This is a genomic window from Pseudomonas corrugata, assembly GCF_001269905.1.
GTDB classification, from domain to species: domain Bacteria; phylum Pseudomonadota; class Gammaproteobacteria; order Pseudomonadales; family Pseudomonadaceae; genus Aquipseudomonas; species Aquipseudomonas corrugata.
The window spans coordinates 1-57,671 of the sequence record NZ_LHVK01000021.1; the positions used below are offsets into that span (position 1 = coordinate 1).

Below are 57,671 nucleotides of genomic sequence, written 5' to 3' on the forward strand. Positions count from 1 at the left end.
ACCGCCTGTACTGGATGCAGGACGCGTTCCCGATTGGTCCGAACGACCGCGTGCTGCAGAAAACCCCGTACAGCTTCGACGTCTCGGTGTGGGAGTTCTTCTGGCCGCTGATCACCGGCGCCACCCTGGTGGTGGCCCGTCCGGATGGTCATCGCGATCCGGCATACCTCAGCCAACTGATCCAGCAGGAACAGGTCACGACGTTGCACTTCGTACCGTCGATGCTCCGCGCCTTTGTCGAGGAGCCGAGCCTGGTCGACTGCCGCAGCCTGCGCCAGGTGTTTGCCAGCGGCGAAGCGCTGCCGGTGGATCTGGTGCGGCGTTTCATGGGCCAACACCCGGCGGCACTGGTCAACCTGTACGGCCCGACCGAAGCGGCCATCGACGTGTCGGTCTGGCGCTGCTCGGTGGACGACGTAATCGTGCCCATCGGCAAACCCATCGCCAACCTGCGCCTGTACATCCTCGACGAGAACATGCAACCGCTGCCCATCGGCAGCATCGGTGAGCTGTACATCGGCGGTGTCGGCGTCGCTCGCGGTTACCTCAAGCGTCCGGACCTGACCGAGGAACGCTTCCTCGCCAGCCCGTTCGTCGACGGTGATCGCCTCTACCGTACCGGCGACCGCTGCCGCTTCCTGGCCGATGGCAACATCGAATACCTCGGGCGTCTCGATCATCAGGTGAAACTGCGCGGCCAGCGTATCGAACTTGGCGAAATCGACGCTGAGCTGCTGGCGCAAAGCTGCGTTCGCGACGCTGCGACCCTGCTGCTGGACCAACGCTTGGTGAGCTTCTGGTGCGGTGACGCCGACGAGGCTGCCATTCGCAGCGCATTGAGCGACAGCCTGCCCTCGCACATGCTGCCGAGCTTCTTCGTCCAGCTCGACAGCCTGCCTCTGAACAGCAACGGCAAACTCGACCGCAAGGCCCTGGCCGCCACCCCGCTGCCGGAACACCACAGCGACCGGCCGTACACCGCGCCGCGCACTGCCACGCAAAGCGCGCTCTGCGAGTTGTTCAGCGAAGTGCTGGACTGCGCGTCGGTTGGCATCGAAGATCACTTCTTCCAGCTCGGCGGCCATTCCCTGTTGGCGACCCGACTGGTCAGCCGCGTCCGTGAACGCCTGGGGGTTTCCCTGCCGTTGGCGCTGGTGTTCGAACACCCGACGGTCGCGGCCCTGGCCGATTACGTACACGCGGCGACAGCGGACGAATCGATCACCGCGCAGCCGCGTCCGGCGGCACTGCCCTTGGGGCTGGCACAGAAGCGCTTCTGGATGCTCAGTCGCCTGGTGCCGGATTCTCGTGAGTACCACATGCCGTTCGCCCTGACGTTGCGCGGCGAGCTGCAGGTCCGCGTCTTGCGTGAAGCCTTCGAGCAGGTCAGCCAACGCCACCTGGTGCTGCGCAGCCGGATTGTCGAAGTCCAGGGCGAACCGCAACTGCTGATCGACGATCACGGGCCGGCGCTCGCGGTCACTGCCGTTGCCACACAGGATTGGACCACGACCTGCGCCACGGCCCAAGCCGAGTTGATGGCGCCGTTCGACCTGGCTGCCGCCGCACCTTGGCGTGCGCACCTGCTGCAACGCCAGGGCAGTGACGAAAACCTGTTACTGGTGTGCCTGCACCACAGCGCCACCGACGGCTGGGCCATGCAATTGCTCATCGATGAGCTGACCCAGGCCTACGCCGCCGGCCTCGAAGGGCAATCGCCGGGCTGGGCGCCGCTGAAGATCGACTATGTCGACTTCGCCCTGTGGCAACAGCACCCGGACACCCAGGCCCGACGCAATGACAGCCTGGAGTACTGGAAAAAACACCTGGGCCAGGACGACTACCAGCTCGACCTGCCTATCGACCATCCACGGGGCGCCGAAGCCGATCGTCGAGCCCGGCAACTGATCGTCAACCTCGGTGCCCAGCGCGCCGAATCGATCCGCCAGTTCGCCCGCCAGCGCGGCACCACCACTTACGTGGTGCTGGCCTCGGCCCTGAGCGCACTGCTGGCGCGTCACAGCGGCCAGCGCGAGATTCGTCTCGGCACCCCGGCGGACCAGCGCGATCAGCCGCAATCCCAGACGTTGCTGGCCTGCCTGGTCAACACCCTGGTGATCCGCAGCGAAGTCGACCAGCGGGCCCCGGCCGAGCAATTGCTCGCCAATCTCGAAGCCGATCTGCGTGCGGCCCAGGCCCACGCGGACCTGCCCTTCGCCACCCTGGTCGGCGCCGTCGCCCAACACCGCGACCTGAACCGCACGCCGCTGTTCCAGGTGCTGTTCTCCCTTAACTATGGCCGCGTGGACAGCAGCCAATGGCCGGGACTGGAGGTCGAAGAGCAGACGCTGCCGGTGATCGACGCCAAGTTCGAACAGAGCTGGGAAGTCCAGGATGACGGCAACGACATGACCCTGGCGCTGGAATACCAAGCGGCGCTGTTCGACGAGTCGACGATGCAACGCTGGAGCGCGCAGTGGTGTGCGCTGCTGGATGCGTTGGTGGCGGCGCCTGGGCGAACGCTGATCGAGCTGTTCCCGCAGCAGCAGGATCAGCAGCAACTGGACCGCTGGAACGCCACCGAGCGTCACTACAGCGGCCCGACCAACCTGCACACCGCCCTGAGCCAACAAGCCGCCCTCAGCCCCAACGCCCCGGCGCTGGTGTTCGAAGGTCAGCGCCTGAGCTACGCCGAGCTGGATCAACGGGCGCAAGCCGTTGCCCGGGCCCTGCGTGCGGCCGGCATCGGCACCGATGACATCGTGCCGGTGTGCATGGAACGCTCGGTAGACATGGTCGTCGCCCTGCTCGGTATCGTCCATGCCGGCGCCGCCTGGCTGCCGCTGGATCCGGAACTGCCCGCCGGGCGCCTGGCCTTCCTGATCGAAGACGCTGACGCCAAGGTCACCTTGACCCAGGCGCAGTGGTTGTCGCGCCTGCCAACCGGCCATCAGGCCTGGACCCTCGACACCCTGCCCCAGGCTCCGGCGTTCGACCCGATCAGCGTCGCGGCCAGCGACCTGGCCTACGTGCTCTACACCTCCGGCTCCACCGGCCAACCGAAAGGCGTGATGAACGAACACGGCGCCTTGATGAACCGCCTGTACTGGATGCAGGACGCGTTCCCGATTGGTCCGAACGACCGCGTGCTGCAGAAAACCCCGTACAGCTTCGACGTCTCGGTGTGGGAGTTCTTCTGGCCGCTGATCACCGGCGCCACCCTGGTGGTGGCCCGTCCGGATGGTCATCGCGATCCGGCATACCTCAGCCAACTGATCCAGCAGGAACAGGTCACGACGTTGCACTTCGTACCGTCGATGCTCCGCGCCTTTGTCGAGGAGCCGAGCCTGGTCGACTGCCGCAGCCTGCGCCAGGTGTTTGCCAGCGGCGAAGCGCTGCCGGTGGATCTGGTGCGGCGTTTCATGGGCCAACACCCGGCGGCACTGGTCAACCTGTACGGCCCGACCGAAGCGGCCATCGACGTGTCGGTCTGGCGCTGCTCGGTGGACGACGTAATCGTGCCCATCGGCAAACCCATCGCCAACCTGCGCCTGTATATCCTCGACGAGAACATGCAACCGCTGCCCATCGGCAGCATCGGTGAGCTGTACATCGGCGGTGTCGGCGTCGCTCGCGGTTACCTCAAGCGTCCGGACCTGACCGAGGAACGCTTCCTCGCCAGCCCGTTCATCGACGGTGATCGCCTGTACCGCACCGGCGACCGCTGCCGTTTCCTGGCCGATGGCAACATCGAATACCTCGGACGTCTGGATCACCAGGTGAAGCTGCGCGGCCAGCGTATCGAACTCGGTGAGATCGACGCCGCGGTGCTGAACCTGCCGGCCATCACCGGGGCCTGCACCCTGGTCATCGATAACCGGCTGGTGGCGTTCTACAGCAGCAGCGCGGCGCAATCGGGCCTCGACACCCTGCTCGCCGCCGAGTTGCCGGCCTACATGGTGCCGGCGGTGTGGGTCCACGTCCCGACGCTGCCGCTCAACAGCAACGGCAAGATCGACCGCAAGGCCCTGGCGGCCCTGCCCTTGCCGCAAACCCGGAAAGACTACGCCGCGCCGCGCAACGCGCTGGAAAGCCTGTTGTGCCAGTTGTTCGGCGAGCTGCTCGGCGAAAGTCTGACCGGCGGCCGCGAGGTCGGCACCAGCGACAGCTTCTTCGCCTTGGGCGGTGATTCGATTCTCGGCCTGAAGCTGATCTCACGCCTGCGCGAACACGGCTACTCGCTGACGCCACGGGACCTGTTCCGCTCGCCCACCCCGGCGGCGCTGGCCCTGGTGACCACGGCCCTGCTGACCCAGGCCGAACAGGGCGAAGTGACCGGTGCGATGCCATTGATGCCGTTGCACCAGTGGTTCTTCGATCAGCAACAACCCCAGGCCACGCACTGGAACCAGTCCGTGCTGGCCGACAGCGACCGGCGTCTGCAACTGCCTCTGGTACAGGCCACCCTGGATCGGCTGGTCGCTCACCACGACGCTTTGCGCCTGCGCTTCGCCGAGGTCGACGGCCAATGGCAAGCGCAGATCGCTCCCGTAGCGCCTGCGCAACTGACCTGCTGCGAGCACCCGGATCAACTGCTACAGGTCGCGCAAAGCCTGGACCTGCAACACGGCCCACTGTTTGCCGCGGCCCTGCTGGAAGGTGAACCACAGCGGCTGTATCTGGTGGCTCATCACCTGGTGGTGGATGCGGTGTCCTGGACGCCGCTGCTGGAGGATTTCCAACAGTTGTACTCAGGACTGGAGCGCAGCGAACAACCCACCTTGCCGGCGAAAACCACGTCCTACCGCCAATGGGCCGAGCACCTGCACGCCCATGCCGCCAAGGTCGCGGGCGAACAGCGCTACTGGAACGCCCAGGCCAGTGCGAACCGGTCGCCGGTCGCCACGGTGGCCGAGCGCCGGACCCTGTCGGCCCGTTGGGAAGCCACCCGCACCCACCAATGGCTGACCGAGTCCCACGCAGCGTACCGCACGCAACCGGAAGAACTGCTGATCGCCGCCCTCGCCGCGACCCTGGCGGAAACCGAAGGTCGCAGCGACATCGTCGTGGACTTGGAGCGTCATGGCCGCGATGCGCCTTTCGATGGTCTGGACTTCAGCCGCACGGTCGGCTGGTTCACCACGCTGTTCCCGTTGCGCGTCAGCGCCAGCGGTGCCCGTGGCGACCAGGTGCGCAACGCCAAGGAAGCCTTGCGTGCAGTGCCGGGCCAGGGCCTTGGCTACGGCTTGCTGCGTCAACGGGGTGAACTGCCGGCCAGTCATGGCGATGTGCTGTTCAACTACCTCGGACATGAGCAGACGCCCGAGGGCTGGTTGCGCGCCAGCAGCCTGACCCCACCGGCGGACGTGTCGCCGGCCAACCGGGTGACCCATGCTCGCGAAGTGGTGGCGTGGCTGGAGGACGGCGTGTTGCGTGTCGAATGGCACAGCGTCACGCCGGAGGCCGACAGCCGCTTGCCCGCTCGCCTGTTGGAGCACCTGCAAGCGCTGGTCGAGCACTGCCTCGATCCGCAGGCCGGCGCGCTGATGCCCTCGGACTTCCCGCTCGCCAAGGCGCTGAACCAGAAGTCCCTGGACAAACTGCTGGGCAAGCTCAAGACCAAACCGAACTCCCAAAGCCAGTGAGTGGCGCAGCCGCCGCGGGGTCACTGCCTGACCACCGCGGCGCCAGCCCGACACCCACTGTTTTCAAGCCTTTGAAATGGACCAAGCCAGCATGAACAACATCGAAGACATCTACTCCCTTTCGCCGACCCAGCACGGCCTGTTGTTTCACAGTGTCTTTGAACCGGATTCGCGGGTGTACTACCAGCAATTGAGCCTGGAAATGAACGGCCCGCTGCAACTCAACGCCTTTCGCGGTGCCTGGCAGGCGCTGATGCAGCGCCACGCCGTGCTGCGCAGCGCATTTCTCTGGGAAGAGCTGGACGACGCCTATCAGGTGGTGCAGCAGGACGTCGACCTGCCCCTGACTGAACTGGACTGGCAAGACCGCGCCGACCCACAGGCAGCCCTGGAACAATTGGGCCTGGAGCAACGGGCGCAACCCCTGGAGCTGAATGAATCGCCACTGATGCGCGTCTGCCTGGTGCGCCTGGCCCCCGAGCGCTGGCACCTGATCTGGACCTTCCATCACATCCTCATGGACGGCTGGAGCGTCGGCATCGCGGTGCAGGAATGGCTGGCGCTCTACTACGAGCAAGCCCATGGCCGACCCGCCCACTTGCCACCGACCCGCGCCTACCGCGACTACATCGCCTGGTTGGCGGAGCAGGACATGGCGGCTACCGAAGGCTTCTGGCGCGAGCAGTTGCAGGACCTGAGCGAACCGACCCCGCTGCCCAACTTTGCCGTGCGCGAGGCCGCGCCTGCAGGGGCACCTTTCGCCGAGCGGGAAAGCCTGCTGGACGACAGCGAAACCGAGCAGCTGTCACAGTTCGCCCGTCGCCACGACCTGACCATCAATACCTTGATCCAGGGCGCCTGGGCGTTGCTGCTGGGCCAACACGCCGGGCGTGACGACGTGGTATACGGCGTCACCGTCGCCGGCCGCCCGGAGAACCTGGCCGCGGTCGACAGCACCGTCGGCCTGTTCATCAATACCCTGCCGCTGCGGGTGCAGTGGGCCGACAGCCCGGCGCTGGTGGACTGGCTGCAGCAGTTGCAGCACGCCAACAGCGACCTGCGCCACCACGCCTACCTGCCCCTGGGCAAACTCAAGGCGATGACGCGCATCGCCGCCGAACAGGCGCTGTTCGATTCGATCCTGGTGTTCGAAAACTTCCCGGTCACCGATGCGCTGAACCAGGACACCGGCGGCTTGAGCTTCAGCGCCCCGGCCAGCGAGCAGCGGGCCGACGGCATCACCCTGACCCAGGGTCGCAACCACTTCCCGCTGTCGCTGATCGTGATGCCGGACAAACAGTTGCACTACCTGATCAGCTACGACCGCAGCCGCTTCAGCGACGCCGAGGTCGCGGTGTTGTCCGCACAGTTGCGCGCGATTCTGCTGGCGATGACGGCGCAAGCCCAGTGCCGGGTCAACGAACTCGAGTGGCTAAGCCTGGAAGAACGCCAGCAGTTGTTGGTACAAGGGCTCGGCGCGCAACTGCCGGTATCCCAGGACTGCCTGCACCAGCGTTTCGAACAGCAGGTAGCCGCATACCCCGAACAACTGGCGGTACGCGATCGCCAGGTGGCACTGACCTACCGTGAACTCGATCAACAGGCCAACCGCCTCAGCCAATACCTGCGCGCCCAAGGCATCGGCCACGACAGCGTGGTTGCCCTGGCCATGGAGCGCAGTGCCGATTTCGTCATTGCCCTGCTCGCCACCCTCAAGGCCGGCGCGGCGTATCTGCCGCTGGACATCAAGCAGCCCGCCGGGCGCCTGGCTGACGTGCTGGTAGACAGCCGCGCCGCGCTGTTGATCGGCGCCAGCCCTTCACCGCTGCTCAAGGGTCTGGCCGAGCACACGCCGACGCTGTGGCTGACCGAACAGGCCCAGGCCATCGCCGCCCAGCCAGACATGCCACCCGCCGTGGCCCACAGCCCGACCGATGCCGCCTACGTGATCTACACCTCGGGCTCCACCGGCACGCCCAAGGGTGTGGTGGTCGAGCACCGGTCCATCGTCGACTACCTGACGGCGGTGCAAGCCGTGCTCAACCCGCCCGCGGCCGCCCGCTACGGCTTGCTGTCGAGTATCGCCGCCGACCTCGGCCATACCCAACTGTTCGGTGCGCTGTGCAGCGGCGCCAGCCTGTTGCTGGTGGATGAAGACAGCGGTTTCAGCCCACTGGCACTGGCCGAACTCTTCGACCAGCATCCGGTGGATGTGCTGAAAATCACCCCAAGCCACCTCGCCGGCCTGTTGCAGGCACTGCCCGATGCCCGTCTGCTGCCCCGCGCGCTGCTGGTGTTCGGCGGCGACGCCCTCAGCCCGGCGCTGCTGGAACAGGTGAACCGCCTGGCACCGGACTTGAAGGTGTTCAACCACTATGGTCCGAGTGAAGCGACCGTCGGCGCCATCGCGACCGAGCTACCGGCGGGCCTGCGCAGCATCGCCCTCGGCCGGCCGTTGCCGAACCGTCAACTGCGGGTGGTCGACAGCAACGGTCGCCTGGCGGCCATCGGCGTGTCCGGCGAACTGCTGATCAGTGGCGCCCTGGCCCGGGGTTACCTGCACCGGGACGACCTCACCGCCGAACGCTTCCATCTCGACGCGAACGAACAGCGCTGGTACCGCACCGGCGACCGCGTGCGCTGGCAAGTCGACGGTCAAATCGCGTTCCTTAGCCGCGTCGACAGCCAGGTGAAGATCCGTGGCAACCGCCTGGAGCTGGGCGAAGTCGAGGCGCAGATCAAGCGCCTGTCGCCGCTGATCGAGCAGGCACTGGTGCGCGTCGTCGAACTGGACGGCAGCCCGCGGCTGGTGGCCTGGCTGGTCGCCAGCCAATCGATCTCACCCGCCAAACTGCGTAACGACCTCAGTGCCCGCGTACCGGACTACATGGTGCCGGCGCACTTCATCACCCTCGACGAACTGCCCCTCACCCGCAATGGCAAAGTCGACGTGCAGCGCTTGCCGATGCCGCAAAAACCCGCCGACGACAGCGCCAGCCACGTCGCCCCGCGCAACGAAGTCGAAGCGCTGCTGGCCGACATCTGGCAGGACGTCCTCAAGCTTGAACGGGTGGGCGTGCACGACAACTTCTTCGCGCTGGGGGGGGACTCGATCATCAACTTGCAGATCATCGCCCGCGCCAACCAGCAGGGACTGAAGCTCACGCCTCGGCAGTTGTTCGAGAACCGCACCATCGCGGATATCGCCCGGGTGCTGGGGGCCGATGCCAGCCAGGGCGTGGCGGAAAACCTTGCCGATGGCTACGAATTGCCACTGGGCGCGGGCCAACGGGCACGCCTGCAACAAGGCCCACTCGAGGCCACCTGGCGCTGCGTGGCGCTGGCCCAAACCATCGACAGCAACCTGCTGGGCCAGGCGATCAGCGCCTTGCAACACCATCACCAGGCCCTGCGTCTGGCACTGAAAGCGTTGCCCGAGGAGCAATGGCAGCAACGGGTACTGGGCTCGGCCAAGGCACCGATGATCAGCCACGAGAAACTGGCCGTGTGCGACCCACTGCACTTGCAGGCCCTGGCCCAGGCCGGTGTCGACGCGCTTGAACTGGACGCCGGCCAGACCTTGCATGCCTGCCTGCTGGACGTGGCTGGCAAGCCGTCCCTGCTGCTGGCCGCTCACCCCCTGTGCGTGGACGAGGCATCTTGGTCGCTGCTGCTCACCGACCTCAACCTGGCGTTGGCGCAACTGATGTATCACCGGCCGGTGCGCCTGTCCTATACAGGTGGCGATTTCAGCCAGTGGACGCGACACCAGCAGGCACACGCCCAAAGCGATGCCCTGGACGATGCCTGGGAGCACTGGCTGCAGTACGCCGGCCTGGAGCCGCTGCAACTGCCGGAAAGCGAGCAACCCAGCAGCGTGATCGAGCAAACTCTGCCAGCCACCACCTCCAGCGAACTCAAGCGCGTTGCCGAGGTGCTGCAGCTGGACTGGAACAACCTGCTGGCCGCCGCCGTGGTCGAACAATGCCGTGAGCTGGGCGGCGACGGCATGATTGCACTGAGCGTTCAAGGCACCCGCCCCGCCGCCGAGCGCTTGCCTGTCGATGCGCCCATCGCCGTGGCCGACCTCGAACCGGCACGCATCCTCGGCCCGCTGGATCTGGCCGTGCCGTACTTCCTCCAGACCGAAGGCGACAGCTTGCTGCAACGGGTGCAGGCCTTGGTCGCGCAGATGCGCGCCTACCCGCAACACGGCGTTGATTACGGCGCATTGCGTTACCTGTCGGACAACACTTACCTGCAAGAGCCCCTGCGCGATCTGCCGGCGGCAGCGGTCACCATTCGCTGGCTGAGCAACCTCGACAGCCATCGCGAAGCACACGGCATCCTCGCCCAGGTCGAAGCGGCGAACCCGTCGACAGCGTCGACCTGTCCGCTGACCCTCGACGCCTGGTGGCAGGACGATTGCCTGCACCTGCGCAGCCAGGGCGCCCTCGCCGCCAGCTGGGCGCCGCGGCTCATGCAACGCTTGAGCGAACTCGCCGGATTACATACCGCCACCGACCTGCGCCCCGCCAGCCAGGCTTTCCCGCTGTGCCACAAGCAAGCGGCGACCCTGGCGGCCGAGCCTCTGGACTGGTTGAACATCGAAGACGTCTACCCGTTGTCGTCGATGCAACAGGGCATGCTCCTGCATACCCTGCTGCAACCCCACAGCGGCATCTACCTGATGCAGCAACGCTACAGCTGGGACGGCGTGTTGCAGCGCCCGGCGATGGAAGCGGCCTGGCAGTTGTTCCTGCAACGGCACCCGATGATGCGCACCGCGTTCTGGTGGCAGGAAGACCATGAGCCGCTGCAATGCGTCTACCGGCAAACCCATCGGGCTTTCGACTGGCAGGACCTGCGCCATCTCGATGAAGAGCAGCAGCGCCTGGCGATGGACCAGGCCCTGGAAGCGCAACGCCTGCAAGGCTTCGACATGGCCTGCGCGCCGCTGACCCATCTGCGGGTGTTCCAACTCGATGAGCGCCGCTTCGCTGTGGTGCGCAGCTTCCACCATATCCTCACCGATGCCTGGTGCTTCGGTTTGTTGATGGAAGACCTGCTGGCGATCTACCAGGCCCTCGTGCGCCAGGAGCCCGTGGCCCGTCCGCGCCTGCGTTCGTTCCGAGGCTACATGAGCTGGCTGGAGCGCCATGACATGGCCGCCGCGCACGCCTTCTGGCAAGCGGAAATGGCCGGTTTCAGCGAGCCGACGCCGCTGCACGTGGACAGCCCCGTGGCCCGCCCCGAGCAGGCGCCGGAGCAGGTCGGCGATTTCGACCAGACCCTGAGCATCGCCCAGACCCAGCGTTTGCAGCAGTTGTGCCAGCAATACCAACTGACCCCCAACACCTGGATCCAGGGCGCCTGGGCATTGTTGCTGTCGCGCTACAGTGGCAACCGCGACGTGCTGTTCGGCGTCACCGTGGCCGGTCGCCCGACCGATCTGGCCGGTGTGGAGGAAATGGTCGGGCTGTTCATCAACAGCCTGCCGCTGCGGGTCGATGTCGACCCACAAGCGCCGGTCGCCGACTGGCTGCAAGCGCTGCTGTCGCACAACGCGCAATTGCGCGAGCACGAAAGCGCATCACTGGTGGACATCCAGCGTTGCAGCGAAGTCCCCCGCGGCCAGCAGTTGTTCGACAGCCTGGTGGTGTTCGAAAATGCCCCACTGGACATCAGCAGCGTGCAACTGGATGCCTTCAGCATCGACATCTACGAAGACCGGGTGCATACCAACTTCCCGATGACGGTGGTGCTGTACCCCGGCGACCGCCTGGGCATTCGCCTGTCCTATGACAGCCAGCGCTTCAGCACCGACACCGTGCAGCGCATGCTCGGTCATCTGGTGCAACTGCTGTCGAGCATGCTCGATCAGCCGCAAGCGCCCCTGGGCAGCCTGCACATGCTCCCCGAAGCGGAGCGCCAGCAGCTGCAGATCGAGTGCAACCGCAGCGCCGTGGACTTCCCGCTGGAGCGCGGCTACGCGGCGCTGTTCGCCGATCAGGTGCAGCGCCGTGCGCAACACCTCGCCGCGGTCTGCCAGGGCCAATCGCTGACCTACGCCGAACTGGATCGCCGCGCCAACGCCATCGCCCACTCGCTGCAAGCGTCCGGCGCCGGTCCTGAAACCCTGGTGGCGCTGTTTGCCGAGCGTGGCCTGGCCTTGCTGACGATGATGATCGCCACGCTCAAGGTCGGCGCCGCGTTCCAGGCCCTGGACATCCAGCAACCGCCCGCCCGCCTGGCGGAACTGCTGAACCTCGGCGAAGCGCCGCTGCTGCTGGTCTGCGAGCACGCGACAGCGACGCTGGACAACGTCCTGCCGCAGATGAACCGGCAACCCACCTGCCTGATCGCCCAAGCGCTCTGGCAAGGCGGCGAACGAGCACCGGTTACGTATTCGCACAACCCTGACCAACTGGCCTACGTGATCTTCACTTCGGGCTCCACCGGCACGCCGAAAGGGGTCATGGTCGAACAACGAGGGATGCTCAACAACATGTTCGGCAAGGTGCCGAGCCTGGGCCTGGGCGAGCACGACCGGATTGCCCAAACGGCGTCCGCGGCGTTCGACATCAGCGTGTGGCAGTTCCTCGCCGCACCATTGTTCGGCGCCACCGTGCATATCCTTCCCGATGCCCAGGCCCACGACCCGGTGGCCCTGCTCGACGCCGTCCAGGAACACGGGCTGACGCTGCTGGAAACCGTGCCGGCGCTGATCCGGGGCATGCTCCAGGAGAGTCAGGCGCATCACGACCTGGCGAGTTTGCGCTGGTTGCTGCCCACCGGCGAGGCGTTGCCACCGGCTCTGGCCCGGGATTGGTTCGCGCGCTTCCCGGCCATCCCTTTGATGAACGCCTACGGCCCGGCGGAATGCTCGGACGACGTCGCCTTCCACCCGATTACCGAGGCGCCGACCGACGACTGCCTGCACATGCCCATCGGCAAACCCACCGCCAACAACCAGGTGTTCGTGCTGGATTCGGCGCTGCGCATGGTGCCCCTCGGCGTTCCCGGTGAGTTGTGCATCGGCGGCGTCGGTGTGGGTCGCGGTTACCTGCGTGACCCGCAGCGCACCCAAGAAGCCTTTGTCCCGCACCCGTTCCAGGCGGATACACGCCTGTACCGCAGCGGCGACATCGGCCGGATGCGCGCCGATGGCGTGATCGAGTACCTCGGCCGTCGCGACCAGCAAGTGAAGATCCGTGGTCACCGTATCGAACTGGGCGAGATCGAAAACCGCCTGATGCAGCATCCGGCGGTGGACAGCGCCGCCGTCCTGGCGCTGCCCGATGCCCGGGGTGCCTTGCAACTGGTCGCCTGGTACGTGCTCGACAGCACTGCCGACCTGGGCGGCGAATCCGCGCAACAGCTGCTGAGCGCTTACCTGGGCACGCAACTGGCGCACTATATGGTCCCGGCCCGCTGGCTGGCGCTGGAACAATTGCCGTTGAACGCCAACGGCAAGGTCGACCGCCGAGCCCTCGCCGCCAAAGGCGTGCCTCAGACCGAGACCACCGATGAGCTGTGCGTGGCACCGCGCACCGCCACCGAGCAGGTCCTGGCAGAACTCTGGCAGGAGATCCTCGGCCTGGACAGCGTCGGCGTGCACGATGACTTCTTCGCCATCGGCGGCCACTCGCTGCTGGCTACCCAAGTGTTGTCGCGGATCCGTCGGCGCCTGAACGTCAGCCTGCCGCTGCGCACGCTGTTCGAACGCGGCACCCTGGAGCAACTGGCCGCAGCGGTCGATCAGCAGCGCGACACCCAGGTCGCGGCCGAGGGCGACAACGAAATCGCCCTGGCGCCACGTCACCAGCCACTGCCGTTGTCCTACGCCCAGCAGCGCTTGTGGTTCCTCGATCGCTTCGAAGGCCCGAGTGCCGCCTACAACATGAGTACGGTGGTGAGGTTGCGCGGGACACTGGATATTCCGGCGTTGCAAGCGGCATTGCAGACCGTACTGGAGCGCCACGAGTCGTTGCGCACTGCCTTCCACCTCAACGGTGACCAGCCCTGCCAGGTGATCAGCCCGGCACCGCGGGTCGACCTCACGCCGACCGAGTTGGGTCAACTGGCCGGCGAGGCGCAGGCAAGCACAATGCAACGCCTGATCGACGAGCAGGCCGGCACTCCATTCGACTTGCAACAGGCGCCGATGCTGCGCGCCAACCTGCTGCGCCTGGGCACGGACGATCATGTGCTGCAATTGGTGCTGCATCACATCGCCACGGACGCCTGGTCCATGGGCATCCTCGTCCAGGAACTGATCGTCGGCTATCAGGCGTACACCAGCGGTTCGACGCCGGCCCTGCCGGTGCTGCCGGTGCTGCCGGTGCTGCCGGTGCTGCCGATCCAGTACGCCGACTATGCCTACTGGCAACGCAGCGAAGCGCAGCAGCGCCTGTTGGCCCGGGCCATCGACTACTGGCGCCGGCAACTGCACGGCGCACCGACGCTGATCCCGCTGCCGCTTGATTGCCCACGCCCGGCACGTCCCGATTACCAGGGCGCGGCCCTGGAGCAACGGTTCAGCCCGGCCCAGACCCGGGTGCTCAAGGCGTACGCGCAAAAGCAACGAGCGACGCTGTTCATGGTCCTGCTCAATGCTTTCAACAGCCTGATGCAGCGCGCCACCGGGGCCAGCGATTTCATCGTCGGCACCGACCTGGCCAACCGCGAACACCCGGCCCTGGAACACCTGATCGGGTTCTTCGTCAACGTGCTGCCGATCCGCGCGCGACTGAGCGAAGGCGACACCTTCGACGCTCGCCTGCAACGCTTGCGTGAAGATTGCCTGTCGGCCTTCCAGCATCAGCAAGTGCCATTCGACAAGCTGGTGGAAGAATTGCAACCGCCGCGCACGCCGGGGGTGAACCCGCTGGTCCAGGTGCTGTTCGTCATGCAGAACACGCCAAGCGGCAATGCCAACCTGTCGGACCTTGAGGTGGAACACCTGGTATCGCGCCAGGAGAGCAGCAAGTTCGACCTGGCGGTGTTTGTCGAGGAAGACGAAGAACAAGGCCTGAACGTACGCTGGGTGTACCGCACCAGCGTATTGCAGGAAGCGACCGTCCAGCGTTTCGAGCAAGGCTTCGAAAGCCTGGTCGAGCAGCTTGCCTCAGCTTCCGGGCCGGCACTGGACCACTGGTCCTGGCGGCTTGAGGAAGGCCAGGGCAGCACCGCGCCCGCCCTGCCCGACTCGCCCGCCGACGACGCCACGGCCCGCAGCGCCCGCAAGCTTTCCAAGCTGAGCAAGCTCAAGCAGACCCGCGCCACCGCCGTCAGCCAGCTGGCCCACGAACAGGTGCGCAGCCGCAGTCTGATCCCTGGGCAACCCCTGCCGTTGGTGATCGAGCCGTTGCTGAGCGACCTGGATCCGGTGCACTGGGCGCTGCAAGCCCGGGAATGGATCAACGGGCAATTGCGCACCCACGGCGGCCTGTTGTTCCGTGGCTTCAACCTGCCGGACGCGGCCGCATTCGAACAGTTCGCCCAGGCCATCGAACCGGACCTCTATGGGACTTACGGCGATCTGCCGAAAAACACCTCCGGCAAGAACATCTACCATTCCACGCCGTACCCGGAACAACACATGATTCTCTTCCACAACGAGAGCTCGCACCTGCCGCAATGGCCGCGCAAGCAGTGGTTCTATTGCGAGACACCGTCCCCCGTAGGCGGCTGCACACCCATCGTCGATTGCCGGCAGGTACTGGCGCGGTTGCCGAACGACATCGTCACCCGCCTGAAAACCCACGGCCTGCTCTATGTACGCCACTTCACCGACAAGCTGGACGTACGCTGGCAGGACTTCTTCAAGACCGAACAACGCGAGGACGTCGAACGCCAATGCCGGGCATCGGGCATGCGTTGGGAATGGCTGGGGGCCGATAACCTGCGTATAGCCCAGCACTGCCCGGCGATTGTCGAGCATCCCGACACCTTAGAGCTGTCGTTCTTCAACCAGGTGCAACTGCACCACACCGCCTGCCTGGAGCCTGAAGTGCGCAGCAACCTGATCAATCTGTTCGGCCCGGAGCACCTGCCGCGCAACGTCTACTACGGCGATGGCAGCGTGATCGAAGATGCGGTGATGGACGTGATCGGCGCGGCATACGAGGACTGCGCCGTGCGATTTACCTGGCAAAAGGGTGACATGGTGATGCTCGACAACATGCTGGTGGCCCACGCCCGGGACCCCTTTGAAGGCGAGCGCAAGATTTGTGTTGCCATGGGCCAGATGATGCGCCGCGAACAGCTGACGGGGCATCTGCCCCAAGCGCAGCCGCTGCCGGTGGCGGAGGTGCTGGCATGACGGCTTACGAAAAGCGTGAAGAAGCCTTCGCCCTTTCGCCACAGCAGCGCAGCCAGTGGCTGGGTGGGTTGCCGCCGGTAAGGCTGGAACTGGAAATTCGCGGTGAGTTGGCGCTGGAGCGCCTGCAACAACGGCTCGCCGCGTTGAGCGCTTGTCACGAAGCCCTGCGCTTGCGGGTGCGGCCGGAGCCGGGCTTGCTGACGCCGTTGCAGGTCATTGAATCCACCGTCACCGCAGCCAATGGGATCACCGTCGAGGTGCCATCGATGGAGGCCGACCGGCACCGGGTCGTGCTGCAACTGCCGGCGCTGAGCGCGGACCGCGGGACCTTGCTGCGCCTGGTGCAGGCACTGGCGTCGGTGGAGGCACCGGCGTTCGACGACGAAGCCATGACCTACACCCAGTACAGCGCCTGGTTGTACGAATTGCAGACCGACGACGATGCCGAGCAGGGCCGGCGCTTCTGGGCAACCCAGGCGCTGGACGAATCGGCCGGCGAATTGCTCTACCGCCAGGTACGCAGCGATCGCGCCGATACGCCGGTGACCACCCGCCTGATCGCCACGCCACAGCTGGGCATGGCCCTGGACCGTTTTTGCCAGCGTCATGGGGCCTCCCACGAGCAGGTGCTGATGGCCGCCTGGGGCGTCCTGTTGCAGCGCTTGAGCAGCGGCGACAGCCCGGCGCTGACCCTGAACTGGGTCCACGATTGCCGCGACGACTATGAGGAACTCGCCGACTGCTGGGGCCTGTTCGCCAAGCCCCTGCCCTTGCGTTGGGAAGCGGCTTCCGAGCACTCGTTTGCCCAAGCGCTGGCCAATCTGCAGACGCTCTGCGAACACGCCACCGAATGGCAGGAATATTGCGGCGTCAGCACTGCGCAGACGGCCGAAGCCTCGCATTACGGCTTTCAATGGGGTGCTCGCCTGCCTGGGCCACTCGGTGTCTTCGGTAGCAGCGCATCGACGCTTGCCGTGCTGGACCTCCAAGCTGTCCCGTCGGGCATGGAACTGCTGCTGGTGGCCGAAACCATCGGCGGCGACTATCGCCTGAACCTGTCTCACCCGCCGAGCCGCTACAGCGAACAGGCCGCCACGACACTGCTGGAACAGTTGCAGTCGCTGCTGCTCGATGCCCTCGCCAACCCGGACAAACCACTGTCGCAACTGTCGCTGCAGGCGCCGGGCTTCGCGGCGACGCTGGCCGCCTTGCAGCCCTCACTCGACGTGCCGCCGGTGTTTACCAGCGTGCCGGAGCGCATCAGCGCATGTGCCGCGCAGTTCCCCGGGCACCTGGCCCTGCGCGACCACAACGGTCATTTGAGCTATGCCGAACTGGACGCACGCAGCAACCAACTGGCCCATTACCTGCGCGCACAGGGTGTCGGCCGCGAGGACCGCGTGGCGTTGTACCTGGATCGCTCGATGCAAATGGTGCTGGCCATACTCGCCGTGCTCAAGAGCGGCGCAACGTTCATCCCGCTGGATGCCCAGCAGCCCGCGCAACGCTCCCTGGCGATCCTGCAGCAGGCGCAACCGGCCTTCGTCCTCAGCGGCGCGGCCGGCAACGCACCCGCCCTGCCGTCCGTCGTCAGCCTCGACCTGCGTAATGAAGCCGCCTGGCAACAAGGGCCGACGAGCGCACCGGACTTCGACATCCAACCCCAGGACGCAGCCTACGTGCTGTTCACCTCGGGCAGCACCGGCACGCCCAAAGGCGTCATCGTTGAACACCGTCAGCTTGGCAGCTATGTCGCCAGCGTTTCCCAGCGCCTGAAACTCATGGCGGGCGAGCGCAGCGCAGTGGTTACGTCGCTGGCGGCCGACCTCGGCTACACCCTGCTGTTCCCGGCATTGCTCAGCGGCGGCGAATTGCACCTGCTGGACAAGGAAACCGCCATGGACGCCCAGGCCTGGGCTGCGTGGCAGATGCAATACCCGATCGATCACCTGAAGATCGTGCCGTCGCTGCTCGATGCCTGGTTGATCCATGCCCAAAGCGCTGCGGTGCTGCCGCGCAAACAACTGATTCTCGGCGGTGAAACCTGCTCGCGGCGCCTGCTGCAGAGCATTCGCAGCCACGCGCCGGCACTGACGATCTTCAACCATTACGGCCCTACCGAAACCACGGTCGGAGTGGTGATGCACGCTGTCGAACCGGCGGTGGACTATCGTCGCCTGCCCCTCAGCGACCGTCTCGACGGCATGCGCCTGTACTTGCTCGACGACCAGCAGGCCCTGGCCGCTCCCGGCCAAAGCGCCGAGCTGTATATCGGCGGCCCGCAACTGGCACGGGGCTATCTGGACCCACAACAAAGCGCCGACCGCTTTATCGAACTGCCACAATGGCCAGGCGAATGCCTGTATCGCACCGGCGACATGGCCCGTTATCTTCATGACGGCAGCCTGGAAATCACCGGGCGCGCGGATCGCCAGGTGAAAATCCGCGGCTTTCGCGTGGAACTCGACGAGATACAGGCGCAATTGACCCGCCTGCCCGGCGTTGCTCAAGCCGCCGTGGAATGCATCCCTCGGGGCGAGCTCGGCCAGCAACTGTTCGCCTTCATGACCCTGGTGCCCGGGCATTCGACCAGCGTCGCCCGGCTGCACGGCCAGGCCCAGGACTGCCTGCCGGACTACATGCTGCCGACCTTGCGGATTGTCGAGGCACTGCCGCTGATGGGTAACGGCAAGCTCGACCGCAAGACGTTGCAGCAATGGGCGGACAAGGTGCTCGACACGGTCGGCAGCGCCCTGCCGCGCACCCCGCTGGAAGCCTTGCTCGCCGACGTCTGGGCGCAAGTGCTGGGCCTGGAGCGGGTGGGTATCGACGATGACTTCTTCGAACTGGGCGGCCACTCCCTGGCGGCGGTGACGCTTGCCAGTCGCCTGCAGACCGCGTTGTCGGCACCGGTGACGGTCAATGCGGTGTTCAACGCCCCCAGTGTCTCGGCCTTTGCCGCGCTGGTGCAGGCCGAGCTCAAGCTCTCGCCGCTGGTCAGGTTGTCGGCGCTCAACGTCGAAGCCGCCAATCTGTTCTGCTTCCACCCGTCCACCGGCCATGTGCAGGACTACCGCACGCTGCTGGCCCCTCTGCAATCCTGGAACCTCTGGGGTTTGCAGGCGGCCTACCTGGCCGAGAACAGCACCGCGCTGGACGGCAATATCGAGAGCCTTGCCGCGCTCTACGTCGAGCACCTGCGCCAACAGCAACCCCACGGCCCCTATCACCTGCTGGGCTTCTCCCTCGGCGGACTGCTGGCGATTGCCGCGGCCGCGCGCCTGGAAAGCCAGGGCGAGCAAGTGGCCTTTCTCGGCATCATCGACTCGCAATACCAGCATCAGGCGCCGGAAGACAGTGTCGAAGCGCTGCTGGAGTCGGCTTCTCAGGCGCTGACCCTGGACAGCCAGACGCTGATGCGTCAGCTGCCGCCGCCCATCATGACCGCGTTGACCGCGCAACTGGGCGCCCTGCCCCCCGCGGCACGCCTGGCGGAACTGGTGCAGTGGGCTCGCCAGCAAGGCCTGCAACTCGATGGCGACAGTTGGGAACACCTGCAAACGCGGTTGCGCTACCAGCAACACACGCAGCACCTGCTGGCCAGCTTCAAGCCTGCACGGTTAAGCTGCCCGGTTCATGTCTGGTGGGCCAGCGACACCCTGGCCCAGTCTGAGTTCGTCGACCCGCATTGGGAACGCCTGAGCAGCGGGCCGCTGACCCGCGAAGTCGTCCAGGCGCAGCACCTCACCATCCTCGAGCAAGGCGCCCTGCACCAACAATTGGCGGCGCGTCTCGAGACATTTGCGACACACGGAGCGGTTTGAAATGGATCTGTTGTTACTCATGGCTAAACGCTCATGGCGCGCACTGCTGGTGGCGACCTTGACGGGCCTGATCTGCGGCCTCGCCGCGGCCGGGCTGATCGCCAACATCAACCACAGCCTGACGGTGTTCGATCAGTTGCGTCCGGTGGACGGCCTGTACTTCGGTGGCCTGGTGGTGCTGGTGGCGATATCGCGGGTGATCTCTGATGTCAGCCTGCTGCGCCTGGGCCAGGCGGCAGTCAACGACATGCGCCTGCACCTGAGCGCCAAACTGATCGACACGCCCTACGCGCAGCTGCAACGCCTGGGCAAGCACCGCCTGCTGGCGATGCTGACCGACGATACACAGACCATCAGCCAGGCGGTGGAGCTGGTGCCGATCCTGCTGGTCAACGCCGGGATCATCGCCGCGTGCCTGGCCTACCTGGGCTGGCTGAGCCTGCCGCTGCTCGGCTTGACGATGCTGTTGATCGCCCTGGGCAGCCTCAGCTTCAACTGGCCGCAACGCCGGGCCTTGACTTCGATCTCCCGTGCGCGGGAGCTCAAGGACCAGTTGTTCGACCAGTACCGCCTGCTCACCGACGGCAGCAAGGAACTGCAACTCAACCACCCGCGCCGGCAGCACTTCTTCACACGCCTGCTGATACCGGTGAGCCAGCAGTATCGCCGGGACTTTGTACGGGGCATGAGCATCTACGCCCTGGTGCTGAACTGGGGCAATGCGGTGTTCTATCTGCTGATCGGCGTGGTGCTGTTCGCGGCGCCGCAGTTCATTGACCTGAGCGCCAGCCTGGTGACCGGCTATATCCTGGCGATCCTGTACATGATCACGCCGCTGTCGGAACTGATGCACGCCTTGCCGACCCTGGGCCGGGCCAGCGTGGCGCTGAACAAGATCCGCGCCCTGGAAGGTGAGATGCAAACCGCTGAGGAAGCCGTCGGGACGATCTCGCCGACCCAGGTTCGCAGCCTGGTGTGCCGGCAGGTCAGCCATACCTACTACCGCGAGCGCGAGGACGGTCATTTCACCCTCGGCCCCATCGACCTGACGTTGAATGCGGGCGAGGTGGTGTTCATCACCGGCGGCAACGGCAGCGGCAAGACCACGCTGGCCTTGTTGCTGACGGGCCTCTACCGGCCGGAAGGCGGCGACATCATGCTCGACGAGCAAGTCTCCTCAAGCAATGACAACCACCACTACCGCCAGCACTTCTCGGCGATCTTCACCGACTTCTGCCTGTTCGAGAACCTGTTCGACGGTGATGATCCGCAACTGGTGAAGCAGGCCCAGGACTACCTGATTCACTTGCAGCTGGATCACAAGGTGCACATCGAGGAAGGCAAGTTGACGACGCTGGCGCTGTCCACCGGGCAACGCAAGCGCCTGGCGCTGCTCAGCGCCTACCTGGATGATCGTCCATGCTATCTGTTCGACGAGTGGGCAGCCGACCAGGACCCGGTGTTCAAGCACTTTTTCTACACCCGGATCCTGCCGGACCTGCGCGAACGCGGCAAACTGTTGATCGTCATTTCCCATGACGATGCCTACTTCGGCCTGGCCGACCGGCTGATTCGTATCGAGCATGGCCAGCTCAGCGAAATCACGCCCCAGGCCGTTGCGAAGACGCCGGCCATGCTGTCCTGAAGCAGTCGATAGACCTGTGGCGAGGGGATTCATCCCCGCTGGGCTGCAAAGCAGCCCCAAAGCCCTGGTACTCGATATCAAGTGGATTGAGTCACCTATGTTGGGGCTGCTGCGCAGCCCAGCGGGGATGAATCCCCTCGCCACAGGTTCATCGTTTTTCTTAAGTGAACAGCATTACCCTCTAACGGGCTCATGCATCTTCATAGATGTAATGCAGGTAGCTCACCTGCTCCGCCAGGGGCAGGCGATGCAGTTTGGGGCAGGACTCGCAGAGCACCGGCGGCTGGCCTTCGACGGGTTCGTGCAGTTGGTAATGCAGGCAGCAATGCCGGCGCAAGGGCAAACACGGGCAGATCTGCGGCGCGGGTGATTCGACCATGCGTTGCAGGCCCCGCAGCTTCAGGCGCCCGTCATTCACTGTGACCGGTTCCAGCCACTGGTGCGCCTCGGCGAACCCATCCCGGGACAGGTCGGGGTCCATTCGCGCGAACGCACCATCCCAGATGGCAACCATGTTGCCCCACAGTATCTTCGGCGCCAGCCCTCCGGCGGCGGCCAGGGTCGCGAACAGCGGTGCCAGGTGCTCGTGGACCAACCGCGACCAGTAGGCCGCGCGCTCGTCCTGGCTCAAAGCCGGTAGTCGGCTTGCCAGCCCCAGGGCCGAAGGCTGACCGTCATCGTGCAACAGCACCGCCTCTTCGCCCCAGAAATCGATGGCGCTGTGGCGGGTCAACACACAGGCCAGGGTCGCTGGCAGGACGATGCTCATGTAGTTCATCGACCATTGCGACGCCACGGCGGCGCGATTCACCCCCGGATAACGCAGGGCGAAGCGGGCCAGCAGCGGTTGCAGCACCTCAGGATCGGCAAGTCGGCTCAACGCAACGGAGGGCTGCTCGCCAGCCCCCTGCCGGATCACCCGCTGTATCGGCGGCCAGGCCTGGCTGAGCCATTCTGGAAATTCGATGACGGGTCTCCCTTTCCCTATTTAATGCAAACGATTAGCATTGGCTGATCCTATCCTTCCTCATCTGCAAACTCAACGTCGTCAGCGACCGGGCTTACCAAGACCACATGCACACACTCCGCACTTTCTGGCGTCTCGCGCGGCCTTTCTGGACATCCGAGGAAAAGTACCCGGCCCTGTTGCTGCTGTTGGGCACCGTACTGATGACCCTGTGCCTGGTGGGCATCAACATTCTCAACAATTTCTGGAACCTGCATTTCTACAACGCCTTGCAGGCTCTGGACTATCACGGCTTTCTCGTCGGCAGCCTGCAATTCATCCTGCTGCAGGTCGGCATGGCCGGGTTTACCGTGGGCGCGTTCCACTTCCAGCAGAAGCTGACCATACGCTGGCGCCGTTGGGCCACCCGGAACATGCTCGACCAATGGCTGGGCAGCCAGCGCTACCAGAAGCTGAAACTGACCGAGACCGAAGTCGATAACCCCGACCAGCGGATTGCCGAGGACATCGACCTGTTTATCGTCAAGTCGTTGAAGTTGAGCCTGGGAATGTTGACCTCGGTGGTGTCGCTGTTCTCTTTCCTGAATATTCTCTGGCAGGCTTCGAACCTGGTCAGCGTGCCGTTCGACGACCAGTCGGTGGTCATTCCGGGGCTGCTGGTGTGGATCGCCCTGGTGTATGCGCTGTTGGGCACCGGCATGGCGTTCTGGCTGGGGCGCGCATTGCCAAGCCTCAATTTCATGCAACAACGGCGTGAAGCGGATTTTCGTTTCTCGCTGATTCGCCTGCGAGAAAACGCCGACTCGGTAGCCCAATACCGTGGTGAGAAGGTGGAGAACGAACGCTTCAATCAACGCCTGGAGGCGGCACTGGAAAACTTCTGGGCACTGGTCAAGAAGCAGAAACTGATCATGGGCTACTCGACCTTTTACCTGCGCAGCGCCACGGTCATTCCCATGTTCATCATGGCACCGCAGTTCTTTGCCGGCGCGTTCCCCTTGGGTCGCCTGACACAGATCAGCGCAGCCTTCGGCGAAGTCCACGCGGCCATCGCCTATCTGGTCAGCGTGTTTCCGGAGCTGTCTGAATGGAAGTCGGTGATCGACCGTTTGAGCGGCTTTCAGGAGCGCCTGGACAACCTCGAGGTGAAGTCCGGGGTCCGGCTCGAACAAAAGGCCAGCGGCCTCGATATCAAGGATCTGGACGTCTGGTTGCCGAACGGCCGCCAATTGTTCAAAGGCTTCAACCTGTCACTCAGGCCAGGCGACAGCCTGATGATCAGTGCACCGTCCGGTTATGGTAAATCGACCCTGCTCGGCACGATCAGCGGGCTTTGGCCCCATGCTCGCGGCACCAGCAGCTATGACCATGAGCGGGCGCTGACCCTGTCGCAAAAACCCTACCTGCCACTGGGCTGCCTGCGCGAGGCGCTCTGGTACCCCAACCCGCCACGACGCGAAGAAGATGCCGCGCTGCTCCAGGTGATGGCGCAGGTCGGCCTGCAACACCTGGGCGATCAACTGGATGAGGAAAGGGATTGGGCCCAGACCCTCAGCGTCGGCGAGCAGCAACGCTGCGCGTTCGTCCGCGCCCTGCTGGCCCGCCCGACAGTGCTGTTCCTCGACGAGAGCAGCTCGGCACTGGATGCGACCAACGAGCTGCGCTGCTATCAGTTGCTCAAGCAGACGCTGCCGGAGACGATTCTGATCAGCGTCGGGCATAACGCCTCGTTGGAGCACATTCATTGGCAAGTCCTGGAACTCAAGGATGAGGCACGGTGGGTGCATCGCAAGGTCAGGCAAGCAGTGTGAAGCCGTGAAGCCCCGTCAGTATCGAGCGAAAACGCGGGCCAGATAAGACCCCACGGCACCCAGGTTTCTGGCGAATTGCAGGCAAGGCTCGGGATTCAATAGCATGTGAAATTGCGCTTCCAGCTTGGCGAGCCTGCCGAGCAGGAAGTCTCTTTCCCCAGACGTCACATCAGGCTGGATAAACCGCGCCTCGATAGCCGCTCGATAGCCCAGGTACTCCCTTTCAAACCGGCCCCTGGCCAATGCATTGGTCCAAGGCAGCCCTACATACAAGAGGGAGGAAATGCCACACGAAAGAGCGGCATAGGACGTACTCCATACGCCCTGCATCCAGAGCGCAGCCAGGGGCAGTAGCATAATCAAAGGGAGAAGGATCTTGTAACCAGCCGTCATCGGCGGTGCAGACCAGAAGCTCGGGCCATATTTCGGTTTCTTCATCGCTATCGACTCCATGCGGTTGATGTTCCCTGCATGGATACCAGCTTTTCATCGCGCACGCATTCCAAAAGCATGCAGATTCTTTCCACGAATAAACGCCACACGGCAACTCGCCAAACCTCTACTACATTTACCTGAACGATCGGCTTCATGCCAAAGCCAACCGGTTCTCAACCACGACCACAGCGGAGGTGGCTATTGTGCTGAAGAATGCGGCGTTCATATTTATTCTAGGATTGGTGTGCAGTGCAGCCGATGCCTGCGAAGTCTATTTCAACATCGTTGGCGATCCCGACAGCTACGAGTACCGCAGGCTACCCGAATTCATTCGAAACGAGATGAGGCCACGCGTCAAAGCCAGCAGCAATCAGGATCGATATGGGCTTCAGATCCAAAGCCTGTGTTCATCCGCAAGTGAAGAAAAGCCATTGATTGCAACATTCAAAGTCCAACCTAACAACGTCTACCTGAAAGAAATCAATGAGTTGCCGCTGTGCGTGGAGGATGCAACTGGCCGGTGTCTGAAAAACAGCTACGACTACGTCGCTTACGACGGCGGCGCAAAGCTGAAAATCAACGAGGAAGAAGCCCTCAAACAGCTACAAGTACTTTCCGAAATCGATAGCCTGGACGATTTGGGAACGACCGACCAAGCCAAACAGGAAAACATTCATAACGCCGTTCGTTTCTTCGCCATGCTGCTGGCCGAATCAACGCGCTTCGACTACGTTCTGGACGACCTGACGTGCGCCACTGCGTCTGGCTCCGCCCTTCAGTTTGACGATTATTGGAAACTGGTTCACAACTGGGGAAGCATTTCGAAAGCAGTGAAGCTCAAACGCAATGAGGCGGAGAAGCTCAAGGCCCCGGCTACCTATCAAGGCGCGGGCGATCTCTTTGTACCCATCACACGCTCAATGGTGCCCTTCTTCAATGGGTTTCTTCCTTCGGTAGCAAATGATCCCGACTGGAAACCCAGCGACGACGGTAGGAACCTGGTTGTCCCTGAACGGACACCAAGCTGCACCCTGGCCTGGAGTTCTCCAGGTAATGAGCAGGAAGAGCGCGACGAAATATTTTCCTTGCTTGCCATGGCCGTTGTCCTGCAGGACTGGCAAGTCAATAAAGAGGATCGCCGAGGGCACAACATTGGTGGCGTCCTTGTAGACACCGCCCAAAAGCCCATTTTCTATGCACGCAACTCCGTAAGAAAACTGAACGACACGACGCAACATGGAGAAGTCCGACTCATTCAGAACTATCTGAAATGCGGCAAGGGAAAACGTAACGCCGCGAGCCTGACGGTCTATACGACATTGGAGCCGTGCGCCATGTGTACGGGGATGATGACCATGGCCGAAGTAAAACGCGTCGTTTACGTTCAGCAAGATCCTGGATTTGGAAAAGCGAGAGAAGCACTCCAGCGAATCAATTACCCACGAATCTACACGCAAGACACGGTCCTTGGGCTACCCCAGAAAACGGCTATCGAACGCGGCTACGAACAATACCTTTCGTCAGGGAAAAAAAGCCTGACGGATTATTTGCTCACCGACGAAGCGCATCAGGTCTTTGAGTCGGCGTTGGCGAGCCTGAAAGCTTATACCGTCAAATACCCCGGTAACGCAGCGGTTCTGAATGACGCCCGCTCTTACCTGAACACAGTAGAAACCGAAACGGTTGGAGAAGCCGTTCAAGCCCGATGCCCGGCGTCCTCGACTTGAAAGAGCAACGCCAACCAGCACATGGTCCGCATGCGAACGAATTGAACCTGCCCGTATCTCGTTGAGCTACCGTCGGGCTGGCGACGTTGCAGATCCGGTCACGGCGCCCAGTTCAAACCCCGCCCGTCGTCACTGCCCTTTGAACCCGAAACAAAGTCATCATCACCCCGCTCACTCCTTCTCGCTCAACATCCCTATAGCCTCATACGGCGTCTGCAGATCACGCTCGGGAATCTCCCAGATCAGCAACTTGGGAGGCGTCTCCCGAAAAGCCGGGTTGCTGAAGTACTGATTGGCGCCACCGGAGAATTCGCCACCGTCCTTGGCGAAGCTTCCCACCGGTGCTCCCAGTGCCAGTTCGAGAAAACCCACGAAGTTGGAATTGCGCGAGAACGAGGTGCCAATCAGCGCGACATTGGGCAGGCCTTCGTCGCCAAACAGATCATCGAGGTTGTCGCCGCCGTCCTGGGCAGCTTGCGGCTGCTCGCTGACTTGGGTGGCCGCGACGGTTTCCACCGTGGGTTGCCAGCTCAGCGGCAGCCAGTCGATGCCGGCCAGGTGCACGAGGTCACCTGCACGCAAGGCCGCCGGGTTGGTGAGGGTTACAAAGGTCTTTTGTGGCGTGGCGTGAATGCCCATCGCCTGTACCTGGTGCGCAATCGCCCGGGCCACCGCGTTGGAGCCGATCTCGCTCCAGTGTGTGTCGGTACGCAGGTAAGCCGATGCGCCCAACGGCTGCAGTGTCGGCGCAAGGTTCAGCGCCGATACTCCCGCCTGGTTCAGTGTCGCGGTCCATTCCGCCACCCGAGGGGCCAGTTCGGCCGGACGATCCAGGCCACACAACTGCTCGGCAGCAATACGGCTCTTGTCCGGCACCACCGCCACGAGCAATTGAATGCCACGTTGGCTCAACCGTCGTTGTACGTCGATCACTGCCTGCGCCTTGGCCTCGGCGTTGGCCCGGGCGTGGTGATTGATGCGCATCTCATCGGTCAGAAACAGCCAGCCCTGACAGCCCGGACGAACCCGGGGCCCGGTGTCATGGAACAGCAGCCAACTGGCGCCGCGCTCCAGATTGGCGGCCTGTTCGGGAAACCAGGCGTTGGACAGCTGCTTGGCGATACGGTGGGTGACGTCGCCATGCATCGCCGCATCGCGGGTCAGGTTGGGCGGCAGCATTTGCACCTTGCCGCTGACCAGCAGCCAGCCACAGGAAATCAAGCCGACACCGAGCAAGCCGATCAGTGAGTAGCCGCAGACTTTGCTGGTTCGGGTGACCAGGTCGCTGGGGGGCGGTGGTGCGCTGGGTGGAGACTTCTTTGGCGTCGTCATCAGAATTGAAAGTACAGGAAAGGCACGGCTTCACGGCTGGCGATCAGAGCGAACGACAGCAGGAAACCGGCTACGGGCCAAAAGGCGACAGCCAATGCATACAACGCATTGCCCGCCATTCGTCTTTCAAAACGTACCTGCCAGATCGGCAGGATCACGCACACCACGCCCAGCACCGCCGCCAGGCCCTGCACCGGCCGCAACGTCACCGCCAGCGCATCGCCGAGGGCAAACCCGTGCAGGCCGAACTGCCCGGCGTACAGGGTCATGGCCGAATGGAAATCCGGGGCACGGAACAGTGTCCACGCCAGGCACACGAACAATAGCGTCAGCACATGCGCCAATACACGCGGGACAGCAGGCAGGCTTGAGCGCGACCACGCCCGGTCGACACACAACGCCACACCATGGGCCGAACCCCACAGCAAGTAGTTCCAACTATCGCCGCCATGCCACAGTCCGGCAATGGCCATGGTCAGGAACAGGTTGCGATAGGTTTTCCAGACGCCGTGACGGTTACCGCCCAGGCCGATGTACAGGTAATCGCGCAACCAACTGGAGAGCGACAAGTGCCAACGCCGCCAGAAATCCTGGATGCTGCTGGCAAGGTACGGCCGGTTGAAGTTTTCCGGGAAGTGAAAGCCCAGCATCAGCCCCAGGCCGATCGCCATGGCGCTGTACCCGGCAAAGTCGAAGAACAGCTGCAGCGAGTACGCCAGGCAACCAATCCAGGCGTCCACGAATGAGGGGTTTTCCAGATGGAAGGCCACGTCCACCAACGGCGACAGGGTGTCGGCCACCAACACCTTCATGCACATGCCGACCATGAAGCGGCGTGCCCCCAGGGCGAAGTTCTGCCAGTTGAACCAGCGCTCCACCAGCTCACGGCGGACCCAGTCATAACGAATAATCGGACCGGCAATCGAGTGGCCGAACATGGAAATGTAGGTGGCGTAGTTGATGAAACTGCGCTCCACCGGAACCGTGTGGCGATGCACGTCCACCAGGTAGGAAATCGCCTGCAACACGATAAACGACAGACCGGCCGGCAACGCAACCTTCTGCCACTCAAGCGGCATGGCGCCATAGTGGGCCATCAGATCGCTCCATGTGCCGGCGAGGATGTTCGCGTATTTGTACCAGCACAGCACAGCGGTATTGAACACGATCAACGCGATCAGCAGCCGCAAGCGCCCACGGGAGTCCTCGCGGGAACGGTCGACCAGCAGGCCGCCGACCCAGGCAACGATGGTCAGCACGACATGCAACGACAGGAACAGCGGGCTCAGCCAGCCGTAGAACAGCCAGCTGCCCGCCAGCAGCACCCGGTTGCGCCAGCCGTGGGGAACCAGGGCGTAGATCAACAGGAAGGCAGGGAGGAACAGCGTCAGGAACTCGAGCGAGGCGAAAACCATGGCGACAGCGCAATCCGATCAGTGGGACAACGTGTCCGTGGCGGCCAGGAGTCGGGGTCCGGTGGCGGTCGGCAACAGCAATACGCTGTAGCGCTCGCCCGCCTTCAGCTCACCCAGGTCCAGCGCCGGGCCGACATTGGCATTGGCGCAGACCAGTTGCACGGACAGCTTCACCGGGTTGATCGAGCGACGTTGCAGGTTGCCTTCGGCTACGCCTTTGAACAGATCGGCGGTGCGACCTGCGGGGCGCAGACTGGCATCGACGCAACTGCTGTCCAGGTTGAAGAAGCCCAGCGAGGCCTTGAGGCCGTTGAAGTCGTCCGGGATGTCATGCACGGTCACTTGCCTGAGCCCTTTGCTATCCGGAAGCGCGACCACCGTCGCGAACTCGCCGGGCTCGGCTTTGACGTCCAGCGCCAGGCGCTGCTGGCCGCTGACCAGGGTGCCCTTGATGGCGCTGCTGGCCGTGACCGGGAAAAACAGCGACGCAGGCTGCGCCGCGTCCAGGGTCAGCGGCGGTTGGCCTTCCTGGGCTATGACCTGCATCGGCTCTGAGCCGCCGTTGACGAAGCGAATGAACGCGGCATCTTCGGCAGGACCGGTCGGGTACAACGGGATGTCCGCCGCCACCACGCTCAAGCTCGACAGCAGTAGCCCGGCAGCACTCAAGACCTTGGCGGTTTTCATTTCTTCGCCCCTTTGTTGCTCAGCGCTTCAGGCGGCAGCTTGCCCAGTGCATTGCCGATTGCACTGCCCCAGGCCTTGTAACCCGCCACAGTGAAATGTTGACCGTCCGTGGTGACCCATTGGCCCGGCTTGGAGAAGGTCAGCGAATCGATATAGGTGCAAGGCGCAACGTTACTGGCCAGGAATTGCGACATCAGTTGGGTGCGCGGATCATTTTTCTGGTACATGCCGCCCGCCTTGCCCCACGCCGGGCCGACCCAGGCACATTTGGTGCCGGTGGCGGCGATGGCCTTGGTCAGGCTGGTCACGCTCTGCCAGGCCCAGGCCTTGGGAAACGCCGGTTTGTCGTAGGACGCCATGGTATCGCCGATGACCAGTACGACCAGGTCGGGCTTGTCCTTGGCGATCAGCTCGGCGATAGGCGTGGTGGTCGCATCACGGCCCTTGATCTCGATCTTGGCGGTGCCTTTTTGCTCGGCGCCACAATCGACTTTCTTGGTGATCAACCAGTCACCGGCGCTGGCGCCACAGGCGCCGATGGAATGAACGATCGCTCCCTGGCGGGTGAGATCGGCGTTGAGCGGCTCCATCAGGTGGTCCGCAAGGCTCATATGGCTTTCGCCGAGCACCAGAAGGGTCAGGCCGGCAAGGGCAGAGGCAGGCATAGATATCTCCGGGAATCAGTTCGAATAAGGTGAGCGGTAAGGGCTGACCGGTAGCGCCATCGGGCTGCCCGTCATGTCCTCGAACATATAGCGCGCATACAGGCCACCATTGAATTGCTGATAGTCACTGGCGTTATCCATGCCGATCGTTGCACCAAGGAAGAAGCGCGAACCGAACTTGTACTCGCCGGCTGCCGCCAGGCTGTAACCCACACCGGTTTTGCTCTGTCCTGAGTAGCGCGAGTCGTTGGCCGCCTGGCGGTCACTGTCGTTCGGGAAGAAATCGGCGCCATCCTGCTGGAAGTGCTGGATGCCCACCGAACTCTTGACCTGATAGGTAAAGCGATCGGTGCGCTGTTGCCAGGTCACCGGCACGCCCAGGGCGAAATAGCTCTGTGGGCTGAAGTAGCCGCCATGCCCATACGTGAAGAAGTCCTGGTTGTTTTCGTAGCCCAGCGCAGTGGCGCTCAGGCCAACGGTAAGCGAGTGGTCCTGCGTGTTGTCCAGATACCAGTAGACACCACCGCCCAGCTCACCCCGGGTGTTGGACTCGACATTGTGGCCCAGCAGTTCGTGCACCGAGCCATAACCGTATACACCTACCTGCGAGTCGTCGTAGCTCAGTTCGCCACGCACACCATTGGCGGTGACCCCGCCCCACGATCCACCGCCAGGACGCTTGTCGGTGGTGCCTGCAAACGACGTCAGGCTGTCGGTGACCGCGCGACGGGAAGCCACGACCCGATAACGAACGTTGGCGTTGCTATCCAATGGGCGATCGACACTCACGCCCCCCACCGCCGTTGTGTACTTGAAACCGATCGGCGTGGTGCCGACATCGGCCTTGATGCCTTCATCGGGACGCTCGTACGCTACCCCAAGGCCGACGCCCTCGGCGCGTTGTGAACCGATACCGGAGGTTGTGCTGGAGCCGCTGCCGAAACGACTGGCGGCCTCACCCTTCACACTGCCGGCAGTGAGCGCTACGGGGGTAATGCGCACGGCGATGCGGTTGTCGCCGGCCGGCACGTTCACTTCGAACGGCGTTTCAACGTCAGTCAGTTTGCTCAGGCCCGATTCGCTGTTGTTGCTGCGAACGCTCACCCCTTGGGCAACGTAACCGCTGCGCTCCTGAAGAATTCCATTGAGCGCGCGCTGGGCGGAGCTTGTCGAATCGACGACGGTCAGTACCGTTCGAGGTTGCGACTGTGCATTGAAGGGATTGCTCTGGGCGACCGCGCCCCCCCGCACGGAGGCCGCTTGACCGCTGTTTCGCGGCTGGCCTGGGTAGGCATCGGCAGGCACGCCATCGGCACTGGCGAGCATGACACCGCCGTTGAGAATGGTCTCCGCCGGCGGTGGAATGGCCGACGCCGGGCCACGCAAAACCTGCCGACGCTGCCCCGCTCCGCCAGCGAATGGGTTCGCCGCCACGCTCATCGCGCCAGGCTGGGCGGCCAGGCTGCGTTGCTTCTCGGTCTGCTCGATGGCTACCGCTTTACGCAGCACGTCAGTCGCCTTGCCACTGTTGCCCATCGCCCGGTAGATGCGCGCGACCTCAGTCAATGATTGCGGATCGTAGTCCTGCAACGCCATGAACTGTTGCAACGCATTTTCCGCATAGCTGTTGTCGTGGGCGAGCACGGCAGCATCGGCCGCGTTCAACAACACCAACGGGTCGTTCGGGTTGCGCTTGAGCAGAGGCTTGTAAAGGTCGAATGCCTTGGCGTTGTCACCGTTGGCGGTGTACATCCTGGCCAGGGCCGAAGTGGCGGCGACATCACCCGGACGCTGGGCCAACGCCGGCGCCAACGTGTCGTAGGCCGCGGCCAGGTCACCACCCTCGCGCAACCGGTCAGCCTGACGGATACGGTACAGGTACAACACATCGTCATAACGCTTGCGGGTCGCGACGCTCAATGGCTGGTTCTGCAAGCTGTTCAGGATGGAGTTGACCTGGGCATCGTCCCCCGTCTTGAGCAGCAAGGATGCGTATTGCAACATCAGGTCGGCCGACGGCGCGCTGCCTTGTGCCAACAACGAACGCATCATTGACAGCGCCTGCTCGACATCCCCGGCATCGACATAGGCCGAAGCCAGCGTTGCCGTGCGCTCAGGGCTGCGAGCGGCCATCGGTTGCAAGCGATCCAGCAAGGCCAGGGCCTCCTGACGCTGCCCGCGTTTGGCCATGGCCGCCGCCAGATTGATCTGCGTGGTCAAGGTGATCCGATCCGCCAGATCGTTCATGTCAGCGGTGCGGCGGTCGACAGGAATCCGGTTGATGGTGGCCTGGGCGTCTTTCCACTGCTCCATTTCCACCGACAGCAAGGCGCTGGTATACAGCGCATCGACGTTGTTCGGGTGGTTTTTGAGAAAGGCGTCGATCAGATCTCGGGCCTTTTTCGATTCGCCGGTTTTCAGATACAGGCGCGCGAGGCTGAAGCGCGTCCAGACGTTGTCCGGGTCGCTGTTCACTGCGTCGGCCAGCGCGCTCTGGGCTCCGCGGATATCACCACGCTGCTCGGCCACACCAGCCATCTGGGTGGAGCGCAAAGCACGCAACTGGCCGGTGTCGCCGAGCTTGGCCTGTTCAGCGGCAGGCAGGCTGTCCAGCAGGCTCAAGGCCTCATCGGCCTGCCCGGTTTGCGACAACACATTGACCAGGCCACGTATGGCCTGTGGGTTGCCAGGCTGGCTCGCCAGTACCTGACGGTAGCTGGTGGCTGCGCTGTCGAACTGGCCGGCCTGGGCCTGGATGTCGGCCAGGGTAAGACGAGCGTCGACGCCATTGGGGTTCAAGCGCATGGCCTGGGCGACGGCCTCGGTTGCCTTGGCGGTCTGCCCTTTGGCCTGCAGTTCGCGACCCTGTTGCAACAGCGCCCAATAGCGGACACCGTTCAGTGCGGTTTTCCAGCGGGTGCCACCGGTGTTGATCGCACGGGTCAGCAGTTGCTCGGCTTCCGAGAAACGCCCCTGTTGCTGACGGACCACACCCAGCCCGCCCAGGGCATCGCTATCATCCGGTCGCACCTTGAGGCGCGCCTGGAACGCCTTCTCAGCGCCGACCTGATCGCCCTTCTCCAAAGCGTGCAACCCGCTCGCCACCAAGGGATCCTGCTGCCAGGTGGAACCTGCGTTGGTGGCCGCTTTTTGCCGCCCCTTGTTCATCTGGTCACGGATTTCCTGATCGTCCGGGTGAACCTTCAGGAACTCTTCGAACAGCGGCACCTGGGCAGCATTCGGCGGGCCGATCCAGACCAGCGCCAGGCGCCAGCTTTCATCGGCATCGCCGGCAATTTCCACGCGTTTGGTCAGTCTGGCGAGCACGCGGGCGCCTTCGGCACGGCTGTCTTCGTGACGAATCAGTTGCTTGCCATAGAACAGTGCCAGGATCGCGTCATCGGGAGTCTCACGCAGCAGGCGCTCCATGCCCTTGCGCGCTTCGGCCCAACCGTCGGCATTGAAGGCCAGGTTGTTGTAGTACTCACGCCCGACGGTGCCTTCAGGGGTCAGGCCGTTGAACATCCGGCGAAACATCTCGGTCGCCTTGTCGCGCTCACCTGCGTCGACCAGTCGACGGGCCTCATCCAGGCGCGTCTTGTTGTCCGGCTTGGCCAGCGCAATGTCCTGCTCCAGTTGGCGAGCCAACCAGGGCTGCGGCGACAGTGCTTGCAGGCGCGCCAGATATTCCTGGGCCTGTTGCGGTTTGTTCTGCTTGACGCCGATCAATCCCATGCCATAGAGGGCATCGACCTGATTCGGATCGAGGCGCAGGACCTTTTGCCAGATTTCGGCGGAGCGCGACGCATTCGAACGGGCTTGCCAGTACTGCCCCTGTTCAACCAATTGAGCCTGGATGTCCGTGCCTTCGGCATGAACACCGGAGGCAATCAGCGCGGTAAAAACTGCAACAGCTAGCGTAGAGCGGCGCGGGCGCATGACGTCTCCCAGGACAAAGTGAGCGTTCCGTCATCACGGAACTGGTAACGCTTCTCTGCCCAACCCAACCCGAACAGGCTTAGCATGACGTTGTAATAGAGAGGATCGGCACCTTGGTCGCTGCCTTTAGCGAACGCCGCAGCAATACTGTCCTGAGCGCGACGTTGCTGTTGCTCGGCCAACCAGGGGTGCCCCTTGGCGATGAAATACGGCACCAGCGCCGCCGAATAACCGAACGGCCCCGTGCCATCGACTGCACCGGAAACCACCTGGGCTTTTTCTGGCGGGAGACCGCTAGACGCGGTGCTTTGGAGCATGCCATCCAGCACTTCCAGAAGTTTTGGATAAGCTGAATCGGTCCTGGGTGTCATCCCCGCCCACAGGTAAACGCGGATCGCGTCGTAACTGCCCAATCCGCCCTTGATCGGATCGATCACGAACAGCCCGGACTGCGCGGAAGTCCCCCGATAGCCCACCCAATCCGCGATATAGCCCCTGGGGCTGGCACTGCGGATCAGCTTGACGGTGTTGTCCGCAATTTCTTTCCATGGCCCCTTCGGTTGCTCTTTGGCCAGGCGCAGGAGCAACGGCCGAGGCAGATAGCTCGGATTCAGGCGCCACAGATGGTCTGGCTGGACAAAACCTTCGGGGCCCGGCAGCAGCATTTTGCCGAGGCCCGGCAACGTGACGACCAGCTTCGATTCAATGGTCTTGAGCAACTGCAGCGCATCGACACGGTACTCGGGACGCTGCCACAGCCGCGCGGCTTCGAGCAGCGAGTAGACGATCCACAGGTCGGCATCGGACGCCGAGTTAGCATCCTGAAGCTGCCAGCGCCCGTCCTCGCCCTGCCCCCACAGCCAACCAGGCAGGCGGGCCGCGGGGTCCGAGCCGAGCAGATTTGCGCGGGTCCACGCCCACAGGTGCTCGAAGCGCGCCTGATCGTTACCGATCAACGCGAAGAGCATGCCGTAGGACTGCCCTTCCGAGGTGCTGTGGTTGGCCTCCATGCTGGAAGACAACATCCGGCCATCGTCCTGGACGTAGCGAGTGGCCCAGGATTCCCACAAAGGCCAATCCCGGGCTCCACAGGCCGATTCCGTTGCGAACGACGGCAGGCACGTCAATGACACGAGAGAGGCCAGCATGGCGCAGGCAGTACTGCGCAGCCAACCGCAGGACAGAACGCGACGCACGTTCATCGATACGGTCTCACGCTCAGACACTCAGTCGCTTCCTGGCTTTGGAACGCAGCCCCAGATAGGCCAGGCCGCTCAGCAACAGAACACCCAGTGCCGTCATCAGTAACGTCAAGCCCACATGGCGCGACATCAGCCACTGCACGTACTTGAACGGCGACAGGCTGCCGACGAAATACTGCTCGTCAGACACCAGCGGCTCGATGGTCTTGCCACGGATGACTACCAGGCTGCCCTGAATGGCACCGGCGTCCTGGTCCGTACGGCTCAATGCCTCAGTCGCCTGGGCCAGACCGACGGCATCCCCCCCGGCAATGACCACGACACTGCGGCCATTCTTGAGCGGCGATTCGAAACCGGTCAGGTAGGTGTTTGGCCGGCCGCCGGAAAACGCCATGGCCAGACGGCTTTTGCGCAGGTTCGCTTCAGGATCGGAACTGAGCCAGTCCCGTACGCGCAGGGTCAGATCAGACACTTCGAAACGTTGCTGCTGGCCGGTACCGGCCGCCGGCAGACGATCCGCCCACTGGGTCAGCAAAGGCTGGTTCGCGCCGGATGCCATCACCAGCAGGTCCTTGTCGGCAAAGGCCGGGGCCTGTGCCGCCTGGATGACCGTTACACCGGTGGCGGGATAACCGGTGGACTCACCGAAGCGGCCCAGCACGCTCAGGTAAGCGCTGACGTCACCCATCCCGGCGTTGTCCGGCAGCACCACCGCGGTCTGGGACAGGTCGGCCATGCGCGTGAACGGGAAGCCGGCGTCCTTGAACACCCCCAGGTTGGGCATGGCCATGAAATGGTCGTAATCGGTCAGGTCCAGCGTCGACTCAGGGTCGATGCTGCCGCGCATATTGTCGATGATGATGTCGCGGCACTCACCCTCCTTGATGTAATCGTACATATAGCGCAATTGCAGCCGCGACTTCAGTGCAACGGAATTGAGCGGCAGCAACACGCGCATGTCACGCACCAGGGCCTCGTCCTTGATCGCGCTCAACAGGCTCTTGTCCAGACGTTCGAGCGAAGGCAGGGTTTCAGACTTGATCAGGCCATCGTTGAAGCTGACGATGAAGGATGAATTGACTGATTTGGGCTGCGGCGTATAGCGATACCTGAGGTTCAGCGGCGCGCCATCCTGGTGCCAGTTGAACAGATCCGGCGGGAAGTTCAGCGGTACGGTAATGTCGCCCGGGTTGTACCCGGAAACGTTCAGTTGCTTGCTCGCAATCAGCTCACCCAACTTGACCGGGCGGTCGGTGGGCAGCCAGTTCGGTGCATCGTAAGGCTTGCGCGGCTTGATTACATCGAGCTTGTTGATGACCACGGTGCTGCCCGACAGCGCCTGGCCACCGACCGATAACGCGATGGCGGCCAGCTTGAGCTCTTCGCTGTTGCGACCCGACACCACCAGCAACTTGCCGTTGGCGTCGTTCGGGTTGGTCAGGATGCTCAGCGTCGGCCCCTTTGGCGCAGGAATCGACAATTCCCCCACCTGTGCAGGTGCATCGCCGCTGAGCACAATCACACCGTTGCCCTGGGCGGGCAGCGTATTGAGCTGGGCCCGGAAGGTTGCCCCGCGATAGCTCGCCAGGGCACCGAACCAGGACGACAGCACGCCCGCGGCCTCGAGGGTGCCGTTGTCCGGCGCGGCGCTGAAGATGATCGGCAGATCCAGGAGGCGGGCATCGCGCCGATCAAAGAACGGCACGGGCATCAGCGAAAGATCGTTCGGCAATGCCAGCGGCGAAGTCTGGATCTGCAACGAAGAGTCATTGCTGACCTTGGCCCACAGGCTTGAGTGCTGAGGATCCTCACAGCTCATGGTGTAGTGGCCGATGAACTGCACGCTCAGGCGATTGAACTCGGTGATCAACTGCGGGGGAATCTCCACCGTTTGCTTTTGCAGCGTGCCGGCGTTCTCCTTGGGCAGCGGCACACTCGCCGCCACTTCGTCGTTGACCATGATATTGATCTGGGACAGATCGGGCAGCAGCGCCGGTGAATAGCTGTATCGCAGCGTCAGATGCGCACCGGTCACAACCTGATCGGCCCGCACGTCAAAGTTGACGCTATCGGTCGCTTCGACGCCATGCAGGTTCATCGGATAGGCACGCCCCAACTGCTTGAGGGTCAGGGTGTAGCCATCGCTAGTGTCCGCCGGCGCGGTATCGGCGAAAGCCGCGCCACCACTCAAAGCCAGCAACGTTGAAGCCAGAATGACCAGCGAGCGCCTGTTTTCGCGTTGGCCTACGCCTGAGGAATGCTTCACGTTCATTGCTTGTCCATGAGGTTTTCGAGTGGTTGGGAAGACGGCCGGCGGGCAGAGAAGAATTTTTGCAACTCAGCGAGGGTGGCCTTGAACAATTCGTAGATCCCCCCCATGCCGATGAAGGCGACGTCGCGCAATGCAGCCAAGGGGGTGTCCACCTGCCGACCCCCCCAGGTCGACGCCCAGGTGTCCGCGCGCGAGAAGGTCAGGCGCACCAGTTCACTTTGCTGACGCAGGCTCAGCGGATCGAACTGAGCCCCCAGGAGACCGCCGCGACTGAACATCACGGTCCCCGGGAACACACTGGCCTGCTGGTTGCGGAACAACGTCATGCGCAGGCGTTCGCCCTGGGCGATGTCAACGCCATCCGGCAGACGGAAACCGAGGCCCTTCTGGGAGAAGTCCTGGGTGATGCCGTCGAACGTGCGTCCATCCGCCAGCTCAATGCGCACCGGCAGTTCGGCGGCGACACGCGGCTCGCTGCGTACCTGGCGCGTTTCACTGGCCACGGCCACCGATGCACTGGTAATGATGACGTTGTAGAGCGTCCACGCCATGTTGATGAGGATCGTGGTCATCGCGCCCTCCTCGCCCTGGCACAACTGCCAGAGCCCGAAGGCAATGCCCGCGACGTTGAGGGTCAACAGCACAATGTAGGGACGCGCCAGTTTCCACTCGAAAAACTTGCGATCGATGATCCCGCCCTTGTCGGTCACGTTGAAACCGCCAAACCTGGGGTTCACCAGGGCCATGAGCACCGGCCCCATGATGTACCAGGCCAGTACCGTCTCGTAGACCTCGTTCCAGAACGAGTGCCGGAAACGGCCCTGGATCCGTGAGTTGGTCAGGCTGGCATGCAGGATGTGCGGCAACACGTAAGCGGTGATCATCAACGCCGAGGCATGGAAAATCTGCGCGCCGAAAAACAGATAGGCCAGGGGTGCCGTCAGGAATGCGAGACGCGGCAGACCATAGAAGAAGTGCAACATGGCGTTGAGGTAGCACAGCCGCTGCCCCAGCTTCAGACCGCGTCCCATCAACGGATTGTCGGTGCGGAAGATCTGCGCCATGCCGCGTGCCCAGCGGATACGCTGGCTGATATGGCGCGAAAGACTTTCGGTAGCCAGGCCTGCGGCCTGCGGAATAGCCAGGTAGGCGGTGTTGTAGCCGGCACGGTTCATCTTCAGCGCGGTGTGAGCATCCTCGGTCACGGTTTCCACCGCGACGCCCCCCACTTCCATCAGCGCGGTACGGCGCATCACGGCGCAGGAACCGCAGAAGAACGTCGCGTTCCACAAGTCGTTGCCGTCCTGGACCAGGCCATAGAACAGCTCGCCTTCGTTCGGGACGGAGCGGAACGTGTTCAGGTTCTTCTCGAACGGGTCCGGCGAAAAGAAGAAGTGCGGCGTCTGCAGCATTGCCAGTTTTGGATCCTTGAGGAACCAGCCGACGCAGATTTGCAGGAAAGAACGGGTTGGCACGTGGTCGGCGTCGAAGAACGCGACGAACTCTCCCTCCGTGACTTTCAGTGCTTCATTGAGGTTGCCGGCCTTGGCATGACGATTGTTGTCACGGGCCAGATAATTCACGCCAATGCTGTCGCAGAAGATCCGGAAATCTTCACGCCGCCCGTCGTCGAGCACGTGTACACGCAGTTTGTCCTTCGGCCAGTCGATCGCCTGGGCGGCGAAGATCGTCACCTTCACGATATCCAGCGCTTCGTTGTACGTCGGAATGAACACGTCCACCACCGGCCATTCGGAAGGCGGCGCGCTCATCAACACCGGTTGGCGCCGCAGTGGCCAGGCGGTTTGCAGGTAACCGAAGATCAGTACGACCAGCGCATAGAGTTCCGCCGCCAGCAAGCCATAGCCGAACAGTATGTCGAGCCAGTCGTCGAAGCCCAGGGTCGATGTGATCCGCCAGTACATGTAGCGCAGCGAAGCCGTCAGCGACAGACCGATCAACAGCACCACCGGGAACCGGCCGGATTGTTTGCGCAGTATCAGCGCGGCGACAAAACAGCCTGCTGCGAAATAGCACTGTGATTGGAGGTCGAAAGGCACCGTGATAATGAACAGCGCCAATAGAATCGAGATCAGCAGGACACCGATCTGCACGGTGCGACGCACCCCACGGGAAAGGCTCTCGAACCCGTCGGCCAGGGTTTGGGCCCAGTGTTGCAGGCGGCCGGGAACTTCATGTTGCTCGTTGGACTGGCTCATGATGCGCGACTACCTGCCAATGCAGAGGTCCGGACAGGTGATTTCAGCGCATCGGCAATGGCCAGGACTGCCTGCCGTGCAGACGAGTCTTCGTCTTCCAGCAATGGGTTGACGCCAAAGGCGAGCCCTTCGCTGATGGCGTGATCGAGCGGCAGGACACCGACCAGTTGTTTGCCGAAACGGCGCTTGAGCACTTCCAGCATGTCCTGGCAGAACGTGCGCGAGGCATCGAACTGGTTGACGACATAGTGACAGTCACGACGCCTGGCCTGATGGGTACGGCCTTCGAGCAATCGATCGATCGGGCCCAGCGTCATGAACGAAGCCGGGTCCGGCGTGATGACGACGATCACCTGATCGGCGACATCGAGCACCTGTTCCAGATACAGGGTGCGGCCAGGGGGGGTGTCGAGAATCACCACATCATCAGCCGCCAGGTCCATGCGCGCCAACTGCCGCGCCAACCAATGGGCGTCATCCTCAAGGAAACGCTCGAGCGCGCGACGCTCCTGCCCGGAGACCGGGCCAAAAGGCAAAACGCGCGTTCCGCCAATGCCATCGAGCAGCAAGCCGCTCCAGCACTCGCCGGTCAGGCTGGCGCTGGCCATGCCTGCGACATCCGGACTGACACCCAGGTGGTATTGCAAAGCGTTCTGCGGATCCAGATCGATGGCCAGCCTGCTTCCCTTGGCACCCAGCGCGCCCGCCAGCGCCGCACAGAGCGTACTTTTGCCCACGCCACCTTTTGGCGACACCACCGCGATGACCCGAGCCGGGGTGACCGCCGCAGAGCCATTCGGGATCGACCGGCGTAACGCTTCCTCATTCTGCGCACGCGCCTCGGCCATGCGCTCGAGCGCAACCTCAGCCAACAGGGAACGCAAGGAACACGCACTGGCGGGGACTGAAACAGGTTCGCAGAGCGAATCGTCGACCGATGCGCTCTCAAGCAAATCATCCAGCACCGGCTCGACTCGTCGGTCCAGCGGATGAACTGTCGTCGCCACTGTGGCAGGCTGAAGGTCCGAGTTCTCGACCGGCTGAGGTGGAACAGCCACTGTCGAATTTTCCGTGCCCACGGGAATGGCAGCTGCAGCAGCTACCGGAGGCTCGGGCAATTCCTTGTAATTAAAGGAATTCTCCATCTCGATATAGCTGGCCGCACTCTCTCCGAACCTGCTCATCAGGTTATCAATATCATTTGTCCGATTCATAAGCCCTTCACGGCGAGGGTAAGAAGCATTCGGGCTCGTATAACGGCAAACGACTGCATTCGCATGGCCAAATGATATCGTCAACTTTTTGGAGACAACAAGCGTTTTTATTGGATCCAATCAATGTCAAGACGGGCGGTCGCCAAATTTTTGGCGACAGTTTTTTTTGCAGGCTCAATTCATCGCGCCTGGCGACCGCAGGGGACTTTGCGTTGCGCAAACTCAAGTGGCACAACGCTGTTGTGCCACTGCGATGGTTATTTGGCGAAGACTTGGCTCATATCCTTGAAAGCTTTGAACTCCAAGGCGTTACCGCATGGATCGAACAGGAACATGGTGGCCTGCTCGCCCACCTGCCCTTTGAAACGGATATACGGTTCGATCACGAACTCGATACCGAAGGACTTCAAGCGTTCGGCCAGCGCCTCCCATTCTTCCCAACCCAGGATGACGCCGAAATGCGGAACGGGAACGTCGTGTCCGTCGACCGGATTGCTGTGAACCTCCACTTGCGAAGCCGTTTTGGGATGCGAGTGAATGACCAGTTGGTGACCATAAAAGTTGAAGTCGACCCACTGGGCACTGGAACGCCCCTCTTCCAGGCCAAAGACTTCGCCATAAAAGGATCGTGCGGCTGCCAAATCGTAGACAGGAATAGCGAGGTGGAAAGGCGAAAGACTCATCAGCACTCCAATATTGATATCTGTGGATGAAGATGGAGCGTAAGCCGGAAATTCATCAATAAAAATCAATATAAATTTTTCAAAAACACAATTAATATTTGTGAATGATCAAAGAACTCAAGACACTTGTCGCCGTGGCCCGGGAAGGTACGTTCGCCGCTGCGGGAAACAGGATCGGCCTCACCCAGGCAGCGGTCAGTGCCCAGATCCAGCGTCTGGAGGCAGAGCTGGGCTTCGAGATTTTCGACAGGAAAGGCCGTTCGGCCCACCTCAACCGGATGGGCCACCAGATCCTGCTGCAGGCACAAGAGCTGCTTCGCCTTTACGACAACCTGGGCTCCGCCACCGTGGGACTGCCGGCCAGCACCCTGGTGAATATCGGCGCCATCGCATCCGTCCAGCGCTCCTACTTGCCCGACGCGCTGGCCCGGTTCCACCAACAATGCCCAGAGTGCCGGACGCGGGTCATCCCGGGCTTGTCGATGGAGCTGGTCAACCTTGTGGATGCCGGCGAAATCGACATGGCGGTGATCATTCGCCCGCCCTTCTCTCTCCAGAGTGATCTGCGCTGGACCACCTTGGCGCTGGAGCCCTATCGCCTGATCGTGCCCCGTGATGTCCCGGGAGGAGACTGGTCGGAACTGCTCTCCAGCCACCCCTTCGTTCGGTACGACCGTTCGTCCTTTGGTGGCAGGCAGGTCGATCGTTTCCTGCGGCAGATGCATTTCACCCTGCGTGAAGTCTGTGAGCTGGATGAACTGGAGGCCATCATCAGGCTCGTGGAAAATGGCGTAGGCGTAGCCCTCGTGCCACAGACCGTGTCCCATCGGGAATGGCCGGCGGGCATACGCGCACTCGATCTCGGAACCCATACGTTCCATCGTGAAATCGGATTGGTGCATCGACCTCGACAGACCTTGACCGAACCGGTGCAGATCCTGGCCCAGCTTATAAGCGATCAAGTAAAGGGCGGCTCCGAACCCCCTCGGCCCTGAAAAAGCCACTCGAATCGAGTGGCCGTCAGGGGTCAGATCGCGCCCACGTTCATTTTCGAACCATCGGTCAAGCGCGAGAGACGGTAGGGCTTGGGATCGACACAGGGGGTATCGTTGGCGACCAGCTCAGCGGCCAGATAGCCGATCCCCGGTCCCAGGCCGAACCCATGCCCGGAACAGCCAGCCGCAAGGACGAAACCTGACAGCCCCTCCACGGCAGAGATCACCGGCACGGCATCGGGCGTGAAGTCCACGTAGCCTCCCCAGGTTTCAGCCACTTCAATGTTCGCCAGGGCCGGGAAGCGCGTCCTGACCCGCTTCAGGATCTCGGCAACAGCCTCGGGCCTGGCCTCGGGATCGAGTACACGGTTGCGCTCGAATGCCAGGGGTTTGTCCGCGCTCCAGCCAGCCAGCCCTTCGGGGCCATGGATGAAAGCCTTGCCGATGCCGAACTCCATGGCGGCCAGCCGCTTGATGAACATCGGCAGAAAAGCCTTCCCATGGCGCAGTCCCTGGGGCGTGATATCAAGCCGGGCCTTGCCACTGATGGCGATCGTATAACTGCCATCCAGACGGCGAGTGAGCGCGAAATCCGGCGTGTAGATCGCATCCCCGAGGTTCGGCGCCGGGCGCGTACGCAGCGCAGTCTGGCGCACGCTCGCCTGGGGAAAATTCAACCCGTGTCGTCGACAGAACGCCGAGGCCCAGGCGCCGGCGGCACAGAGGACGGCCTGGGTGCGAATGAAGCCTTTTTCGGTGATCACCCCCGTCACCGCGCCATTGGTGATATCCAGACCGTAGGCGGCGCAGTCCTGGTGGATGCTGGCGCCAAGGGCACGCGCGCCCTCGGCGATCCCCGGCGCTGCGATAGCCGGTTCAGCCTTGCCGTCATCGACGGAATGCACACCTCCCAGCCATTGCCGACCGACAGCCGGAATCGCGGACGTCGCCTCCCCGGGGCTCAGTATCCGCGTCTTGATGTCGAACTGACGCGCGATATCCAGCCATGCTTCCCATTCGGCGAGCTGCTTGGCATCGTCGGTCGCGTACTTGAGGCCGCAGCGGCGAAATCCGAGATCAGTGCCAATCTGCGCCGTGAGTTCATCCCACAGCCGCAAGGCGATACCAGAGAGAGGCAGCTCGCGTGCGTCGCGATTCTGCTGGCGGCACCAGCCCCAGTTGCGGCTCGACTGTTCGCCGCCGACATAGCCCTTCTCGACCAGCGCCACCGAGAGTCCCCGTTTTGCCAGGAAATAGGCGGCAGTCGCGCCGATGATCCCGCCGCCAATGATCACCACATCGGCATGGGAAGGAAGCTTTTCATCGCTGGGGATGCGTTTTATCGAGGGTGACATGCCAAGAGTCTCATCTGGATGGGGTTATCAAGCCGGGCAATGCAGGCCGTTTCTCCAACAACCTGATGGTGATCATTACGCCATGCACCGCCTGCAGAGCTGTCTCGTTTTTATCGCATTAAATCGCAGAAAAACTTGTTTTGGAGGCGTGCGCAGCACAATCTGCCACGGCCTCCCAGGTGTTCACCATATCGGTACATTCGGCACAACGCCGGGCGATTTCCCCCATCAATAACGGCGGGCTTGCCCACACCGGGCATTTCAACTCTGCCGCGAGCAGGTCGCGCAGATGCGCCAGCGATGCCTGGGCGAGCACCAGCACATCCACCTCGTCGGAAACCCAGGTGGCCGCTTCCAGGAGAATCTCGTCATGCCGCGCCCGATCGCCCGCCATCAGCGCCTGGTAGGCGTCGGGGCACAGCACCGTCTTGATTGTGATGTCGCGCCCTTGCGTTGCGCGATGCTGCTCACCTAAGGAAGTAGATGAACCTGTGGCGAGGGGATTCATCCCCGCTGGGCTGCACAGCAGCCCCAACACAAGCGACTCCATCCGCCTGATATACCGAGTCGATGGGCTTAGGGGCCGCTGCGCAGCCCAGCGGGGATGAATCCCCTCGCCACAATGGACCGGGCAAGTCTTAAGTGAATGCATTACCTCCCTGAACGAAACGTTTCCGCCCTCAACCCGTACCGACTCATCTTGTTGTACAGCCCACCCCGGGAAACGTTCAGTTGCTGGGCAGTCAGGCGGATGTTGCCCCGGGTGGCCTCGAGGGCGGCGACAATCGCGTTCATTTCATGAGCGTCGAGGCCCAGGGCTGCTGGTCGCTCAGGCATATTCCCTGGCGATGACGACCGCAGGCCCTGCCTGATCTCAAGCGGTAGATCATCCGGCTGCAGCTGTTCGCTGACCGCCAGATTGGTCGCACGCTCGATGATATTTTCCAGCTCACGCACGTTGCCTGGCCAGTGGTAGGCCGACAGCACGTCCAGCGCCTGGGGCGAGATGCCGCGCACCGATTTGCGCAGTGAGCGAGCGCAACGGGAGAGGAAATGGTGCGCCAGCAACGGTACGTCCTCCCGGCGCATGCGCAGCGGCGGGACCGTCAGATTCAGTACGTTGAGCCGATAGTAAAGATCCTCGCGAAACGCGCCGTCAGCCACCGCTTGGCTCAGGTTGCGGTGGGTGGCAGCGATGATGCGCACGTTCACTCGCTGGGATTTCTTCGCCCCCACGCGAGTGACTTCGCCTTCCTGCAAGACCCGCAACAGGCTGACCTGGGCCCCGAACGACATATCACCGATTTCGTCGAGGAAGATTGTGCCGCCATCGGCCAACTCGAACTTGCCGGCGGATCCGCCACGAGCCGAACCGGTGAAGGCCCCCTCGACATGCCCGAACAATTCGCTCTGCACCAGATCTCGTGGGATCGCCCCGCAATTGACCGCCACGAATGGGCCACTGCGACGCTCACTGGCGTTGTGGATCGCCTGGGCGAACAGCTCCTTGCCGGTACCGCTTTCGCCGAGGATCAACGTGGTGGAGTCGCTGCGACTGGCGATTCGTCCAAGGTGCAACGCGTCCTGGATGGCCCGGGAGCTGCCCTGGATGGTGTCGAAGGTGTAGCTGGCCTGGGTGCCGATGATCCGCCGGGTGATTTCGCGGATGCGCCGGTTTTCCCGCAGCGAAACGATGCGCCCGCCCTGCTCCAGTGAACACACCGACACCAGGCAGGCCAGGTGACTGCGATCATGCAGTTCGAAGGTGCAATCCAGATCCCGCAGCCCTTCCCCGCCACGCAGCAGGATCTCATCGGTCAGCTCACTCTGGCCCAAGCGCTGGAACGGCTGGCCCAGCAAATCGCGCCCGACGCGAAACAACTGTCGTGCATAACCGTTGATGGCCCTGATGCAGCCACGGTCGTCCAGCACGACCAGGCCTTCGTTGAGCACTTCAAGCATCGTCTGTTGTTCTTCCAGCAAGGCCTGCAGCGCCATTTGCCGTGATACGGCTTCGGCCGCGGCTTGCACGGTGCCCAACGTGTGGAAGTGAAACCAGCCCGGCTCGGCGGTCAGGGTCAGGATCGCCAGGGTCCGTCCCCGGGCATCGCGAATCGGTGCGGCGGCGCAATGCATGCGCCGCTTGCGCAAGCCGACACCGAAGTTTTCTTCGGCCAGCACATAGACCAGCCGGTCTTCGGCCAGTGCCAGCCCCGTACAGTTGGTGCCCTGCACCGACTCCAGCAAGCGGCTGCCCACCGGGGTGAGATCGCTGCCGCAGAAATACAGAGTGGTCCCTTCGGCGTCGGTCAGGTTGATATGGCCCCTGGGGTTGTAGGCCAGCAACCCGCCCATGACCTCGGCCGCCACCGCGATCATCACGCGATGGGCGGCCAGCGTTGCGGCCAGGTCGGCAGGATCGACAAAACGATACGCGCCGTCCTCGTGGTCGATACCGGCGTCGACGCTACGCAACCAGGAGTTCCAGATCACCTGCCGGACCCCGGAAGGACGATCGATACGTCCGTCCAGGCACGCCAGCCAGGCTTGCTCCAAAGCGCCAATCGGTCCGTCACTCAACGACGCCGGACCGAGTGACGCGATGTAGTCGAGGTCTTGCTCGCTGACAGCAATGGGCGCCGGAATCACGGGCTTCTCCAATGTTCATTTTTTGGACATGTGCAGTATAAGCATGTCATCAGAATTAACACTTATTTCACCAACCTATAAATAACTCTTTAATTATCAATAAGTTAAACATTGGCACAGGCCTTGCTCCCTCCTCCTTACAGCAAAAACAGTCCTGCTGATAACAAAAAAAGGGAAGTCAGTTTCATGAACACATCCAAAATCATCCGCCTCGGTCTCATTGGCGCCGGCCGCATGGGCAGCTTTCACGGCCTGACGGCAGCCCGACACATTCCCGGCGCCTGCCTGGCTGCCATCGCCGACCCGACACCGGGCCAAGCCGCCCGCCTGGCGGCACAGTTGGGGGTGGAGCGGGTCTACACCGACCCACAGCAATTGCTCGACGACCCCGAGATCGACTGCGTACTGATTGCCGCTCCGGCCCGCAGCCACGCCGAGCTGGTCATCAGCGCAGCCCGCGCTGGCAAAAGTGTGTTCTGTGAAAAACCCATGGCGATCACCCTCGACGAAGCGGACCGCGCCATCGCCGCTGCCGCCGATGCCCGGGTCACCTTGCAGGTCGGCTTCAACCGCCGCTTCGCCAAGAGTTTTCGCACCGCGCACCTGGACGTGGTCGCCGGCCGCATCGGCACCCCGCAACTGCTGCGCTCGCTGACCCGCGACCCGGCGCTGAACAATCCGGCCAACTCGCCGCAGTGGGTGATCTTCCTCGAAACCCTGATCCACGACTTCGACACCTTGCGTTACCTCAATCCTGGGGCCGAGGTCGTCGAAGTCTTCGTGATGGCCGATGCCCTGATCGCGCCGGAGTTCAAGGACAAGGGTTTCCTCGACACCGCCATGGTGACCCTGCGTTTCGACAACGGTGCCCTCGCCACCGCCGAGGCGAATTTTCAGGCGGTGTATGGCTACGATGTCCGGGGCGAAGTGTTCGGCAGCGCCGGCATGTTGACCATGGGTGCCGTCAATGACTCCGACCTGGTTCGCTATCTGGCCGATGGCATCCAGGCCGACACACAGCGCCTGGACACCGACCTGCTACGGGATGCCTACGTGGCCGAGCTCAACCATTTTGTCGAGTGCCTGCGCAGCGGCGCGAAACCCCTTGCCAGTGGTGAAGACGCCCGCGCTGCCCTGGCCATTGCCCGCGCCTGTATCGAGTCGTTCCAGCAGGGCCGGCCGGTGCGCTTACAAGGAGGCCGCCCATGAGCTTCACTCCGTTCAAACTGGCGATCAGCGCCGAGATGGTCTTCCTCGACCTGCCGTTCACCGAACGAGTCAAACGGATTCACGCACTGGGCTTCAGCGCCGAAATCTGGGACTGGACGAAAAAAGACATTGCCGCCCTGGTCGACACCGGGGCTGACTTCACCTCAATGACCGGCTACATCGCGGGTAACCTGACCGATCCCGAGGACATCCAGCATCTGCTCGACAGCGCACGGGAATCCCTGGCCGTCGCTGCTCGGTTGAATTGCCCGAGCCTCAACCTTCACGGTACGGGCCTGGACGACAAAGGCTTGCCGGTCAAACCGGTGGCCCTCACCACCGGACGCATGTGGTTGAACGCCTGCAAGACCCTGGAAAAAATCGCGCGCCTGGGTGAAGACGCGGGCCGGGTGTTCCTTCTGGAGAACCTCAACACCGAGGTGGACCACCCCGGCACGCCGTTCGGTCGCGCCGATGACACCCTGGCGCTGATCGAGGCCGTGGGCAGCCCTCATCTGAAGCTGAACCTGGACCTTTATCATGCGCAGATCGGCGAAGGAAACCTGATCGAACTGATCCAGCGAGCCGGCAGTGCCATCGGTGAGATCCAGGTCGCCGACGTTCCTGGGCGCATGGAACCGGGGACCGGCGAAATCCATTACCCGGCCATTGCCAAAGCCTTGTTCGAGATGGGATACACGGGTGTTGTCGGCCTAGAGGGCTGGGCCAGTGGCGACAGCGAGGCGGCACTTCAACGCTTCCGGCAAGCGTTTAGTCTGGATCGATGAAACGGTGGCGCCCTTGGGCATGAATCGAGGTGCGCCGACAACCTTCACACCTGATCGACTCATAACAACAAAAGGAATCTCACCATGCGTCGCTGCACATTGCTTCTTGCCACTTTGCTATTCGCCTTCAGCCAATGGGCCAACGCCGATTATCGCATCGGCGTCAGCATCGCCAGGGTGGACGACAACTTCATGACCTATGTGCGTAGCGGCCTGGAAGACGCCGCCAGGAGAGACAACGTCCAGATCCAGTTCGAGGATGCCCAGGGCGATGTCGTGCGACAACTCAATCAGATCCAGGGCTTCATCAACCAGAAAGTGGATGCGGTCATCGTCCTGCCCGTGGACACCGCCGCCACCACCAACATGACTCGCGCCGCGGTCGATGCGAAGGTACCGCTGGTCTATGTCAACCGTCATCCGGACGAGCGCGTACTGCCCAAGGGCGTGGTCACCGTTGCGTCCAATGACATCGAGGCCGGCCAGTTGCAAATGCGTTACCTGGCGGAAAAGCTGAACGGCAAAGGCACCCTCGCGATCATCATGGGCGACCTGGCGCAGAACGCTACGCACGACCGCACCGAAGGGGTCAAACAGGTGCTCAAGGATTACCCCGGGATCAAGATCGTCGAACAGCAAAGCGCCGAGTGGCAGCGGGCCAAAGGGATGGACCTGACCAGCAACTGGCTGTTGGCAGGCACCTCTTTTGACGCCATTGTCGCCAACAACGACGAGATGGCCATCGGCGCGGCCATGGCCTTGCAACAGGCGGGAAAAGGCAAAGGCGAGATTGCGATTGTCGGCATCGACGGCCTGCCCGATGGTCTGGCCGCGATCAAGCGCGGAATGCTGGTCGCCTCGGTGTTCCAGGACCCCAAGGCCCAGGCGACCGCTGCGCTGCAAGCGGCCGTCAAAATGATCAAGGGCGAGCCGGTCGAGGCGGAAGTGTGGGTCCCCTTCCAGTTGATCAAGCCGGAACAGGTCGCGATGTTTGAGCAACACTACAAGTAAGCGCGAAAGACTGGAGGTCAACGCCGCTGTCCCGGCCAGGGACAGTGGCGTTTTTCATTGAGTCATCTTACCCCGTCCTCACCATCCCCCTCGCCACCTGCATGTGCGGCGAAACATCCATTGTTCGTTGCGCCTCGAAGTGAGACATCTGCCTGACGCATACGCTGTGAGCCCACATGGAGGAGTTGGCGATGAAACACAGCCGTTTTTTTGGAAAAACCGTACTGGCCTGCACGTTCATCCTGGCGATGATCGGTTGGGGGATCGGCTTCTATGGCCCGCCGATCTACATGCAATCGGTCATGGAGCGCACGGGTTGGCCCATCGCCCAGGTGTCGACTGCCGTCACCTTGCACTTTCTCAGCGGCACGATCGTCATCGCCAATCTACCCAGGCTCTACGCACGCTTCGGCATTCCAGCCATCACCGTGCTGGGCAGCATTTTCCTGGGTATCGGCGTGAACATCTGGGCCCAGGCCAACCAGCTCTGGGTGCTGTATGCCGGTGCGATGTGCTCGGGTATCGGCTGGGTGACCCTGGGCGCCGCGGCCGTCAATACCCTGATCGCGCCGTGGTACAACAAGGAAAGGCCCCAGGCCCTGGGCAAGGCGTACAACGGCGCAAGCATGGGGGGCGTCGTCTTTTCGCCCCTGTGGGTATGGCTGATCGAGGGTTTTGGCTTTGCCACGGCAGCGTTGGTGATCAGCCTCGCAGCCTTGCTGCTTATCGGCATTTTCGCCTTCCTGGTCTTCAACAAAACCCCACAGGGTCTGGGACAGCACCCCGACAACGCCGAGCAGACGGAGCCCGTGCCACCGGCCACCAGCGCCACGCCGTGGACCGTGATGCAGACGCTCGAGGTGGCAGATTTCCGCAGCCTGGCAGCCGGCATGTCCCTGGGACTGTTCGCCCAGATCGGCTTGATCGCGCACCTGTACTCGATCCTGGTGGGACGCATGGGCGCCCACGACGCTTCATTCGCCATGGGGCTGGCCACCGCCAGTGCCATGGGCGGTCGCTACATCGCCGCACGCCTGATGATCCAAGGCATCAACCGCAGGCTGCTGGCGTGCCAGGGCTATGCCATCCAGCTGCTGGGCACGCTGATGCTCCTCGGCCTGGACCTTCACCCGACTGTGGCCTGGATGGCGGTGGTGCTGATCGGTTCGGGCATCGGCAATGCCACCTCCCTGCCGCCGCTGATCGCACAAACCGAGTTCAGCCGTGAGCACACTGCCAGGGTCATCGCGCTGATGGTCGCGATCAGCCAAGCCACCTACGCCTTCGCCCCTGCGTTTTTCGGCCTGGTGCGCACCGCCTTCAGCCATCCGAATCACGCTATCGCCGCCGTCGTGACAGCCGCCGTCATCGTGCAGGTGCTCGCTATCCTGTCTTTCTACCGAGGAGTGTCCGCTCGCCCCTTCAGGATCAGACCAATCGAACACCGCCATCAACGTTGAGCACGGCACCGTTCATGAAGGTGTTGGTCATCAAGAACAGCGCCGCAGCACCGGCTTCCTCAGGCGTGCCAAGGCGACGCAACGGCAGAGCCTGCTCCAGGGAGGCCACGTACGCGTCACGGCCTTCGCCCAATGCCTTGCTGAAGATCGGTGTATCGATCGGCCCGGGCGACAGGGTGTTGACGCGAATCGGTGCCAACTCCAGGACCAGGCCACGGGCCAGCGCCTCCATGGCGGCCGATGCCGCCGCGATGACGGCTGTGCCATGGGCATTGGGTCGATCAGCGAGCGCACCCGAGATGAAGGTGATCGACCCCGCCTTGCACAGCCTGTCGCCCAGGGCACGGATGGTGTTGATGGACGCCCAGATACGCTCATCGAAGGCCCGGCGCAGGTGATCGACGTCAGCGGCCAGGATGGTGCCGGTGACAAACGTACCGGCGAGCAGCACCAGGTGATCGACCACAGGAATGTCCGCCAGCGCGGCTTCGACCGCCTCACGGCGGGTCACGTCGGCCGCGCGCCATTGATCCAGGCCATGATCTTTTGCAGCCTGCTCGGCACGGGCGGCATTCGAGCCGATGACCACGACCTTGGCGCCAGCGGCCTTCGCTTGTATCGCGGCAGCCAGGCCGATGCCCGATGTACCGCCGAAGATGACGACCGTGCGGCCGGTGAGATTGGATGCAAGTGTTGGGGTGATGGTCATGTCGAGCCTCCAGTGAACGCCCGGATGGCGTTCGATGGAGTAAGCGTAAGACTGTGAACACGGATTGATAATTGGGTCGAAAGTCGCTTTACTAGTGCCATGAAGGCACAAATTGGTCTCGACCGCCTGACCGGACTCATCGCATTCGCACGGGCCGCCTCCCTGGGCAGCTATACCGCTGCGGCACGGGAGCTTTCGGTGTCCCCCTCCGCCGTGAGCAAAAGCGTACAGCGGCTTGAGGAGCATTTTGGGCTGATGCTGTTCACCCGCACGACGCGCTCCCTGACCCTCACGCCTGAAGGGCGGGATCTTTACGAACGTGCATTGCGAATCCTGCGCGAGGTCGAAGAAATTGATCAGGCCGCCGTCGCATCCCGCGCCGAGCCTTCCGGTGTCCTGAAAGTCACCGCCGCCCTCCCCATCGGCGTGAACATCCTGGCACCAGCCTTGCCCAGGTTCCGTGAGCAATATCCCAAGCTGGCAATCGACCTGCGACTCGGCGATCAGTATTCCGACATCATTGAACAGGGCATCGACGTGGCCATCCGCGTGGGGAATCTCACCGACTCACGCCTGGTTTCGCGCCCCCTGGGGCCTCATCGAATCGGCGCGTTTGCGTCGCCTCAGTACCTCCAACGCAAAGGCACGCCGATGACCGCCGAAGATCTTGCGGGACATGAGTGCGTGAACTTTCGCTACCAGAGTACCGGGCAAAGTTTGCGTTGGCCCTATCAGGCAGGCGACAAACAACTCGAGTGGAGTCCCGACGTCGCATTCACCGTGGATGTCAGTGACGCGGTAGCGGCCATTATGGCGGCGGGAGGAGGCGTCGGCATTACGCCGTACTACGTGGCCGCCCCCTATGTTCGCCGGGGAGAACTGATCCCGGTGCTCCCCCAGTTCACCGCGGAACGCTTCTCCATCACCGCCTTGTGGCCGGAAAGCCGCCGAGGCAGCCCCAACGTAAAGGCCTTCATCGCCTTTTTGCTTGAGCTGTTCCCTGCAACGCCTGCCTGGGATGAGGCAGTGAATGAGGCATCCGCAGCGAACCAGGGCTGATCGGTCGGCGGGGTTGGACAACCAGCAGCCACTGATCCCGATGCCCCCTCAAGAAGCCTGTATCGCCCCAGACAAATCGACACTTCAATGTCATCTGCATTTGCGGTTAGGCTTACCACACGTCCCGAACTTTCTACGACTGGAATCCAACTGAGTGATCAGACCGTTTATGTTGCTACGTCGTCGATTTGCCTCCATGCGCTGGCGCACCCGTGTCACGTTGTGGGTGGCCGCCACCTTCGCCGGCTTGCTTGTCGTCATGTTCGCTCGTCTGGCAGATCTGGCACTGAATGAGTTTGCCCTGCAAACCGCTGAACGCCCCTGGCTACCGCTCATCTACACACCTTTGATTGGCATGCTGGTGGTGGGCCTGACCAACCGTTTCTTGCCCGGTTGCCAGGGCAGCGGTATTCCCCAGGTGATTGCCGCTACACGCCTGGCGCGTCAGGGCAAGCCCGTCAGCCAGTTGGTCTCGTTAAAGATCGCTTTCGCCAAAATCGGCCTTGGCACCCTGGCCTTGACAGGCGGTTTCTCGGCCGGACGTGAGGGGCCGTCGGTGCAGGTCGCGGCTTCGGTCATGCATTTCTTCCATCGCTACTTGCCCAACGCGCGGATCATCCGCAGCGAAGATCTGATTCTTGCCGGTGGCGCAGCGGGCATTGCGGCTGCGTTCAATACCCCGCTGGCGGGCATTGCCTTTGCCGTGGAGGAGTTGGGACGGCGCCTGGAGACACGTACCAGCGGGGTTTTGCTCAGCACCATTATTCTGTCCGGGATGGTGGCGATTGCCTTGCAGGGAAACTACAACTATTTCGGCCATTTCGACGTGCAAGCCATCAGCATGGATATCATCCTGCCGGCGCTGCTGATTGCCATTGGTTGTGGCCTGCTGGGTGGACTGTTCAGCCGCATGTTGTTATGGCCCCAACGTTATCGAAACGCCCTGCTCTGGCGGTGGCGTCGTCAGCATCCGGTGTGGTTCGCCGGCATCTGCGGGCTGATTGTAGCCGTGCTCGGCGTGCTCAGTGGCGGCATGTCATTTGGCAGCGGATACGGCGTTACCAGCCACGTCATTGCATCTGATATTGGCCTGCCGTGGCATGCCGCCCTGACCCGCTTCATCGCCACGGTGGTGACCTACTTCTCTGGAATACCGGGCGGAATCTTTGCCCCCTGCCTGGCGGTGGGCGCGGCGATCGGCGCAAATATCTCCGATCTGTTCAACCTTGGCGTGCAACCGGTCATTGCCCTGTGCATGGTGGGCTTTCTTGCCGCCGTGACCCAGTCACCCATTACCTCCGCCATCATCGTCATGGAGATGATTGACAGTCATGGCATGGTGATCAGCCTCATGGGCGTTGCCCTCGTCGCCAAGGCTGTCAGCTCGCGGATGGGCCCCGAGCTGTATCAGCAAATGGCACGTGGCTTTGTGCAAACAGCGGAAAGAACCTCGGCGAAGCAGAAGACGGGGCAGTGAAGCCCGCCCACTCGCCAAAAGAAGTCGGAGAACAGGCAGGCCAACACACTGAGAGGAACCGTTTTGTCGAGCTGAGTGCTGCTCCACTGGAGAGCTACCGATCCTGTCAGCCACCGAGGGACCTGCATCATCCCAGGCGCATCGACACTTCAATGTCATCCGCAAAAGGCACGGAGAGGTAACCACTCTGCGGAGAACGCACGTAAGCCAGGTACTCAGGGCAGTAATCGGTGTTGTCCGCCACCACCAGCGCGCCCGGCCGCAAGCGTTTTTCAACCAGGCTCAGTACGTCGCGGTACAGCGCCTTGGCGCCATCGAGCAGGAGCAGGTCGACCGCCTCCGGGAGGTCGGTGGCAAGGGTCACAAGTGCATCGCCTTCGCGGACTTCCACCAGATCGCTGACACCTCCTTCAACGAAGTGATGACGTGCCAGGGCAATCTTCGAGGGCTCGAACTCACTGCCGATCAGCACACCTCCGCCATTGTCGCGCAGCGCCGCCGCCAGGTGCAGGGTGGACAAGCCGAACGAAGTGCCGAACTCGACGATGGCCCTGGCCTTTGCGCTTCGTGCGAGCATGTACAGCAGCTTGCCGGTATCGCGGGAGACCGGCAGCCACAAGTCCTTGAGCATGCCGTACAGTTCGAGGTATTCGGTCTTGCTGCGCATCAGGCGCTCACGTTCTTCGCTTGGCACCGTATTCAGCACCGGACTGGTGGCCGCGCTGGCCTGGATGTAGAGGCCTTCGATCAGGGTTGCCAGGGGTTCTGTGGTCAAGGTGGTCATGGTTGTCTTCCATCAATAGGGACTGAGATGCGACTGATTCGTCGCATTTAAATGATGCGAGTGATTCGCCCTATTCGCTATTCGCGTTTCCCCACGACGCCCGAGCTGCCCATGACCCGGCACCAGACCGCCCGTATTTCCTCACTCAAGCGGCCACGGCAGGCGCCCTCCAACAAGCGGGCGGAGGCTGCTCCCCAGGCTGCTGTTCAGGTTTTGGTAGCAGCGCCAGGCCGGCCGGCGTCGGTTCCACCCCGCGCTTGCTGAGCTTGGGCAGCGGCGTACCGAATCGTGCCTCGATGTCGGAAAGTCGCTTGCTGACCGCCGAGGGCGCGATGAACGCGGGTTTCGCTGGCCCATGCGATCGCCCCCTCTTCACAGACCAGAATGAACAGGTGCAAGGACAAATGATCCAGGGGCTGCGTCATGCCCACCCCTCGAGTCGCAACGTGGCACGCACCAGGCGTTGCTCCTCACTTTCGATTTCCTTGAGGTTGTCGCAGATGCTCTGGATATGGGCAATGGCGGCCTTGCGGGCCTGCTCGGGAAGCCGCCCGGTTACCGCGTTATAGAGCCTTGCATGTTGACGATCGATTTGCCGCTTCTGCGGCTCGCGGTGGTAGAGGTTGTTGACCGAGGCGAACACGGTGTTGAGCAGCAGGTCCGTCAGTGAGCGCAAGGTCTGCACCAGCACCGGATTGTGCGACGCCTCGCAGATCGCCAGGTGAAACGCATGATCGAGCCGGGCGTGTTCGGAGGGCTCCAGTGCGCGCGTGTGGGCATCGAGCAACGCTTCGTAGCTGCGGGTGATCAGGACGAAATCGGCCTCTGTGCCACGCAAGGCCGCCAACCGTGCGGACTCGCCTTCGAGCAGACTGCGTACCTCGAACAAATCGTAAAGCGTGCGGGGCTGTGAGCTGAACAGGTGCATCAATGGCGACGCAGCACTGTTGCCCGACAGATCGGCGACGAAGGAGCCCTTGCCCTGCTCCGTCTTGATGATCCCGCGCGCGCGCAGCAGCTTCAATCCTTCGCGTAATGCCGTGCGCGATACACCGAGCTTTTCCGTCAGCCGACGTTCCGACGGTAACAACTGCCCCGTCTTGAGCACGCCATCCACGATCAGGCGCTCGATACGCTCGCACACCACGTCGGCCACCTGCAGATTACGACGGGTCTGGGTGTCGTCCATTGCGCCTCCAACTGGTATGACCAGCTTAGCCATGGTGTTCAAGCCGACTTACCACTTATCACAACTTATTGTTTTTAGATGTTTTATTAAAAATCACAAGAAAATAGCCGGTCAAAAACTGGTTCGACCACCTCAACAAGCCATAGACAGTAGATCGCCTCGGACCAATGATGCAAGTCAGCTGCATGCGGAACCTGACCTCAAATAAAAACAACCGAGTGTCGCCGGCCGACTATGAACATTCTCTACGATGAACGCGTTGATGGTGCCCTGCCTGCCGTGGATAAAGCCACGCTGCTGCAGGCCTTGCAGGCGCGCTTGCCGGACCTTGAGATCCTGCACCAGCGCGAAGAACTCATGCCCTATGAATGCGACGGACTTTCCGCCTATCGCACCGCGCCGCTGCTGGTGGTACTGCCCCGCCATCTCGACGAGGTTCGGGGCGTGCTGGCGCTGTGTCATGAACGGCAGGTGCCTGTCGTCACCCGGGGGGCCGGGACCGGTTTGTCCGGTGGTGCGCTGCCGTTGGAAAAAGGCGTTCTGCTGGTGATGGCACGCTTCAACAACATTTTGCACATCGACCCGGCCGCCCGTACCGCACGGGTCCAGCCCGGGGTGCGCAACCTGGCGATTTCCCAGGCGGCCGCGCCGTTTGGCTTGTACTACGCGCCGGATCCCTCCTCACAGATCGCCTGCTCCATCGGCGGCAACGTCGCGGAAAATGCCGGTGGCGTACATTGCCTCAAATATGGTCTGACCGTGCACAACCTGCTCAAGGTCGAGATCCTCACCGTCGAGGGGGAGCGCCTGACCCTGGGCAGTGACGCACTCGACTCGCCGGGCCTTGACCTGCTGGCGCTGTTCACCGGTTCCGAGGGGATGCTCGGGGTGATCACCGAAGTCACGGTCAAGCTGCTTCCCAAACCCCAGACTGCGAAGGTGTTGCTGGCAGCGTTCGACTCGGTCGAAAAGGCGGG

The 57,671-nt window shown here is 62.8% G+C and carries 32 protein-coding genes and 1 pseudogene (1 of these 33 running past the window's edge); 14 read left to right on the forward strand and 19 right to left on the reverse strand.

The genetic code is table 11. The features are described from left to right. The 4 genes from AD665_RS22040 to AD665_RS22055 form a co-directional block, all read left to right on the forward strand. Nucleotides 1-5,645 (forward strand): non-ribosomal peptide synthetase (locus AD665_RS22040; RefSeq protein ID WP_155514793.1); only part of this gene is annotated, 5,645 nt, incomplete at its 5' end. Nucleotides 5,646-5,736: 91 nt separating this feature from the next. Continuing rightward, a complete protein-coding gene (locus AD665_RS22045; protein WP_053193855.1) occupies nucleotides 5,737-15,972 on the forward strand; it encodes a non-ribosomal peptide synthetase in 10,236 nt (3,411 codons plus the stop codon). Then, complete coding sequence (locus AD665_RS22050) at nucleotides 15,969-19,796, forward strand: non-ribosomal peptide synthetase (RefSeq protein ID WP_053193707.1); 3,828 nt, start codon at nucleotides 15,969-15,971, stop codon at nucleotides 19,794-19,796. Before AD665_RS22045 ends, AD665_RS22050 begins: the two co-directional genes overlap by 4 nt. 1 nt (nucleotide 19,797) lies before the next feature. Beyond that, entirely contained in the window at nucleotides 19,798-21,441 is a 1,644-nt protein-coding gene (locus AD665_RS22055) for a cyclic peptide export ABC transporter (protein WP_053193710.1), read from the forward strand. Between the two features lie 190 nt (nucleotides 21,442-21,631). Here AD665_RS22055 and fhuF read toward each other — a convergent pair whose 3' ends face one another. After that, on the reverse strand, nucleotides 21,632-22,321 hold the full coding sequence (gene fhuF, locus AD665_RS22060; RefSeq protein WP_080996608.1) for a siderophore-iron reductase FhuF: 690 nt from the start codon (nucleotides 22,319-22,321) through the stop codon (nucleotides 21,632-21,634). A gap of 194 nt (nucleotides 22,322-22,515) precedes the next feature. On the opposite strand from fhuF, the gene AD665_RS22065 reads away from it, so the two are divergent. Further along, a complete protein-coding gene (locus tag AD665_RS22065) occupies nucleotides 22,516-24,219 on the forward strand; it encodes an ABC transporter ATP-binding protein/permease (RefSeq protein ID WP_053193713.1) in 1,704 nt (567 codons plus the stop codon). Nucleotides 24,220-24,234: 15 nt separating this feature from the next. Here AD665_RS22065 and AD665_RS22070 read toward each other — a convergent pair whose 3' ends face one another. Continuing rightward, complete coding sequence (locus AD665_RS22070) at nucleotides 24,235-24,657, reverse strand: hypothetical protein (RefSeq protein ID WP_053193714.1); 423 nt, start codon at nucleotides 24,655-24,657, stop codon at nucleotides 24,235-24,237. 200 nt (nucleotides 24,658-24,857) lie between these two features. On the opposite strand from AD665_RS22070, the gene AD665_RS27455 reads away from it, so the two are divergent. Beyond that, nucleotides 24,858-26,381, forward strand: coding sequence for a nucleoside deaminase (locus tag AD665_RS27455; RefSeq protein WP_053193717.1), 1,524 nt, complete (start codon nucleotides 24,858-24,860; stop codon nucleotides 26,379-26,381). 171 nt (nucleotides 26,382-26,552) lie between these two features. On the opposite strand, the gene AD665_RS22080 is transcribed toward AD665_RS27455, so the two are convergent. The 10 genes from AD665_RS22080 to AD665_RS22125 all read right to left on the reverse strand — a co-directional run bounded on the left by AD665_RS22080 (nucleotide 26,553) and on the right by AD665_RS22125 (nucleotide 42,009). Then, nucleotides 26,553-27,713 carry an alginate O-acetyltransferase AlgX-related protein gene (locus tag AD665_RS22080; protein ID WP_053193720.1) on the reverse strand — a complete coding sequence of 387 codons (1,161 nt, stop codon included), beginning with the start codon at nucleotides 27,711-27,713 and terminating at the stop codon, nucleotides 26,553-26,555. Continuing rightward, nucleotides 27,713-29,128, reverse strand: a complete 1,416-nt coding sequence (locus tag AD665_RS22085) for an MBOAT family O-acyltransferase (RefSeq protein WP_024776307.1) — start codon at nucleotides 29,126-29,128, stop codon at nucleotides 27,713-27,715. The genes AD665_RS22080 and AD665_RS22085 overlap by 1 nt, the downstream gene beginning before the upstream one ends. Before the next feature lie 18 nt (nucleotides 29,129-29,146). Further along, on the reverse strand, nucleotides 29,147-29,815 hold the full coding sequence (locus AD665_RS22090; protein WP_053193723.1) for an alginate O-acetyltransferase AlgF: 669 nt from the start codon (nucleotides 29,813-29,815) through the stop codon (nucleotides 29,147-29,149). Then, nucleotides 29,812-30,480 carry an SGNH/GDSL hydrolase family protein gene (locus tag AD665_RS22095; protein ID WP_024776309.1) on the reverse strand — a complete coding sequence of 223 codons (669 nt, stop codon included), beginning with the start codon at nucleotides 30,478-30,480 and terminating at the stop codon, nucleotides 29,812-29,814. The genes AD665_RS22090 and AD665_RS22095 overlap by 4 nt, the downstream gene beginning before the upstream one ends. Before the next feature lie 15 nt (nucleotides 30,481-30,495). Beyond that, nucleotides 30,496-34,419 carry a cellulose synthase subunit BcsC-related outer membrane protein gene (locus tag AD665_RS22100; protein WP_053193727.1) on the reverse strand — a complete coding sequence of 1,308 codons (3,924 nt, stop codon included), beginning with the start codon at nucleotides 34,417-34,419 and terminating at the stop codon, nucleotides 30,496-30,498. Next, nucleotides 34,395-35,621 (reverse strand): cellulose synthase complex periplasmic endoglucanase BcsZ, encoded by a 1,227-nt coding sequence (gene bcsZ / locus AD665_RS22105; protein WP_053193730.1) that lies wholly within the window; start codon nucleotides 35,619-35,621, stop codon nucleotides 34,395-34,397. Before bcsZ ends, AD665_RS22100 begins: the two co-directional genes overlap by 25 nt. A gap of 16 nt (nucleotides 35,622-35,637) precedes the next feature. Then, nucleotides 35,638-37,893, reverse strand: a complete 2,256-nt coding sequence (bcsB, locus tag AD665_RS22110) for a cellulose biosynthesis cyclic di-GMP-binding regulatory protein BcsB (RefSeq protein ID WP_024776312.1) — start codon at nucleotides 37,891-37,893, stop codon at nucleotides 35,638-35,640. After that, nucleotides 37,890-40,112 (reverse strand): UDP-forming cellulose synthase catalytic subunit, encoded by a 2,223-nt coding sequence (gene bcsA, locus AD665_RS22115; protein WP_024776313.1) that lies wholly within the window; start codon nucleotides 40,110-40,112, stop codon nucleotides 37,890-37,892. The genes bcsB and bcsA overlap by 4 nt, the downstream gene beginning before the upstream one ends. After that, nucleotides 40,109-41,446 (reverse strand): cellulose biosynthesis protein BcsQ, encoded by a 1,338-nt coding sequence (bcsQ, locus tag AD665_RS22120; protein WP_231995041.1) that lies wholly within the window; start codon nucleotides 41,444-41,446, stop codon nucleotides 40,109-40,111. The genes bcsA and bcsQ overlap by 4 nt, the downstream gene beginning before the upstream one ends. A gap of 137 nt (nucleotides 41,447-41,583) precedes the next feature. Then, nucleotides 41,584-42,009, reverse strand: coding sequence for a VOC family protein (locus tag AD665_RS22125; protein WP_024776315.1), 426 nt, complete (start codon nucleotides 42,007-42,009; stop codon nucleotides 41,584-41,586). Nucleotides 42,010-42,113: 104 nt separating this feature from the next. Between AD665_RS22125 and AD665_RS22130 the strand changes: the two genes are divergently transcribed. Then, nucleotides 42,114-43,004 (forward strand): LysR family transcriptional regulator, encoded by an 891-nt coding sequence (locus AD665_RS22130; protein WP_053193735.1) that lies wholly within the window; start codon nucleotides 42,114-42,116, stop codon nucleotides 43,002-43,004. A 32-nt stretch (nucleotides 43,005-43,036) separates the two neighbouring features. On the opposite strand, the gene AD665_RS22135 is transcribed toward AD665_RS22130, so the two are convergent. The 3 genes from AD665_RS22135 to AD665_RS22145 all read right to left on the reverse strand — a co-directional run bounded on the left by AD665_RS22135 (nucleotide 43,037) and on the right by AD665_RS22145 (nucleotide 47,008). Next, nucleotides 43,037-44,359 (reverse strand): NAD(P)/FAD-dependent oxidoreductase, encoded by a 1,323-nt coding sequence (locus AD665_RS22135; RefSeq protein WP_053193738.1) that lies wholly within the window; start codon nucleotides 44,357-44,359, stop codon nucleotides 43,037-43,039. A gap of 118 nt (nucleotides 44,360-44,477) precedes the next feature. Further along, a complete protein-coding gene (locus tag AD665_RS22140; protein WP_175582007.1) occupies nucleotides 44,478-44,897 on the reverse strand; it encodes a hypothetical protein in 420 nt (139 codons plus the stop codon). 113 nt (nucleotides 44,898-45,010) lie between these two features. Then, complete coding sequence (locus AD665_RS22145) at nucleotides 45,011-47,008, reverse strand: sigma-54 interaction domain-containing protein (protein ID WP_053193741.1); 1,998 nt, start codon at nucleotides 47,006-47,008, stop codon at nucleotides 45,011-45,013. Nucleotides 47,009-47,194: 186 nt separating this feature from the next. Between AD665_RS22145 and AD665_RS22150 the strand changes: the two genes are divergently transcribed. From AD665_RS22150 to AD665_RS22165, 4 genes are all read left to right on the forward strand, one after another. Continuing rightward, nucleotides 47,195-48,217 carry a Gfo/Idh/MocA family oxidoreductase gene (locus AD665_RS22150; protein WP_053193745.1) on the forward strand — a complete coding sequence of 341 codons (1,023 nt, stop codon included), beginning with the start codon at nucleotides 47,195-47,197 and terminating at the stop codon, nucleotides 48,215-48,217. After that, a complete protein-coding gene (locus tag AD665_RS22155; RefSeq protein WP_024776321.1) occupies nucleotides 48,214-49,005 on the forward strand; it encodes a TIM barrel protein in 792 nt (263 codons plus the stop codon). The genes AD665_RS22150 and AD665_RS22155 overlap by 4 nt, the downstream gene beginning before the upstream one ends. Nucleotides 49,006-49,089: 84 nt before the next feature. Beyond that, nucleotides 49,090-50,016 carry a sugar ABC transporter substrate-binding protein gene (locus AD665_RS22160; RefSeq protein ID WP_053193748.1) on the forward strand — a complete coding sequence of 309 codons (927 nt, stop codon included), beginning with the start codon at nucleotides 49,090-49,092 and terminating at the stop codon, nucleotides 50,014-50,016. Nucleotides 50,017-50,207: 191 nt separating this feature from the next. After that, a complete protein-coding gene (locus AD665_RS22165; protein WP_053193751.1) occupies nucleotides 50,208-51,476 on the forward strand; it encodes an MFS transporter in 1,269 nt (422 codons plus the stop codon). Here AD665_RS22165 and AD665_RS22170 read toward each other — a convergent pair. Continuing rightward, nucleotides 51,445-52,185 carry an SDR family oxidoreductase gene (locus AD665_RS22170; RefSeq protein ID WP_053193755.1) on the reverse strand — a complete coding sequence of 247 codons (741 nt, stop codon included), beginning with the start codon at nucleotides 52,183-52,185 and terminating at the stop codon, nucleotides 51,445-51,447. The two genes, AD665_RS22165 and AD665_RS22170, sit on opposite strands and share 32 nt — an antisense overlap. 99 nt (nucleotides 52,186-52,284) lie before the next feature. Here AD665_RS22170 and AD665_RS22175 point away from each other — a divergent pair, with 99 nt between their 5' ends. Both AD665_RS22175 and AD665_RS22180 read left to right on the forward strand, forming a co-directional pair. Further along, entirely contained in the window at nucleotides 52,285-53,244 is a 960-nt protein-coding gene (locus AD665_RS22175) for a LysR family transcriptional regulator (RefSeq protein WP_024776325.1), read from the forward strand. 154 nt (nucleotides 53,245-53,398) lie between these two features. Next, nucleotides 53,399-54,721, forward strand: a complete 1,323-nt coding sequence (locus AD665_RS22180) for a chloride channel protein (RefSeq protein WP_024776326.1) — start codon at nucleotides 53,399-53,401, stop codon at nucleotides 54,719-54,721. Nucleotides 54,722-54,848: 127 nt separating this feature from the next. On the opposite strand, the gene AD665_RS22185 is transcribed toward AD665_RS22180, so the two are convergent. The 3 genes and pseudogenes from AD665_RS22185 to glcC all read right to left on the reverse strand — a co-directional run bounded on the left by AD665_RS22185 (nucleotide 54,849) and on the right by glcC (nucleotide 56,694). Then, nucleotides 54,849-55,505: an O-methyltransferase gene (locus AD665_RS22185; RefSeq protein WP_024776327.1), complete on the reverse strand. Its 657-nt coding sequence runs from the start codon at nucleotides 55,503-55,505 to the stop codon at nucleotides 54,849-54,851. 217 nt (nucleotides 55,506-55,722) lie between these two features. Continuing rightward, a pseudogene (locus tag AD665_RS22190) lies at nucleotides 55,723-55,930 on the reverse strand (helix-turn-helix domain-containing protein); the annotation flags it as partial. Beyond that, the gene (gene glcC, locus AD665_RS22195) at nucleotides 55,927-56,694 is read right to left on the reverse strand and encodes a transcriptional regulator GlcC (RefSeq protein WP_024776329.1); all 768 of its coding nucleotides are present in this window, start codon (nucleotides 56,692-56,694) and stop codon (nucleotides 55,927-55,929) included. The gene glcC and the pseudogene AD665_RS22190, both read right to left, overlap by 4 nt. 234 nt (nucleotides 56,695-56,928) lie before the next feature. Here glcC and glcD point away from each other — a divergent pair, with 234 nt between their 5' ends. After that, nucleotides 56,929-57,671 carry the beginning of a glycolate oxidase subunit GlcD gene (gene glcD, locus AD665_RS22200; RefSeq protein ID WP_024776330.1) on the forward strand. 757 nt of this gene lie beyond the right edge of the window, so only the first 743 of its 1,500 coding nucleotides appear in the window; it begins with the start codon at nucleotides 56,929-56,931; its stop codon lies off the right edge, out of view.

Coding starts and splice junctions, on each gene's coding strand:
- AD665_RS22135 (WP_053193738.1), bottom strand. CDS start 44,359: ATGTCACCCTCGATAAAACGCATCCCCAGCGATGAAAAGCTTCCTTCC.
- AD665_RS22160 (WP_053193748.1), top strand. CDS start 49,090: ATGCGTCGCTGCACATTGCTTCTTGCCACTTTGCTATTCGCCTTCAGC.
- bcsZ (WP_053193730.1), bottom strand. CDS start 35,621: ATGAACGTGCGTCGCGTTCTGTCCTGCGGTTGGCTGCGCAGTACTGCC.
- AD665_RS22130 (WP_053193735.1), top strand. CDS start 42,114: ATGATCAAAGAACTCAAGACACTTGTCGCCGTGGCCCGGGAAGGTACG.
- AD665_RS22125 (WP_024776315.1), bottom strand. CDS start 42,009: ATGAGTCTTTCGCCTTTCCACCTCGCTATTCCTGTCTACGATTTGGCA.
- AD665_RS22055 (WP_053193710.1), top strand. CDS start 19,798: ATGGATCTGTTGTTACTCATGGCTAAACGCTCATGGCGCGCACTGCTG.
- AD665_RS22165 (WP_053193751.1), top strand. CDS start 50,208: ATGAAACACAGCCGTTTTTTTGGAAAAACCGTACTGGCCTGCACGTTC.
- bcsB (WP_024776312.1), bottom strand. CDS start 37,893: ATGAACGTGAAGCATTCCTCAGGCGTAGGCCAACGCGAAAACAGGCGC.
- AD665_RS22050 (WP_053193707.1), top strand. CDS start 15,969: ATGACGGCTTACGAAAAGCGTGAAGAAGCCTTCGCCCTTTCGCCACAG.
- AD665_RS22070 (WP_053193714.1), bottom strand. CDS start 24,657: ATGAAGAAACCGAAATATGGCCCGAGCTTCTGGTCTGCACCGCCGATG.
- AD665_RS22095 (WP_024776309.1), bottom strand. CDS start 30,480: ATGCCTGCCTCTGCCCTTGCCGGCCTGACCCTTCTGGTGCTCGGCGAA.
- AD665_RS22175 (WP_024776325.1), top strand. CDS start 52,285: ATGAAGGCACAAATTGGTCTCGACCGCCTGACCGGACTCATCGCATTC.
- AD665_RS22080 (WP_053193720.1), bottom strand. CDS start 27,713: ATGACGACGCCAAAGAAGTCTCCACCCAGCGCACCACCGCCCCCCAGC.
- AD665_RS22045 (WP_053193855.1), top strand. CDS start 5,737: ATGAACAACATCGAAGACATCTACTCCCTTTCGCCGACCCAGCACGGC.
- AD665_RS22155 (WP_024776321.1), top strand. CDS start 48,214: ATGAGCTTCACTCCGTTCAAACTGGCGATCAGCGCCGAGATGGTCTTC.
- AD665_RS22065 (WP_053193713.1), top strand. CDS start 22,516: ATGCACACACTCCGCACTTTCTGGCGTCTCGCGCGGCCTTTCTGGACA.
- AD665_RS22150 (WP_053193745.1), top strand. CDS start 47,195: ATGAACACATCCAAAATCATCCGCCTCGGTCTCATTGGCGCCGGCCGC.
- glcC (WP_024776329.1), bottom strand. CDS start 56,694: ATGGACGACACCCAGACCCGTCGTAATCTGCAGGTGGCCGACGTGGTG.
- AD665_RS22090 (WP_053193723.1), bottom strand. CDS start 29,815: ATGAAAACCGCCAAGGTCTTGAGTGCTGCCGGGCTACTGCTGTCGAGC.
- AD665_RS22100 (WP_053193727.1), bottom strand. CDS start 34,419: ATGCGCCCGCGCCGCTCTACGCTAGCTGTTGCAGTTTTTACCGCGCTG.
- bcsA (WP_024776313.1), bottom strand. CDS start 40,112: ATGAGCCAGTCCAACGAGCAACATGAAGTTCCCGGCCGCCTGCAACAC.
- AD665_RS22170 (WP_053193755.1), bottom strand. CDS start 52,185: ATGACCATCACCCCAACACTTGCATCCAATCTCACCGGCCGCACGGTC.
- AD665_RS22185 (WP_024776327.1), bottom strand. CDS start 55,505: ATGACCACCTTGACCACAGAACCCCTGGCAACCCTGATCGAAGGCCTC.
- AD665_RS22085 (WP_024776307.1), bottom strand. CDS start 29,128: ATGGTTTTCGCCTCGCTCGAGTTCCTGACGCTGTTCCTCCCTGCCTTC.